70 protein-coding genes and 2 tRNA genes (2 of these 72 running past the window's edge) are annotated in these 55737 nt (G+C 38.9%); 15 read left to right on the top strand and 57 right to left on the bottom strand.

The window, feature by feature from the left end:
* From secD to serS, 8 genes are all read right to left on the bottom strand, one after another.
* Positions 1–931, bottom strand: partial view of a protein translocase subunit SecD gene (gene secD / locus FJ366_00235; GenBank protein MBM3894018.1) — the 5' portion only. The gene continues 716 nt to the left of window position 1, outside the view; only the first 931 of its 1647 coding nucleotides appear in the window; its start codon is at positions 929–931; its stop codon lies beyond the left edge, outside the window.
* Positions 932–954: 23 nt separating this feature from the next.
* Positions 955–1039 (bottom strand) — tRNA-Leu (locus FJ366_00240).
* A 95-nt stretch (positions 1040–1134) separates the two neighbouring features.
* On the bottom strand, positions 1135–2844 hold the full coding sequence (locus tag FJ366_00245) for a hypothetical protein (GenBank protein MBM3894019.1): 1710 nt from the start codon (positions 2842–2844) through the stop codon (positions 1135–1137).
* A gap of 95 nt (positions 2845–2939) precedes the next feature.
* Positions 2940–4031, bottom strand: coding sequence for a hypothetical protein (locus FJ366_00250; GenBank protein ID MBM3894020.1), 1092 nt, complete (start codon positions 4029–4031; stop codon positions 2940–2942).
* Between the two features lie 39 nt (positions 4032–4070).
* Positions 4071–4532 (bottom strand): hypothetical protein, encoded by a 462-nt coding sequence (locus tag FJ366_00255; protein MBM3894021.1) that lies wholly within the window; start codon positions 4530–4532, stop codon positions 4071–4073.
* A gap of 105 nt (positions 4533–4637) precedes the next feature.
* Positions 4638–5138: a hypothetical protein gene (locus tag FJ366_00260; protein ID MBM3894022.1), complete on the bottom strand. Its 501-nt coding sequence runs from the start codon at positions 5136–5138 to the stop codon at positions 4638–4640.
* A complete protein-coding gene (locus tag FJ366_00265; GenBank protein MBM3894023.1) occupies positions 5135–6010 on the bottom strand; it encodes a DUF58 domain-containing protein in 876 nt (291 codons plus the stop codon). The genes FJ366_00260 and FJ366_00265 overlap by 4 nt, the downstream gene beginning before the upstream one ends.
* A 34-nt stretch (positions 6011–6044) precedes the next feature.
* Positions 6045–7286 (bottom strand): serine--tRNA ligase, encoded by a 1242-nt coding sequence (gene serS, locus FJ366_00270; protein MBM3894024.1) that lies wholly within the window; start codon positions 7284–7286, stop codon positions 6045–6047.
* A 122-nt stretch (positions 7287–7408) separates the two neighbouring features.
* Between serS and FJ366_00275 the strand changes: the two genes are divergently transcribed.
* From FJ366_00275 to FJ366_00285, 3 genes are all read left to right on the top strand, one after another.
* On the top strand, positions 7409–8812 hold the full coding sequence (locus tag FJ366_00275) for a phosphomannomutase/phosphoglucomutase (GenBank protein MBM3894025.1): 1404 nt from the start codon (positions 7409–7411) through the stop codon (positions 8810–8812).
* A 64-nt stretch (positions 8813–8876) separates the two neighbouring features.
* Positions 8877–11297 carry an ATP-dependent DNA helicase PcrA gene (locus FJ366_00280; protein ID MBM3894026.1) on the top strand — a complete coding sequence of 807 codons (2421 nt, stop codon included), beginning with the start codon at positions 8877–8879 and terminating at the stop codon, positions 11295–11297.
* 160 nt (positions 11298–11457) lie between these two features.
* Positions 11458–13881, top strand: a complete 2424-nt coding sequence (locus FJ366_00285) for a hypothetical protein (GenBank protein ID MBM3894027.1) — start codon at positions 11458–11460, stop codon at positions 13879–13881.
* 2 nt (positions 13882–13883) lie between these two features.
* On the opposite strand, the gene FJ366_00290 is transcribed toward FJ366_00285, so the two are convergent.
* Positions 13884–14519, bottom strand: coding sequence for a hypothetical protein (locus FJ366_00290; GenBank protein ID MBM3894028.1), 636 nt, complete (start codon positions 14517–14519; stop codon positions 13884–13886).
* A gap of 121 nt (positions 14520–14640) precedes the next feature.
* Between FJ366_00290 and FJ366_00295 the strand changes: the two genes are divergently transcribed.
* Positions 14641–16032: a hypothetical protein gene (locus FJ366_00295; protein ID MBM3894029.1), complete on the top strand. Its 1392-nt coding sequence runs from the start codon at positions 14641–14643 to the stop codon at positions 16030–16032.
* Between the two features lies 1 nt (position 16033).
* On the opposite strand, the gene FJ366_00300 is transcribed toward FJ366_00295, so the two are convergent.
* Together FJ366_00300 and FJ366_00305 are read right to left on the bottom strand one after the other, a co-directional pair.
* Entirely contained in the window at positions 16034–16759 is a 726-nt protein-coding gene (locus FJ366_00300) for a TlyA family RNA methyltransferase (protein MBM3894030.1), read from the bottom strand.
* A complete protein-coding gene (locus FJ366_00305; GenBank protein ID MBM3894031.1) occupies positions 16756–17424 on the bottom strand; it encodes a methyltransferase domain-containing protein in 669 nt (222 codons plus the stop codon). The genes FJ366_00300 and FJ366_00305 overlap by 4 nt, the downstream gene beginning before the upstream one ends.
* 109 nt (positions 17425–17533) lie before the next feature.
* On the opposite strand from FJ366_00305, the gene FJ366_00310 reads away from it, so the two are divergent.
* The gene (locus FJ366_00310; protein ID MBM3894032.1) at positions 17534–18229 is read left to right on the top strand and encodes an rRNA pseudouridine synthase; all 696 of its coding nucleotides are present in this window, start codon (positions 17534–17536) and stop codon (positions 18227–18229) included.
* 4 nt (positions 18230–18233) lie between these two features.
* Here the strand turns inward: FJ366_00310 and FJ366_00315 are convergent, their stop codons facing one another.
* The gene (locus tag FJ366_00315; protein MBM3894033.1) at positions 18234–19175 is read right to left on the bottom strand and encodes a DMT family transporter; all 942 of its coding nucleotides are present in this window, start codon (positions 19173–19175) and stop codon (positions 18234–18236) included.
* A gap of 215 nt (positions 19176–19390) precedes the next feature.
* Here FJ366_00315 and FJ366_00320 point away from each other — a divergent pair, with 215 nt between their 5' ends.
* On the top strand, positions 19391–20428 hold the full coding sequence (locus tag FJ366_00320; GenBank protein ID MBM3894034.1) for a hypothetical protein: 1038 nt from the start codon (positions 19391–19393) through the stop codon (positions 20426–20428).
* Positions 20429–20514: 86 nt separating this feature from the next.
* Positions 20515–21021 (top strand): nucleotide exchange factor GrpE, encoded by a 507-nt coding sequence (locus FJ366_00325; protein MBM3894035.1) that lies wholly within the window; start codon positions 20515–20517, stop codon positions 21019–21021.
* A 118-nt stretch (positions 21022–21139) separates the two neighbouring features.
* On the opposite strand, the gene FJ366_00330 is transcribed toward FJ366_00325, so the two are convergent.
* Positions 21140–21215: transfer RNA gene (locus tag FJ366_00330), tRNA-Ala, on the bottom strand.
* A gap of 203 nt (positions 21216–21418) precedes the next feature.
* Here FJ366_00330 and FJ366_00335 point away from each other — a divergent pair.
* From FJ366_00335 to FJ366_00355, 5 genes are all read left to right on the top strand, one after another.
* Complete coding sequence (locus tag FJ366_00335) at positions 21419–22549, top strand: peptide chain release factor 2 (GenBank protein MBM3894036.1); 1131 nt, start codon at positions 21419–21421, stop codon at positions 22547–22549.
* An 86-nt stretch (positions 22550–22635) separates the two neighbouring features.
* The gene (locus FJ366_00340) at positions 22636–23265 is read left to right on the top strand and encodes a TonB C-terminal domain-containing protein (protein ID MBM3894037.1); all 630 of its coding nucleotides are present in this window, start codon (positions 22636–22638) and stop codon (positions 23263–23265) included.
* A gap of 68 nt (positions 23266–23333) precedes the next feature.
* Positions 23334–24686: a hypothetical protein gene (locus FJ366_00345; GenBank protein MBM3894038.1), complete on the top strand. Its 1353-nt coding sequence runs from the start codon at positions 23334–23336 to the stop codon at positions 24684–24686.
* Positions 24683–25597 (top strand): NAD-dependent epimerase/dehydratase family protein, encoded by a 915-nt coding sequence (locus tag FJ366_00350; GenBank protein ID MBM3894039.1) that lies wholly within the window; start codon positions 24683–24685, stop codon positions 25595–25597. Before FJ366_00345 ends, FJ366_00350 begins: the two co-directional genes overlap by 4 nt.
* Complete coding sequence (locus FJ366_00355; protein ID MBM3894040.1) at positions 25594–26466, top strand: undecaprenyl-diphosphate phosphatase; 873 nt, start codon at positions 25594–25596, stop codon at positions 26464–26466. Before FJ366_00350 ends, FJ366_00355 begins: the two co-directional genes overlap by 4 nt.
* Here FJ366_00355 and FJ366_00360 read toward each other — a convergent pair.
* From FJ366_00360 to FJ366_00535, 36 genes are all read right to left on the bottom strand, one after another.
* Positions 26452–26823: a hypothetical protein gene (locus FJ366_00360; GenBank protein MBM3894041.1), complete on the bottom strand. Its 372-nt coding sequence runs from the start codon at positions 26821–26823 to the stop codon at positions 26452–26454. The two genes, FJ366_00355 and FJ366_00360, sit on opposite strands and share 15 nt — an antisense overlap.
* Positions 26824–26835: 12 nt before the next feature.
* Complete coding sequence (locus FJ366_00365; GenBank protein ID MBM3894042.1) at positions 26836–27411, bottom strand: hypothetical protein; 576 nt, start codon at positions 27409–27411, stop codon at positions 26836–26838.
* A gap of 118 nt (positions 27412–27529) precedes the next feature.
* The gene (rplQ, locus tag FJ366_00370) at positions 27530–27886 is read right to left on the bottom strand and encodes a 50S ribosomal protein L17 (GenBank protein MBM3894043.1); all 357 of its coding nucleotides are present in this window, start codon (positions 27884–27886) and stop codon (positions 27530–27532) included.
* Complete coding sequence (locus tag FJ366_00375) at positions 27883–28944, bottom strand: DNA-directed RNA polymerase subunit alpha (protein ID MBM3894044.1); 1062 nt, start codon at positions 28942–28944, stop codon at positions 27883–27885. Before FJ366_00375 ends, rplQ begins: the two co-directional genes overlap by 4 nt.
* Before the next feature lie 16 nt (positions 28945–28960).
* Positions 28961–29566, bottom strand: a complete 606-nt coding sequence (gene rpsD, locus FJ366_00380) for a 30S ribosomal protein S4 (protein ID MBM3894045.1) — start codon at positions 29564–29566, stop codon at positions 28961–28963.
* A 46-nt stretch (positions 29567–29612) separates the two neighbouring features.
* Positions 29613–29996: a 30S ribosomal protein S11 gene (gene rpsK / locus FJ366_00385; protein MBM3894046.1), complete on the bottom strand. Its 384-nt coding sequence runs from the start codon at positions 29994–29996 to the stop codon at positions 29613–29615.
* Between the two features lie 26 nt (positions 29997–30022).
* Positions 30023–30409 carry a 30S ribosomal protein S13 gene (gene rpsM, locus FJ366_00390; GenBank protein ID MBM3894047.1) on the bottom strand — a complete coding sequence of 129 codons (387 nt, stop codon included), beginning with the start codon at positions 30407–30409 and terminating at the stop codon, positions 30023–30025.
* A gap of 34 nt (positions 30410–30443) precedes the next feature.
* Positions 30444–30560 (bottom strand): 50S ribosomal protein L36, encoded by a 117-nt coding sequence (gene rpmJ / locus FJ366_00395; protein MBM3894048.1) that lies wholly within the window; start codon positions 30558–30560, stop codon positions 30444–30446.
* A gap of 47 nt (positions 30561–30607) precedes the next feature.
* Positions 30608–30832, bottom strand: coding sequence for a translation initiation factor IF-1 (infA, locus tag FJ366_00400; GenBank protein ID MBM3894049.1), 225 nt, complete (start codon positions 30830–30832; stop codon positions 30608–30610).
* Between the two features lie 2 nt (positions 30833–30834).
* Positions 30835–31611: a type I methionyl aminopeptidase gene (map, locus tag FJ366_00405; GenBank protein MBM3894050.1), complete on the bottom strand. Its 777-nt coding sequence runs from the start codon at positions 31609–31611 to the stop codon at positions 30835–30837.
* 5 nt (positions 31612–31616) lie between these two features.
* Positions 31617–32312: an adenylate kinase gene (locus FJ366_00410; protein MBM3894051.1), complete on the bottom strand. Its 696-nt coding sequence runs from the start codon at positions 32310–32312 to the stop codon at positions 31617–31619.
* The gene (gene secY, locus FJ366_00415) at positions 32305–33630 is read right to left on the bottom strand and encodes a preprotein translocase subunit SecY (protein MBM3894052.1); all 1326 of its coding nucleotides are present in this window, start codon (positions 33628–33630) and stop codon (positions 32305–32307) included. Before secY ends, FJ366_00410 begins: the two co-directional genes overlap by 8 nt.
* Positions 33631–33634: 4 nt before the next feature.
* Positions 33635–34081, bottom strand: coding sequence for a 50S ribosomal protein L15 (locus FJ366_00420; GenBank protein MBM3894053.1), 447 nt, complete (start codon positions 34079–34081; stop codon positions 33635–33637).
* Positions 34062–34622 carry a 30S ribosomal protein S5 gene (locus tag FJ366_00425; protein ID MBM3894054.1) on the bottom strand — a complete coding sequence of 187 codons (561 nt, stop codon included), beginning with the start codon at positions 34620–34622 and terminating at the stop codon, positions 34062–34064. Before FJ366_00425 ends, FJ366_00420 begins: the two co-directional genes overlap by 20 nt.
* Before the next feature lie 31 nt (positions 34623–34653).
* Complete coding sequence (locus FJ366_00430; GenBank protein ID MBM3894055.1) at positions 34654–35001, bottom strand: 50S ribosomal protein L18; 348 nt, start codon at positions 34999–35001, stop codon at positions 34654–34656.
* A 26-nt stretch (positions 35002–35027) separates the two neighbouring features.
* Positions 35028–35567: a 50S ribosomal protein L6 gene (gene rplF / locus FJ366_00435; protein ID MBM3894056.1), complete on the bottom strand. Its 540-nt coding sequence runs from the start codon at positions 35565–35567 to the stop codon at positions 35028–35030.
* A 10-nt stretch (positions 35568–35577) separates the two neighbouring features.
* Positions 35578–35991 carry a 30S ribosomal protein S8 gene (rpsH, locus tag FJ366_00440; GenBank protein ID MBM3894057.1) on the bottom strand — a complete coding sequence of 138 codons (414 nt, stop codon included), beginning with the start codon at positions 35989–35991 and terminating at the stop codon, positions 35578–35580.
* A 3-nt stretch (positions 35992–35994) separates the two neighbouring features.
* Positions 35995–36180: a type Z 30S ribosomal protein S14 gene (locus FJ366_00445; protein ID MBM3894058.1), complete on the bottom strand. Its 186-nt coding sequence runs from the start codon at positions 36178–36180 to the stop codon at positions 35995–35997.
* A gap of 3 nt (positions 36181–36183) precedes the next feature.
* Positions 36184–36726: a 50S ribosomal protein L5 gene (gene rplE / locus FJ366_00450; protein MBM3894059.1), complete on the bottom strand. Its 543-nt coding sequence runs from the start codon at positions 36724–36726 to the stop codon at positions 36184–36186.
* Positions 36727–36767: 41 nt separating this feature from the next.
* Positions 36768–37082 carry a 50S ribosomal protein L24 gene (rplX, locus tag FJ366_00455; GenBank protein ID MBM3894060.1) on the bottom strand — a complete coding sequence of 105 codons (315 nt, stop codon included), beginning with the start codon at positions 37080–37082 and terminating at the stop codon, positions 36768–36770.
* 8 nt (positions 37083–37090) lie between these two features.
* Complete coding sequence (gene rplN, locus FJ366_00460) at positions 37091–37459, bottom strand: 50S ribosomal protein L14 (GenBank protein ID MBM3894061.1); 369 nt, start codon at positions 37457–37459, stop codon at positions 37091–37093.
* A gap of 2 nt (positions 37460–37461) precedes the next feature.
* Positions 37462–37740 (bottom strand): 30S ribosomal protein S17, encoded by a 279-nt coding sequence (rpsQ, locus tag FJ366_00465; protein MBM3894062.1) that lies wholly within the window; start codon positions 37738–37740, stop codon positions 37462–37464.
* 16 nt (positions 37741–37756) lie between these two features.
* Positions 37757–37957 (bottom strand): 50S ribosomal protein L29, encoded by a 201-nt coding sequence (gene rpmC, locus FJ366_00470; GenBank protein ID MBM3894063.1) that lies wholly within the window; start codon positions 37955–37957, stop codon positions 37757–37759.
* A gap of 8 nt (positions 37958–37965) precedes the next feature.
* Entirely contained in the window at positions 37966–38400 is a 435-nt protein-coding gene (gene rplP, locus FJ366_00475; GenBank protein MBM3894064.1) for a 50S ribosomal protein L16, read from the bottom strand.
* A 21-nt stretch (positions 38401–38421) separates the two neighbouring features.
* Positions 38422–39042 carry a 30S ribosomal protein S3 gene (rpsC, locus tag FJ366_00480; protein ID MBM3894065.1) on the bottom strand — a complete coding sequence of 207 codons (621 nt, stop codon included), beginning with the start codon at positions 39040–39042 and terminating at the stop codon, positions 38422–38424.
* 14 nt (positions 39043–39056) lie between these two features.
* Complete coding sequence (locus FJ366_00485; GenBank protein ID MBM3894066.1) at positions 39057–39458, bottom strand: mitochondrial large ribosomal subunit protein uL22m; 402 nt, start codon at positions 39456–39458, stop codon at positions 39057–39059.
* 12 nt (positions 39459–39470) lie between these two features.
* Positions 39471–39755: a 30S ribosomal protein S19 gene (rpsS, locus tag FJ366_00490; GenBank protein MBM3894067.1), complete on the bottom strand. Its 285-nt coding sequence runs from the start codon at positions 39753–39755 to the stop codon at positions 39471–39473.
* Positions 39756–39797: 42 nt separating this feature from the next.
* Complete coding sequence (rplB, locus tag FJ366_00495) at positions 39798–40616, bottom strand: 50S ribosomal protein L2 (protein ID MBM3894068.1); 819 nt, start codon at positions 40614–40616, stop codon at positions 39798–39800.
* 3 nt (positions 40617–40619) lie between these two features.
* Entirely contained in the window at positions 40620–40964 is a 345-nt protein-coding gene (locus FJ366_00500) for a 50S ribosomal protein L23 (protein MBM3894069.1), read from the bottom strand.
* Complete coding sequence (gene rplD / locus FJ366_00505; GenBank protein ID MBM3894070.1) at positions 40955–41587, bottom strand: 50S ribosomal protein L4; 633 nt, start codon at positions 41585–41587, stop codon at positions 40955–40957. Before rplD ends, FJ366_00500 begins: the two co-directional genes overlap by 10 nt.
* 10 nt (positions 41588–41597) lie before the next feature.
* Positions 41598–42227, bottom strand: coding sequence for a 50S ribosomal protein L3 (rplC, locus tag FJ366_00510; protein ID MBM3894071.1), 630 nt, complete (start codon positions 42225–42227; stop codon positions 41598–41600).
* A 15-nt stretch (positions 42228–42242) separates the two neighbouring features.
* On the bottom strand, positions 42243–42548 hold the full coding sequence (rpsJ, locus tag FJ366_00515) for a 30S ribosomal protein S10 (protein MBM3894072.1): 306 nt from the start codon (positions 42546–42548) through the stop codon (positions 42243–42245).
* 21 nt (positions 42549–42569) lie between these two features.
* A complete protein-coding gene (gene tuf, locus FJ366_00520) occupies positions 42570–43760 on the bottom strand; it encodes an elongation factor Tu (protein MBM3894073.1) in 1191 nt (396 codons plus the stop codon).
* Between the two features lie 36 nt (positions 43761–43796).
* A complete protein-coding gene (gene fusA / locus FJ366_00525; GenBank protein ID MBM3894074.1) occupies positions 43797–45869 on the bottom strand; it encodes an elongation factor G in 2073 nt (690 codons plus the stop codon).
* Between the two features lie 8 nt (positions 45870–45877).
* Positions 45878–46357, bottom strand: a complete 480-nt coding sequence (gene rpsG, locus FJ366_00530; GenBank protein ID MBM3894075.1) for a 30S ribosomal protein S7 — start codon at positions 46355–46357, stop codon at positions 45878–45880.
* Entirely contained in the window at positions 46357–46740 is a 384-nt protein-coding gene (locus tag FJ366_00535) for a 30S ribosomal protein S12 (protein ID MBM3894076.1), read from the bottom strand. Before FJ366_00535 ends, rpsG begins: the two co-directional genes overlap by 1 nt.
* Before the next feature lie 239 nt (positions 46741–46979).
* Here FJ366_00535 and FJ366_00540 point away from each other — a divergent pair, with 239 nt between their 5' ends.
* Positions 46980–48110, top strand: coding sequence for a site-2 protease family protein (locus tag FJ366_00540; GenBank protein ID MBM3894077.1), 1131 nt, complete (start codon positions 46980–46982; stop codon positions 48108–48110).
* 68 nt (positions 48111–48178) lie between these two features.
* Here the strand turns inward: FJ366_00540 and rplM are convergent, their stop codons facing one another.
* From rplM to yidC, 4 genes are all read right to left on the bottom strand, one after another.
* Positions 48179–48601, bottom strand: a complete 423-nt coding sequence (rplM, locus tag FJ366_00545; protein MBM3894078.1) for a 50S ribosomal protein L13 — start codon at positions 48599–48601, stop codon at positions 48179–48181.
* 128 nt (positions 48602–48729) lie between these two features.
* On the bottom strand, positions 48730–50025 hold the full coding sequence (locus tag FJ366_00550) for a M24 family metallopeptidase (GenBank protein MBM3894079.1): 1296 nt from the start codon (positions 50023–50025) through the stop codon (positions 48730–48732).
* A gap of 83 nt (positions 50026–50108) precedes the next feature.
* Positions 50109–50708: a recombination protein RecR gene (gene recR, locus FJ366_00555; GenBank protein MBM3894080.1), complete on the bottom strand. Its 600-nt coding sequence runs from the start codon at positions 50706–50708 to the stop codon at positions 50109–50111.
* Between the two features lie 15 nt (positions 50709–50723).
* Positions 50724–52319 (bottom strand): membrane protein insertase YidC, encoded by a 1596-nt coding sequence (gene yidC, locus FJ366_00560; GenBank protein MBM3894081.1) that lies wholly within the window; start codon positions 52317–52319, stop codon positions 50724–50726.
* Positions 52320–52476: 157 nt separating this feature from the next.
* Here yidC and truB point away from each other — a divergent pair, with 157 nt between their 5' ends.
* Entirely contained in the window at positions 52477–53220 is a 744-nt protein-coding gene (truB, locus tag FJ366_00565) for a tRNA pseudouridine(55) synthase TruB (protein ID MBM3894082.1), read from the top strand.
* A 112-nt stretch (positions 53221–53332) separates the two neighbouring features.
* The gene (locus tag FJ366_00570) at positions 53333–53527 is read left to right on the top strand and encodes a hypothetical protein (protein ID MBM3894083.1); all 195 of its coding nucleotides are present in this window, start codon (positions 53333–53335) and stop codon (positions 53525–53527) included.
* Positions 53528–53590: 63 nt separating this feature from the next.
* Here the strand turns inward: FJ366_00570 and FJ366_00575 are convergent, their stop codons facing one another.
* From FJ366_00575 to hflB, 4 genes are all read right to left on the bottom strand, one after another.
* Positions 53591–54196 (bottom strand): VOC family protein, encoded by a 606-nt coding sequence (locus FJ366_00575; protein ID MBM3894084.1) that lies wholly within the window; start codon positions 54194–54196, stop codon positions 53591–53593.
* Positions 54197–54263: 67 nt separating this feature from the next.
* Positions 54264–54533, bottom strand: a complete 270-nt coding sequence (gene rpsT / locus FJ366_00580; GenBank protein ID MBM3894085.1) for a 30S ribosomal protein S20 — start codon at positions 54531–54533, stop codon at positions 54264–54266.
* A gap of 43 nt (positions 54534–54576) precedes the next feature.
* Positions 54577–54774: a 50S ribosomal protein L28 gene (gene rpmB, locus FJ366_00585; GenBank protein MBM3894086.1), complete on the bottom strand. Its 198-nt coding sequence runs from the start codon at positions 54772–54774 to the stop codon at positions 54577–54579.
* Positions 54775–54895: 121 nt separating this feature from the next.
* A protein-coding gene (gene hflB, locus FJ366_00590) for an ATP-dependent zinc metalloprotease FtsH (GenBank protein MBM3894087.1) crosses the window boundary here: on the bottom strand, positions 54896–55737 show its 3' portion. Its footprint extends 1027 nt past the window's final position; 842 of the gene's 1869 nt are visible here — the last part of the coding sequence; the start codon falls outside the window, past its right edge; the stop codon is at positions 54896–54898.

Consider the following 55737-nt stretch of genomic DNA (forward strand, 5'->3'; position numbering starts at 1 on the left):
GGCTAAATTCACGAAGCTCTCGCGCTCCCTGCATATTAAGTCCAAACGCAATGCACGGACGGCCATCTTCACCATGGTCAAGTCGAGCACTGTCAATACGATCGCCAGTTAAATCAGGAAACACCGAAACCAAGCACCAGCCGACAGGAGAATCATTTTCCCCACCAAGCAAATCCGAGAAAGAAGGAACCATCATACGATCAACAGGAATAACTCCATCATATGCATCAAGAAGCTCTTCTTGTGTTCTTCCTTGTCGCTCAACTGACTTAAATTCAAGTCGAGCTGTTTTTGTAATTGTTGCTTTTACATCATCAGCAGAAGAAACCCCTGGCAACTGAATAACAAGACTGTGGCTTCCATGCTTAAAAATACTCAATCCACGAACGCTAAAGTTATCTAAACGCGCCCTTAAAACACCAATTGTTTGATCAACAGAAGTGGATCGCAACTCTTTTTCTTCAGTAGGAGAAAGGACAACTTTTACCACCGAGGCTTCAACCACAACAGCAAGCTCTTTAACTTGTTCTTTAATAAGATTTGCAAAAGCATTCGCGTCATCAACAGACTTAAAACTATACTCAATGCCAGCAGCAGAAAGATTTTTTTGTACCGGCTTAGAAACTTTTTTAACTTTTTTAAGAACAGCGTCAATGCGTTTGCCATATTCAGACAGCCTATTTTCAACTGCTTTATCAACATCAACACTATACACAAGACGAACACCACCTTGTAAGTCAATACCAAGATTTAATGAAGGAATTCTGAGGGATCGAAAAAATCGCTCATGCATGGGAGCATCAGAGCTCAAAAATTTATTTTTATCAAAAGAGACAAGAAATACTGTTGCTGCAAAAAAACCAACAATCCAGAGGTAAAAATCCGGAACACCAAAAAACAGACTTTTTTTTGCTTTCATTTGCAGCTCCATATTTAATAATTACCACGTAAATGTGGTGCCGAGAAGGGGACTCGAACCCCTATGAGTAACCTCGCTGCCCCCTTAAAGCAGTGCGTCTACCAGTTTCGCCATCTCGGCTATTCTTGTTTAGAAGAATCCATGCAGGAACTCTAACAAAAAGGAACAAACAGCGCAACCCGCTTTTAACACTTTTTTTAAAATATTATCTTTTTTCAAATCTTAAGCGAAGGTAATGGCGGCAATGAAGTACTTGCTAATTCTTTTTTAGGTTGCGTTTGTTCAATTTTTTTATCACCACCAAGAGTCAACTCAGGCAAAACAGAACCAGCCTTATTTTGTTTTTTATCATCAACAATAATTGGAGGAAGCGGCGCCAATACAGGCACCTCATTTTTTATTTCAGGAAGTGGAGGCAATCCGAGTGATTCATTTTTTGGCGTAAGTTCTTTTTGCGCCACAACAGGAAGAGTCAAATCAATTGCACCTGGCGCAACAACTGTATTTGATGGATTTGAGGAAGCAACCGAAGCAACACCAGAACCAGGGATATCTGGCGCTGGCATTGTTGCAGTTTTTTCGGGAAGAGCCTCAGATGGTGAAGATTTAAACAAATTTTTAACAAACTGATACACCGCTCCGGCCATATTTTTTGCACTTTGAAAAAAAGTTATCGACGAATCCTTGAGCTCTCCTCGAGACTTAGTCAATTCAGCAGACTCTGGACCATTCCCCATCACCTTGTGATACGCGGCAACAGTCATGCCAAGAGCCATTCCAGCTCCTTGTTTTAATGCACCAAAAACACGGTATGCCATATTTTCATTTTTATCCTTATCAGAATCCTCTCCATCATTATTCTTTTTTGCTTCGTCGTTTTTATCTTGCTTAGATCCCTGCGCTGAAGGCATAACAACAAGTCCATTCTGTTGAATGAAATAATTAATTAAGCCATTAGCATCACCAATTAACGAAAGTTCTTTTTTTATTTTCTCATGAGCTGCTTCAACAGTTTTTTTGTCCACCAATATTTTCTCAAGCAAACCTTTTAAACTATTTAATGATTTTTTTATTTCATCCGCTTCTTTTGATGATCCTGTTAATGTCGCTTTTGACTTTGAAAGAAGTTCATTGATCATTGCAATTTCTTTTTCTCCATCAGAAGCTTGAACGACAATATCATTTTTTAAAGATGAAGCCTTAGCGTAATTTTCAGAAAACTCTGCTTTTTTACGCTTAAAATCTACAATTTTTTGACGCACAGCATCCTCTGCTGATGTTAATTCCCCTTGCTGCAACTTTAATGAAGCGGCCTGCGGATCTAATGATTTTAAAACTTCCTGCAAAGCAAACGCACTCTCTTTTACCAAAGCCCTTTTTTTATCAGCTGCATCGCCGGCAATCTTCACAATCCCATCCGAAAATCCTGGTGATGAAAGAAACTCTGAAAGCTCAACCGCCTTTACCGAAGAAGCCCCAAGCACAATCGATAGTTCATTTAACGCTACGTTTATTTGCTTTTCTACAGAGCCATGTACTTCTTCCAACTCTTTTTCAAGAGAAGAAAAACTGCTAGAAACTTTATCAATATCAAATAACAAGCCAACAATTTTATCTAAATTAATTGATCGCTTTTCTGTTGTCTTTACTGAATCTTTAAGATTCGATCCATCAACATTTTTTTGATCTAACATAATTGGTGCCTGTTTATTTTTTACCCCGTCAGAAGGTTTTGCCGAAACCGGGGGCAACGATGCCGAAGGTGATTTAGTCGAGGGAGATTGAACAGGAGGGGGCAACATACTCGCCGACGAATTTTTTGCTAAAATATCATCCAGTGATGGTAATGACGGCAATTCATCTGCAGGTCGAACTGCCTGTAAAAAAAAGAGACAAATTAAAAGAACCCATACATTTTTTTTCATAAAAAACCCCCAAAGAAATAAATTTACTTGGGGTATTAATACTCAAAAACAAATAAAACAAACAAGAAAGCCTCAATCAAGCAGGCAAGAAATTACTAAAAAAGCCTTATAAAGAAGCTAAAAAAACTTGCTAAAAAATCAAAAAACATAGCAACCAAAGACTTTTCTGACTCTTTTTTCTCCGTACCCTCAGCGCGATCTTGCGCTCGAGATTGCTCAGCCTTTTCGTCAGACTTCTCTGCCGGCTGCTCTTCCATTTTTTTATCTTGATCCTCAAGCCCTTTTTTTAATTCATCACACACGGTTTTAATGCTCAAGACCACCTTGGAAACTTCGTCCATGCGATTTTTTCCAAGTCCAATCACTTTATCAATATCAGAAGCCAAATCTGTTTTTACAAATTTTAATACCGCCTCTAAATAAGAATGTATTCCTTCAAGTCGATAATAAAGATCTCGCGCTTCTTCATGATTAACCATAGAAAAGATATCATTAATAATTTTCTGAGCTTCACCTGCCTTAGAACCAGCCTGCTGAATTATTTTCTGAAATTGTTCAATACGACTATCAATCGCCGATTCAATATCAGCAATCGCAGACAAATCAGACTTCAACTGACTCTGAAGAAGAGCTGTATCATAATATTTTTGATAATTCTTACTCGAAGACAAACTTGCCTCTAATTTTTGACTAGCAAGCGTAGCTTTTGCTTTTGAACCCATTTCAAAATAAGGAGCCAAATCATCAAAAAGCGCCTCAATTTGTCCTTTGCCAAAACCTATTTTTGCATAAAAATCATCTGCTTCTTTGTCAAAACTAGCTCTTTTAGAATCATACTGCGGAGCACTAACGGCCTGAATATCAACCAAAAGAGCATTAATCTTTTCTTGTAGCTCCCGAGCCTTTAAAAGCCAATGTCTTTTTTTAAACCAACTTCCACGAGATTCTTTGCCATCCGTTGCCCCAGAATCTAAAACATTTTTTTTAGCAGGACCTGTAGTACCCAGGGCACCTTGGTTTGAAATAGGAGGTGGTAATGGCTTTGAAGAACTTTGAGTTACCGAAGGAATTGCAACATCCGGCAGAGGTGGAAGATCCGGCAAACTCGGCAAATCAGCAATCGGAGCAAAAGAACTCGTTACACAAAGAACAACCTGAATAAGAATAAAAAAAGAATAATTATTCATCATAATTCTCTCATGCAACAAGCTCTATATCATTTATTATTATAGGGTCCGGGCTAAGTCTTCAAGTTCTTTGAAGAGATACTGCAATAATTCTGCAGATTCGTTTGAAGTGTAGGACCACTTAATGCCCTCATCAATTTTTACCAAAATAGAACGATCTGACTTAATATCAATAACATCAATTCGAACAATATTCATAAGAGGATGAACAAGTGAAGGGGCTCTGATAACACCAGCACGACCCAAAATTGAATAACAAACGTTTCCGGCACCCATAATATTAATCATGACTTTTTTCTGCCAGACCATGTTTTTATACCCAACGTGATCTTTATGAATACTCAACAATAAACTATCGTCACCTTTTTGATAGATACACTGAATGGGCGTTGTATGAGGCAAGCCCTTTTCAGAAAAAGTTGCCAAAACGCCAACAACTTCTTTTTTCTTCAATAAAACTGATAAATCTTCTGGCAACTTTACGCCAACATGTTTAGCCATAACCCTTTAACCCCTTAATATATTAAACAATTTTCTCTCAATGCCCACCCATCGGCGAGCACCCCACCCAAATTTTTTCGACATACCACAATTATGTCACGTAAATTACGCTTTAATTGGAACAGACAACTGAATAAAACGAACTACCGCTTGTTTGTCTGTCTCAATAGTTGATAGCGGCACTAAGCCTCCAGCAAATTTTACATGAACAGCTGTTTTCATGGCTTCTTGCAAATCCCCTAACGGGGGCAAATTACCATCAAACAACTGTAAAGACTCAAGCAACTCTTCATCTGTTTTATTAATAAAAATAAAACTAAATCGCTTGTGACAATACCATTTTAATATACGTGTCAAGTCCTCATAAAACCGCTTTATATCAGCATGCTTTTCACCTGAAGGCAGATTTAACAAACCCAATCGATCCAAAGCAACGACCCAGCAAGGCTTTCTCGACTCTTTGTATCGAACATAGGCCCGATACGCTAAGACGAGGGTAACTCCCATCATAAAAAAAATAAGGGCAAAAATAAATACAAAATATTTTTCAAAAAACGTTGGCACAACAACACAATCATACAATTCAGGGATCTGCAAATTAATCACACCTGCCTCCTTGTACGCTCTTTAAAAAATCTTGATAGCTCAGAAAGAACCGGAACCGTGACATCAAAAGAATGGTAATCTATCCCTTTTTTTCTAAAAAAATCTATTTTTCGCTTCAAGCTTATTTGAGCATTTTTTCTTGCTGCAGCACCCCGGGTGTCAATTTCTAACATTTTTCCCGTTTCAACATCCTGCATACAAATAATCCCAAGCTCGGGAAAAGAAGCCTCGCAAGGATCAAAAACAGAAAAAGCCGTTAAATCGTAACTTTTGACCAAAGATGAAACCCCTGCCAGTTGGGGCAATTTCTCATCCAAAAAATCAGAAATCACGAACAAAAAAACATTTTTCTTGTTTTTTTGCTTCATCAAAAAAGAAACCAGATTTTCAAACGATGTTCCACGAGTCTTGTCAGCGCTGACTCGGGAAATTTCATCAATAACTCGAGAAAATTGCCCTTGCCCACGAGCAGGAGGAATCCAAACATCGACATTCGATGAAAAAAGTATAGCCCCAAATCTATCATGCGAATTAAGGGCGATCGAGCCAAGAGCTCCAGCAATTAATGATGCAACCTCATACTTTAATTGGGATGATGAAGAATAAAACATCGAGGAAGACGAATCTAAAGCAACTATAATCGTACGATCTCGCTCTTGCACAAACGTTTTGACCATTGTTTCATCTGTGCGAGCAGTTGCCTTCCAGTCAATCGATCGCACATCATCACCCGGAACATACGCCCGAAGCTGGTCAAACTCTATTCCAACACCCTTGAAAGCTGATGCATAATCCCCAATCAAAGAACTTTTGCTTATTTTTCTGCTCACAATTTGAAGTTTTTTTAACTGCGCATACACAGAAGTATCCATAACGACCTCCCTTAGGCTCTTTCAAAGCCCTGCATTACCACAATGCGTTCATCTCGTCCTGTAAAACTTTTGGCAATTTAACAGATCCATCTTCTTGTTGGTAGCATTCCATTAAGGCAACCATCAATCGAGGCAAAGCCAACGAAGATGCATTCAAAGTATGTGCAAGCGAAGGCTTTCCACCTTTTTCTGGGCGATATCGAATTTCTGCTCTTCTTGCCTGAAAATCAGTGCAATTACTGCAAGAAGAAACCTCATAATATCTATTTTGACCAGGCAGCCAAACTTCGATGTCGTAGGTTTTTGCTGACGCATAGGAACAATCCTGCCCCGCAAGCAACGAAACCTGATAGTGCAAGCCAAGCATTTTTAATAAATTCTCAGCACACTCAACCATACGCTCAAGCTCTGCGGCAGACGATTCTTGCTCACAAATGGAATACAGCTCTACTTTCTCAAACTGATGAATGCGAATTAAGCCTCGCTCGAGCGAGCCATACCCACCCGCCTCTCGCCTAAAGCAACTCGTCCAAGCGGTCATTCGCACTGGAAGCTCTTCTTTTTCAAAAATTCTTCCCGCATGCAAATTAGTCAAGGGAACTTCTGCGGTTGGAATTGGATACAAGCCATCAGCTTCGATTTGATAAAAATCACCTTCAAATTTTGGCAAGCTACTTGCATTAACTAATGACTTACGATTCACCATGGTTGGAGGAATAATTGGCTGAAAACCATATTGCGCATTATTTCTCAACATGATTCGAGTTAATGCATAAATAACCTTAACACCATCGCCTTTGTAGCATGGAAATTGCGCTCCCGCCATCTGTGTGCCTGCTTCAAAATCAAACCAACCAAGTTTTTGATTGAGCTCCATATGATTTTTGAATTGATATGCAAATTCTGGCTTAACACCAAATGAGCGAACTGCCAAGTTGCTTTCTTTGCCGCCTTCTGGCAACCCATCCATTGGAATATTTGGTACAAATAATAACGCATGCTGAAATCGAGATTCAATTTCAGAAAGCTCTAACTCTTTTTCTTTCAATTTTCTACCAAGCTCAATTGATCGAGTACGATTTTCTTCTGAAAGACCTTTTGATGCCAATGAAGCTAAATCATTTTTTTCTTTGCGCATGGATTCAACAACAACACGAATCTCACGAACCTGTGCATCAAGCACCAACAAACCATCGATATCAACTGATGGTTCTTTTTTTTTCAAAAGCTCTCCAATTCGAGCAGCATCTTTTCTCAACAACGCAATATCAATCATGACTTTTATCCTTCACAGAAAAAAATTAATTATGAAAAAGAGCATAAAATACTTTACATAAAACCACAAACAATGCATACCATGCTCTTGATATTTTGCACGATTGGATAAGGGTGTCTCAGATGATTAATCCAACAATATTTAGAAAATATGATATTCGTGGTGTAGTAAACACAGATTTTAAACCCGAAGATGCAGCTCTCATCGCACTCGGAATTATTAATTATGCAAAAGAATTAGACATCACACTCAAGACGCTTGTTGTTGGCCGAGACGCTCGAACTCACTCTGCAGAAATATTTAAACACTTTACCACTACCTGCAGAAATCATGGAATAACAATTATTGATATTGGTATCGTTACAACACCAATTCTTTATTTCACCCTACATACAACTCCCTACGCTCACGGAGTAATGATCACGGCTTCACACAATCCAAGCGAATACAATGGATTTAAAATTTGTTTCAATAAAAAAAGTCTTCACGGTCCTGCCATCGAGCGAATCAAAGATTTAATCGAAATTAAAGAATCACAACCCCTGGTAACAGCAGGAAATCTTATATCCTACGATGCACTCTCTTACTATATCGACAGCCTTGCTTCCGACTTTGCTCATTTAAGTAATTACACGTCTGCACTTATTTTTGATTGCAACAGTGGGCCTGCAAGCCTAGTCATTCCAAGATTAATAAAAAAACTTCAATGGAAAAATGCTTCAACGATTCACGACACCCTTGATGGTAATTTTCCACATCAAAAACCAGACCCTACCGTAGAAAAAAACGGTCAAATCTTAAAAAGCCACATACACGCAGCAGCATCACCCACCATCGGAATAGGATTTGACGGCGATGCCGATCGAATGGCTTCGCGCACCGAAAATGGAGATCTTATTTCAGGTGATATCTTACTTGCGCTTCTTGCAAAAAACGTTCTTTCACACTTTCCAAATGCACGAATTGTTTTTGACATAAAAAGTAGCTCCGCTCTTCACAAAACAATTATTGCTCACTCTGGGACTCCAATCATGGCTCCAACAGGCCACTCAAACATCAAGTCGTGCATGGCGCAAAACCGAGCACTTCTTGGGGGAGAACTGAGCGGACACTACTTTTTTGCAGACAAATCATATGGGTACGATGATGGCATTTATGCAGCTTTACGATTGATCGAATTGCTTCACGAGTCACAATTTAATCTTCTTGAATTGGTAAACCAAATTCCTACAAATAATTGCACCCCAGAATTCAGGCTTCCATGCAACGAAGAAGATAAAGAAAAAATCATCTCTCACGTTGCTTCTTTTTTTGAAAAAGACAAAAGCACAAAAATCACAACGATTGATGGAGTGAGAGTTGAAACTCATGACAGTTGGGGACTGGTACGCGCTTCAAACACCGAACCGATGATTTCTTTACGATTTGAAGGAGACTGCAAATCGTCGCTAGAAAATATAAAAAAAAGTATGCAAGAAGCATTATCGCCCCTTATGCCTGCCGAGATACTCAACGAGTTGCGCTAAACATCTTCTTGAAAAATGATACACTAACCAAATAACAATTTTTTTTAGCGTATTGTTTTTTACTGTGAACACACCATCTTCATTTTCTCTGGACCACCTAAACCCTGAACAACAACAAGCTGTTGTAAAAACATCGGGCGCACTCCTAGTTATTGCTGGTGCTGGAAGCGGAAAAACGCGCGTAATTACATCTCGAATTGCGTATTTAATATCAGAATGCAATGTTCCCCCCCAATCAATTGTCGCTTTAACATTTACCAATAAAGCTGCAAAAGAAATGAAAGAACGGATAACAAAGCTTATTTCATCAGAATCAACTCTTCCCTTTGTTGGAACGTTTCACTCGTATTGCCTTTTATTACTCAGAAAATACAAAGCTTTCACCGGTGTTGAAACATTTACAATTATCGACTCAGAAGATCAAAAAGCTCTTCTGAAAAGAATTTTAGAAAAATTTGGACTAGAAAAACAAATCGCCACAAACCAAATTCAACACGCAATTAGCTGTTTAAAAAATCAAATGCACAAGCAATTACTTGGTTACGGAAAACAACAAATCATCGAGCAAGTAAATCATGAATACGAACGCGAAAAAAAAGCTGGAAACCTTCTCGATTTTGATGACTTAATTGTTAAAGTGCTAGAACTATTCAAAACAAACTCACACTTCAAAGAAGAGTTCCAGCGCAAGGTAAAGCATGTACTGATCGATGAATATCAAGATACAAATTCAATGCAGCATACACTGTTAAAAGAAATGACCCTTTCATCACCTGGTGTTATTTCAGCACACTCGATCTGTGCTGTTGGCGATGAAGACCAGTCAATTTACTCTTGGCGCGGAGCGCAAGTTGAAAACATTCGTTCATTCAAAAACGATTTCGCACCAGTAGAAACTATTAAAATCGAACAAAATTATCGATCAGCAGAACCAATCCTAAAGGCAGCTAACCACGTAATCGCACATAACAGAAATCGAACACCAAAAGAACTTTGGTCTGACAAAAAAGCTCACAAGCGAATCCTTGTCGCAACATGCTCAAATGGATATCAAGAAGCAGATATCATCGCACAAGCACTCACGAGTCTTCCACCTTCAATATCCTTAGGCCAATGCGCAATTTTATATCGCACTCACGCTCAAACGCGGGTTTTTGAAGAAATTTTTATGCGCTCAGGAATCGCATATGCGATCATCGGCGGTATTCGATTTTATGAACGAAAAGAAATCAAAGATATTTTGGCATTTTTACGTCTTATTCAAAATCCACACGACAAAATTTCATTGCTTCGTATTCTGAATGTCCCACAACGCGGACTTGGAGAAAAAGTTGAAACAATATTAATTGAAGAATGGGATAAATATACACATTTTACCTTCACTCAATTACTGGAACACCTCATCACGCAATCAGGCCTACTTGGTCTTTCGCGCAGCCACACAAACGGACTATCTGAGCTTAAAAAAATTTTTATAAACCTCACGCCATCTCGATCGATTAGTGAATTGTACGAAATAATTTTATCAGATTCTGCCTACATACAATATTTGGCTAAAGAATATGAACAAGAAGAATTTAGAAGCAAATCAGAAAATCTTCGTGAGCTTTTTCAATCCATTTCTTTTTTTGAAAAACAATTTAATGAAAATAAAACAAAAGAATCTTCAGAAACAGCCCTTGCGGCATTTTTAAATGAAATAGCCCTGCTTCAAGAAAAAATAGAAGATGATTCTGGCGAGCAAAAAATGGTAAAACTCATGACTCTGCATAGCGCAAAAGGTTTAGAATTTGACTTTGTTGTTATAGCTGGACTTGAAGAAACAATCCTGCCGAGTAGTAAATCACTTGAATCACGAGAAGATATCGAAGAAGAACGACGGCTTTTTTATGTGGGAATAACTCGTGCCAGAGAATATTTATTGATAACAAGAGCTCTTGCGAGAAGTACTTATGGGCAAAAAAACGCTCAAGATGCTTCACGCTTCTTGGGAGAACTTCCAGAAAAAGAAATTATTCACATCGATGCTTCCAGCATGTTTCCATCACAAATCAATAGCACTCTGCGCTCTTGGCTCGAAAACACATATTCTAACCAAAAATCATCATATCAAACGATTTTTGCCCCTGACATCCAACCCCATTTCGCACAAGCAAATCAACGAGGAAGCATTCAGCAATACGTTCATCCCCACTCCAAAAAGCCCTCTTTTCAAAAGATAACTCTTGAAAAACTAGCCCCCAAAAATGGCTTCCCTTCAACAAAAATGCTGTCCTCTGGAAATATTGCAAAACCTCAAAATCTTACCCCTTCTAATTCAATTCCCCCAGAATGGCAAAAAAACAGCCGCGTTTTCCACCCCATTTTTGGATCTGGAATTGTACTTTCAAGCTCACTGAAAGCTGAAAATAAGTATCTTGTTACGGTTGCTTTTCCCGAAGGAGAAAAAACCATTCTTTCAACTTTTTTACAGCCATATGAATAACAATTGGTTTTTCAGCCTGAAACAATACAGGTTGTTTTTTCAAAAATCACTATAGTTTGAGCCCTAAAAACAACCCATTACCACAAAAACCATATTTCATTCATCCTAAAATCATTACTGCGTTTCACGATGCTAGGCAAAACCCAAAAATTAAATTGATATGTTTAAAAAGTTGTTATTGTTTCTATCTCTTGCTCTTCTTGCCCCAGCCAAAGCCAAATTGGATGAAAAAAAGCCATCATGGTCGTCATTTATAGCAAAAAGAAACGAATTTAAAGAACTTCATGCAGCTGCAAGAAAAAAACAGGAAGAACTTTTTGCCGCAACCAGAGAAAAACGCTTAGAAAGCCACAAAAAAGGCGAGGATGCTCTTTTTTCAGCAGCACAACTCCAGGCTGAAGAACAAGTAAAAGCCACACTTTCAGTTGTAAAAAAATTAAAAACAACTGAGGTTAAACCCTCAGATCTGTACGATGAAACCTTAAATCCATGGTCAAGAATCAGCCAATATCATACGGCATTCTGGTTTTTCATTCGTCAAATCCCTGAAAGAACCCGACTCGCTATCCAATCGTTAAAAAAAACACGCGAAAAAAAACCCTCACAATCAACAGCGCCAATCGCCGCAGGTCAAAATGAGGTCTCATCAACTGAATCTTTAGAGGCCGAAAGCTCAGATCAAAATCAAAATGACGGCGACTCCGCCATAGAAAAAAAACTTCAAAAAATCTCGGCCCTAGAAAAAGAACTTCAAAACATCAACGATCAACTACTCGGCGATAAAACAGATTCTGCAAACGCAACAAAAAAGGCTCAACAAACTGTAACACGGCCCACTCCTCAAAAACGAACATCATTTTGGTATTTTTTCAGAAACAAAAATACCTCTCAGTCTGATGCGTATGGACGCTATGGATATAATAATTTTAATTACCAAGAAGGAACCTACAACGATGAACTCTGTGCACAAGAAAGCCCAATTGATCCTGAAGTATATTTCACATATCGAGAAAACTTCAAAGAATATGTAAAACCTACCGATCCTATCGTAGTTGATAATATTTTTAAGCCGATTTATTCCAAAGGAGGCGTCCAGTCAACCTACTGGAGCCGTGAAATGTCCTCGTGGTTCAATCTTCCAGAAGAAGATTTAAACTTAAAAACTTTTTTAAGCCACTCATGTCTTATTCATTTATTTGCAGCATCAATGACCATCTATAAACAATTTTTTAGAAACCACTATAATCAATCGCGCTTATATCAAAGAATAAATCGAACAACCTTACCAATCAAAACTGATTCTCCTCAAGCTGAAACTATGACAAAAGAATGTATTTTTATGCTAGTTTCAACTTGCTTTTTGGCAATCACTCAGTACCTTGCAAGTCATATGGCTTTAGCTGGCGGTCCAATCGCAGGACTCAAAAGCGCAATTTGGAACAATCCATATATTTATTACGGATTTATCGGGGGCCTTTCAACTCTTTTTCTTACAAAAAAAGTTTCTCCCCGCGCAGATCAATTCATCAACTATTCAGGCTCTATCTTGCTTAATAAAATTCCAGCACAATACCTTCCACGACAAAGTATACGTAATTCTTTTCACACTCTAGTTAAGTCCTTTTTTATTTCAGGACTATGTCTCCTTCCACTCAGTATTTCTCTTGGAAAAATAATATCCTCAGAAAAAGACCTCAGTGTGCAAATTACAAAAGAGCTAGCAGAACATCCCCTGGCAATTGGGCCAAAAGTAGGCACAAGTATTCCTCGGGATATGCAAGGACATCAATACATAATGATCCGAGATGGAAGTAACATTCAAAAAAACACAATCTGGTTCGTCAGATCTTTATCCACTCACACCATACAGATTTTATCACTAGCATCATTGAACGCGATGCACCAGGGTACCAGCGAATTACAATTCAAAATTCTAGGTGATATTGCCTGCCTTGCTTTGAGTTGCGTTGCAAACTTATTTAAAATACTTTTCTCTCGATTTATGGAAAAAGAAGCTAGACCATCTCTGTTTGTGCGCGTATCAGATCTAGCATACCTTACACCAAAAACGCGCGATCAATTATTATCTGCCGCACGAACCGAAAAGCTTTATTCCATAATTTCTCACTCACTTTTTACTAGCCTGAGCCTTGCAAACATAATAGCAATATCAAAAGAGGTACCTGGTGCGTATAAAGTAATTCAACAATTTCTTCTTCATGCACAAAACCCAATTACCGATGAAGGCGTAACAAGACTGCTTTCATTATTGGGCGTGCAAAACGATGTATCATCAATCGATTTAAGCTTTATACAAAACGCACTCAGAAACGTTGAACCACTTATAAATAAAACAGAAACCTTTAACCCTGTTTTGAGCACTAAAGAACAAGCCGCATATTTGGCTTATCACCGAATTCTCAAAGCAGCAAAAAGCTCTCTTACTCCAGCTGAACACACTCACGCCGATAAGCCACTTGAAGGAGAAAAACTTAAGCTCCTTGTAGAGCACTGCAGAGATCTGACTAGAGCAAACCCAACCTCTCAAAAAAAAGCTCTTCAAGATCTAATAGCCGAACTATAGGTTTATATCAAAATTAACGCATCCCAAATCAATAACGCTGCTGCAACAGCGAGAATAAGCGCTGTTGTTTTAAAAAGTCTTTTTAATGCTTTTCCAGACAAAGCTCCGCCGATAACATCAGCAATTATACTCACTAAGGCCAAAGAGCAAAACGAACCTAAGGCCAACGCCCCTGCGCTCAAAAGAGCTGTCGATAAAGAACCAACACTAATAATTTTTTCAAACAACTTTAATGAAATAAACATAAAAAAAAGCAATGCTGATGGATTTAATATTGTGATACAAAATGTTTTAACCGTTAATAACAAAAAATCACTTGTTGAACATTCTACTCGATACGTCTCACTTGCCGACTCAAGCCGCCAATAATACATACTTAATCCAAATAATGCCGCAGCTCCAACCAAATCAAGTCCTATCATGACGGGCTGATTAGAAACAACCCCACCCCAAAATCCCCGCAATGACAAGAAAAAAAGCAATCCATCTGTTAATGCAGCACCAAGAGCAATCGCAAATCCAGAATAAAGACCATCAAGCGCCGCTCGATTAAATGTCATAATAAAAACAGGTCCAAACGCAGAAGCTGCACAAAACCCAACAAAAAAAGCTTTAAGTAAAATAAAAGTAGTCATCATCTTCCTGAAAAATTAATTTCACATATTTTTATTGTAGCAAGAGCTGAAGCGGACTAAAATAACATAACCATTTTAACAACAAGATCTCACAAAAAATCAGTCCCATACAGGAATCATTTGTATGAAATATAAACTGCCTTTTGGAACTCATGGAATTAGAGGAAATTCAAGCCTTCCTCCATTTACCCAACGGCATTTACACGCTCTTGGTCAAGCGTTAGAACTTTTTCTTGAAGCAAAAAAATTTCCTAAAACGATACTTTTTGGTTCAGACACTCGTGCGTCATGCCCACAAATCAAACAATTTCTTTCTCAAGGATTTTCAAGCACTACGCACATTCAATCGGCACAAAACCTTCCAACTCCTGCGCTGATACAAATTTTAAAAAAAAATTTAGAAATCGGGCTAGGGATAATGATCACTGCATCACATAACCCTGCACACGACAATGGATTAAAATTCTTTCTTCAAGAAGGAAAGGATCTATCGACTGATGATGAAAATCTCATTCAATCTTTTTTTTCGATTTCATTTTCAAGTCCATATCCATATCAAGAATCATTCTATAAAGAGTCGCTCTATCCTTCTGCCTTTATGGAATACTTTACTCAAATCAAAAAGAAATTCGCTCCTCAATTCCTTAATGGACTACGCATTGGATTGGATTGCGCAAACGGAGCTATCAGTGAATATGCACCTGTAATTTTTAAACATTTTGGTGCGCAAATTTATACAATCAACACAAAGCCAGACGGTCAAAATATCAATAAAAACTGTGGTTCTAATCATCCTGACGAACTCAAAGCTCTTGTTCTTGTAAATAAATTATTTTGTGGATTTGCATTCGACGGAGATGGTGACAGAGTTGTTGCTATTTCATCAACCGGCGAACTCAACAATGGTGATGATATTTTAGCTATGATCGCAACAAACCCTATTCGCAAGAAACAGGGTCCCGTTATTGGCACAATTGCCTCAAATTCTGGACTAAAAAAATATCTTGAGAAAAATTCTTTATCATTTTTAGCATCTAACGTTGGCGAAAATCAGGTTATTAAACTGATGCATGAACATTCTTCTAATCTTGGAGGCGAACCCTCTGGACACATAATAATAAAAGAATACATGATGGCTTCTGATGGAATCTTTACAGCTCTGGCGCTTCTTGATTCTATTTTGGTAAATAATAATTTTTCACTCAGTTCATTTGAGCACTATCCCCAGGCTTCAAAAAATATCCTAACCCAAATCAAACCACCGCTATCAACCCCAGAACTCAAAGAAATTATTGATTCATTCACAGAAATCTATCCACAAAGTTCAATTTTAATCAGATATTCAGGAACTGAACCACTCATGAGAATTTCTGTGGAAGCTCCAACCATGGATGAAGCAGCAACAATTTCCCAACAACTGGAAACCAAAATTACAACAATCTTGAAGGATCTGACAAAAAAAACATCCGCCCCTAACGTTGAACTAAAAAACGAATGTCATACACTATCCAATTGAATTAACGAGTACAATACAAAAAATATTCGTTATTACCATTTTCTTCTTTTTTCAATGCTCGCACCACACCCTGTATGGAAAATCCAAGACTCTTACATAAATCAATAATCGATTGAACGGCACGGTCCTGATCTTCCTGAGATTTAACAATACCATTTTTATTCACAAACTCTCGACCTACTTCAAACTGAGGCTTTATCAAAAGCAAGAGTTGTGTTTTTTGCGCAGAAAGTAATTTTTCAACAACTGGAATAACCATTTTTAAGGAAATAAAAGACAAATCAAGACAACAAAAATCTATGGCTTGAGGAAGCGTTGAAACCATCCTAATATCTTGCTGCTCCATAATTATCAACTTCTCGTTATTCTTCAATGAAGCATCAACCTGCGCAGATCCTACATCAATCCCATAAACCAATAACGCTCCTTCTTGGAGTAAGCAATCAGAAAATCCCCCAGTGGAAAGTCCTGCATCCAAACAAACAAGACCACTCAGATTAATTTTAAAATACATAAGAGCTGCAGCCAATTTATATCCCGCAAAACCAACATACTCTTTGACCAAATGAGCAACAACAATATCCATCTCGCTTATTTTGTGTCCAGGCCGAGTAACAACCATACCATTAACCGAAACAGCGGCCTGACTTATGCCTCGAGCAATAAAGGTCCGAGAATACTGCGGATATTTTTTTAATAACACCAAATCTAATCGCTCAAGTTTCATACACTCGCGCCCTCATACTCTTTTTCTACCTTCTTAACTGCAATAAAAAATAAATCAGACTTTAATCTATCAACTGAAATCAGCCCAATTAGACGCAAGAAACTAATTATTTTTTTTATTATCCAACGCAGCGATCGTGGAAAAAATTCTGCAAAGACATGGGGCGAAACGCCTCCTTCTGGCCACACCACAATACCCGTAAATCCAGCCGCCCTCAGACAATCATGTAACGTTTTTTTTGTATAATATCGCTTATGCGTAACGTCACTTCGATGATAAAATGTTAAATTGTACTCAGGTAAAAACAAATCTTCATCATGCGGCACAGAACCTATCAAAATGCCTCCGTTCTGCAAAACCCTAAAAATCTCAGCAACAAACAATTCTTCATTAAAAATATGTTCTATCAGGTCAAAAGCCACAACCGACGAAAATAATTCATGCGAAAAAGGTAATTCTTGCTCAAGATTGGCAATTACATACTCAACACCATGCTCTGGAACCTGTTCAAATAGATCCACAGCAGTGATTTGCATCTCTGGAAAATGCTTTTTCATCCAATACGAATACTTCAGCCTTCCCGCACCAAGATCAAGAACTCGCGATCCAGCCAAATATTTTTGCAATAAATCCAACTTAAATGGAGAATGCTCATTTTTTTCCATAAATCCTCCTCAATAAACATTCCATAACTTTATCACTATGAGAGCTTGCTAAGAAAAGAATGCTTTGTCATCATAAAAAAAGTAGGTTTCTTTATCATTTTTTATCTGTATGCGATTAGTTCAATTTGTAGCCCTTTGCGGCATTAGCTCTCGACGAAAAGCTGTCGCGATTATAAAAAATGGAGAAATCCAGGTAAATACTACTCAATGTTTAGATCCTGCATATATCGTGCAAGAAACTGATGTCATTTATTATCAATCAAAACAACTCAGTATTCCTGAATCTTATGTCTATCTCGCTTTAAACAAACCCAAAAATGTCATCAGCGCCAGTTCTAGTCCCCATGGCGAAATAACGGTTATCGACCTGGTTAAAAACAAGTTTCCAACCCAACGCTTGTATCCCATAGGAAGACTCGATAAAGATTCAACCGGTCTCATTATTCTCACAAACGATGGGCACTTTGCTCAAAAAATAGCGCACCCAGCGTTTGAAATCACAAAAAAATACAGAGTAAAAATTACCAAAAAACTTTCCAAGACCGATCACAAACTTCTTATTTCAGGAGTTACACTCGAAGATGGTTTTTCTCAGTTTGATGAACTACAACAAATCGCCCCAAAGACATATGAAGTTTCCCTTCATAGTGGAAAAAACAGGATAATTCGACGCATGTTTGCTTACCTTGGACACGAAGTTATAGAACTTCACCGAATTTCTATCGGTTCTCTCTCTCTGAAAAATCTTGCTCTTGGGAATTTTAAACACCTCTCACCAGAAGAAATTTCCAATCTTACAAATTAAATTTTTATCTTTTTTTGAACAACCCCTTGGTTCCAAAAAGATCTTCGTAATAAAAAATAAAAATTCCGCACAAAATCGATCCCGCTGCAACCAAAAGTCGCAAAGAAACAGGCTCTTTCAAAAAAAAATATCCCAAAGCGGTAACATAAATAGGAATTGTCGCACCAGCAAGCGACAACAATGTTGCACTGTTATGCTTAAGCAAATAGCCATACAAGCTATATGCTATTAAATTTCCAAAAATCACCGTATATGCAAGCAGGAGAGATGATTTTAAGGTCCAAAAATGTGCACTTATAAAAAAAGATCCATCTCCTAATCCCAAAAAGCCAAGAACAGGCACTAAGCCAAATGCTAAAAACCCAGCCGCTGTCATAACAATACCATTAACATCACTTGAAGAAAGGTCGTTTTTTCGCATTTCATCTTGGACCATCATCCACCCAAGTCTACCAACAGCTGTTGACGTCAAAGCTGCTAATTCAGGCCAAGAAATACGGAAAAAGAACTCTAAAGAATTCTCGGCCAAAGAATGTTCTGAAAACAAAACGACAGCCCCACAAAAAGCTGATATCATTCCCACAAGCTTTTTTATCGATAATTCTTCATCAAATAAAAAATAGGCGTATGCGGCGGTAATAAAAGGATCAAAACTTCCAATAAATGCAGCTTTTGAAGAAAGCATATTTTTAATTGCGTAGGCCTTACACACCGTAGGAATCAATACCGTAAAAAAAGTTATAGAAAAGAAAATTTTCCAATTTTTAGCTATTTTATTCAGGCTTCCCTGCTGATATGATTTTTTATTTAAAAACAAAAGAACAAGCCCGGAAATAAACATACGAATTCCAGAAAGCAAACTAGGGCTTAGCGAAAAGAGCAGTAGCTTATTTACAAAAATGCTACTGGCAAACAGCGCAGAACAAAATAAAATCAGAAATATCACAACACATCACCACATACCGCGCACAAATACCAAACAACTATACCCAAACAAGAAAAAATCTCCAAAATTCCACGATAGATGAACCGTGAAAGTTGTCCCACTCACAAAAAACTTACAAAAAGAAATGGTCTATTGAACCCTGGCGACCTAGAACATTACAATCGATACAAGAATGAGAATTAATAATCATTTTTTTATTAAATCGAGGATTAGCTATGAAAAATCTTAAATTACAAGCGCTGTTACTCGGCGTACTCGCTCTTTCTGCAACAAACATGCTTGCCCCACGATGGGGTAAAAAAGGTTCCCCGCAAACAGCTCAACCCCAAAAAAGAAAACGCTGGTGGTTGTTGTGTGGCGGTAACCCAAGAGAAGTTATTCCTCCCGTGGTAATTGGTATTTCTACGCTTCTTTCTGCAATCGCCGCAGGAGATGAAGAAGATTTCGTTCTGTCTTCACGCAAAACATTTGGAACCGTCTTTAAAGAAGCCGCAGGCTCCTTTATTCTTGATGTAACCCAAAGCTATATTGCAAAACAAAGTATCTCTGGCATTACAACAGCAGAAGGGGAATACAATCCAACACTTTTCAACTTAATAAATAGCTATTTCACCTCAATCTTCCAAGCAATTAGACCTGAGCAATCATCATTCCTGAGCCTTTCAGCTGATGATCGATTAATTGTTATCAAAAATATAAAACGGCTTACCAAGTCGTCTCTCAGACATCTTCACAATCAAATAAAATTGCTCGATGAATCAATGCAGAGAGACCTTATCCCAACTCTTATCAGCCTTATTGAGGCTGAAACCGAATCTCCCGTAAATCGCAACATGGCTCAAATGCTTTTAAAATTAGAAAATCCTCGCCTGGCAGCTCTCTACCTAGAAAAAGCTGCTGAAGCTGCCAAAGAACATGAATCACCATCGGGCTCTCGACGAGGAAGCAGAGTTTCTCTGGATACAATACGCAGACTTTCGCTTCGTCCAAGTGAAGATGCCCATGTTGCTGACGACAACAACGTCGGACTAGATCTAGATGCAATTGGAGTTGGATTACCAGCTCACGCAATGCACGACCTTGCTCCAGTTGTTGCGCAAGTTGCAAGCGATGCTGTTGGTGAATTAGTTGTCGGATTAATTGACGCTGCCATGCCTGATGGACCAGCACAAGACCTTGTTCTTGGGACTGTTGCTATCGTAGCAGAAGAACTTGCTGACGCACTCAGAACTGATAACAATTCCACAGAATAAATATTCCCTCTTTATGCTTAAGTAAAACCTGATAAAATTTAAATAGTTAGACTGTTTTACTTAAGCATACGGAGCAAACAATACCTATGAGTACAGAAACACCACTGAACGAACAAGAAACAACTCAACATCAATCAACCCTCACTCAAGCCGAACAACTTGCGGCAACACTCAAAGAACAACTTCTTCGAACAACTGCGGATTTTGAAAATTTCAGAAAAAGAACCGAAAAAGAACGTATTGAATGGATGAACATCACAAGAGCTACAACAATTCGTCTTTTCCTCCCAATAAACGATGATATCGATCGCGCATTAGCTACCCTCCCCGCAAAAAATGAACAGCACGACTCGTTAATTACCAGCGCTATCGATGGACTCTCTCTGATTCAAAAAAATATTTCAAAAGCCCTTGAGTCTGCGGGAGTTGAAGAAATTCCTACCAATGGTCAATTCAACCCAGAATTCCATGAAGCACTCATGCAGGTGGAATTAACTGAAAAAAGTAGTGGCGAAATTGTGCAAACATTCGAAAAAGGATACAAGCTGGGCACAAATATCATCAGACACGCTAAAGTCAGCGTAGCAAAATAAAAATAAGCTCAATTTTTTTTAAACGGTCGCATTTTTAAGCGGCCGTTTTTTGTTTTTAAACAATAAAAAAACCGTACATTGTACGGCTGATCTTTTATTAAGAAAATTTATCTAAAAATGGTGGAGGCAAGCGGATTCGAACCCCTGACCTTCCGCGTGCAAGGCGGACGCTCTACCAACTGAGCTATGCCCCCAAATCTGATTTGGGTTTTTCAAAACCACCCCTTTATTATAAGGGCAAAGCATTTAGTTGCAACAACTTTTAATAAAAAATCTATAAATTTTAGATATTTTCGAAGAAAAAAACTTAAATACAATCATTTTGAGAAGGTTTGACATAGTTTTTAAGCAGCCATACCCTCTTAGCATGAATAAAATTTATAAAAAAAATACAATCATGGTGCTTGACGATATAAAAGAACTCTTAAAAGAGATTAACACACACCTTACCGTTGTGAGCGAATTTGTAATCAACAGCAAATTACAGCAACAAATTGAATCGCTTACCACGCTCACCGAGTCAGAACAATCTTGGCAACAAAAAGAAACGATTCTCAGACTCAAAGAACTCCAAGCAAAAAAAACACTGCTCAGTGAATACGAAGAAATAAAAAAAGATTTTAAAAACCTAAACGATCTTGCTGAATTTCTTTCCAGTGAGCCGGAAGCCGCGACAGAAGATGATCTTAATCAACTGTTAATTGACGCTCATGGGCAACTTAAAACAATCAAAAAGTTTAAACTTTATATTCTTTTGCAGAAAGAACATGACGATGCAAACTGCTTTGTCGAAATAAACTCAGGAGCCGGAGGAACAGAATCTCAAGACTGGGCTGAAATGCTTATGAGAATGTACCTACGATTTGGCGAACGAGAAGGATTTAAATCTTCGATTCTTGATATTCAAAATGGTGAGGAAGCTGGAATAAAATCGGCGTCACTCTATTTTCAAAAAAAATATGCGTATGGGATTCTTTTTCCAGAATCAGGAGTCCACAGACTTGTAAGAATCTCACCGTATGACTCGAATAAACGAAGACACACATCTTTTGCTTCGATTACCGTATATCCAGAGATCACAGATTCCTCGCTTGCCATTAATCCGGAAGAATTAAAAATAGATACCTATCGTGCTGGTGGCGCAGGCGGTCAACACGTTAACAAAACCGAATCAGCTGTACGAATTACCCACATTCCAACCGGGATTATTGTTCAATGCCAAAACGAACGATCTCAAAATCAAAACAAAGCAACTGCAATGAAAATGCTATCCTCCAGACTTGCAGAAAAATATGAAGCTGAGCGCAAAGAAGCTCAAGATAAAAGTGTTGAACGCAAAAAAATCGAATGGGGATCTCAGATCAGATCGTATGTTTTACACCCATACAAAATGGTAAAAGACCACCGAACAGGTTTTGAAATCTTCAATCCAACTGAAGTTTTGGACGGTGACATTATGGGTTTTATTGAATCTTTTTTAACAAAGTCTCCAGGCGATGAAAAAACATTTGATTTACCGCAAGACTAAATACTCTTATTTAAGAGTATGGAAAAAAATATTTTCTATCTGTTAACATCTACACATAAGAGCAAATAACAACAAGGTTAAAAGAAATGAACAAGAATACCTTTTTCTTACAAGCTGCCCGACTAACAATTGGGCTCTCCCTTCAAGTATTACTCGTTGTGCTTTCTGTTACACACCCGCCATTTTCAACACAATCAAATCATTTCAAACAAATCGAAAATATAACATCAGCAGATCTTACAAGCGCATCAACCACTAAGAATGTTCAACTTACTCATCAAGAAGAAATTTCTCACCCCATCAGATCACTAGAAACTGAATTTTTTTTCGAAAAAAGCTTAGAATTATTTTCTCAATTTAATACTGGGTATTCTGATGAATCAATTTACAATCACAAGACCCCAAAATATGCACAAGCCGGTCTTTGTGCAGAAAAATGCTATAAAAACAAAATCGAATATTATTTTACTGCGCAACTAGAATCACTTCAAAAAAAATATCGCCACAAAATTGCCTTAAATCCAACTCGCCCAGAATGCTTACCTCGAGTTCAAGTGACAATTAATCGAAATGGCAGCATCACCGAAATAGGCCTTTTAAAAACATCTGGCAACAAAGCCTTTGATAATCTTTTCATTCAAGCCTTCAAAAAGGCTGCTCCATTTCCAAGCATTCCGCCACAAATCATGCGCAGTGAATTTGTTATTTACACCTAAAAGTTGCCTTATTTTTAAAAAAAATCAGTATACTCTCTTGCTAGTTACCACTCTCTGGGAGAGATCGTATGCAAAAAATAGTTATTATTGGCGCTGGCCTTACTGGATTATCTGCCGCATATCATCTTGAAAAAAGTGGCATAACCTCATACGAAATCTATGAAAAGCAGCCAACAATTGGCGGGCTGACACGATCTGTCTGTGAAAATGGATTTACAGTTGATTATACTGGTCACTTTTTGCATAGCAATAATGAGTATTTCTCAACGTTTCTAGCTACTCTTTTTGGACCTGCAGAATTACAATCAATTACAAGAAATGCGCATGTTTTTATGCACAACAGATACCTTGCGTACCCATTTCAAACAAATCTAAAAAATCTTCCTACAAACATTATAGCTCAATGTATTGAGTCGTTTATAAAAAAACCTGGAAATACCTATACCCCCAAAACATTTAAACAATGGCTTTTAAAAGCCTTTGGAAAGGGCATGTGCTCAGAATTTTTTTATCCCTACAACTCAAAAATTTTACAATTTCCTCTTTCTAAAATAATGCCAGAACAAGGCGGACGCTTTATACCCACGATAAAACTTGAAGACATTATTAAAAATTTTTCACATCAAGAATCTAGTTCACTTGGATATAACAGCTCTTTTTTATATCCACGAGAAAATGGGATTGCTCTTCTTCCAAACAGAATCGAATCAAAGCTGACATCAAAGATTCATTGCAATCACTCTGTTGAATTAATCAATTCAAAACAAAAAAAAATCTATTTTTCAAATGGCTCTTCAACAATATACGACATCCTAATCGCAACAATGCCTCTTGATACTCTTTTGAAGTCTACAACCTTCTCAAGTGACTCCAACCTTGAAATTCAATCATCAAATTTATATTGCAATACCGTAATAAATCTCAACCTTGGAATAAATAAGCCAAATTTCAACGACAAGCACTGGATTTATTTTCCAGAAAAGAAGTTCAGCTTTTATAGAATTGGATTTTGGAACGCAATTTCGGCCCATATGGCACCAAAAAACAAATCATCGCTCTTTGCTGAAATGTCTCTCATGAAACCCAAGAAAAAAGATATCGATAAAAAAGTAATTTCGGCAAAAAAAGAGCTCCTTACACTATTAAAGCTCAACCAATCGGATATCTGTTTTGAGAAAACATTAATGCTCGACCACGCTTATGTGATTTATAACGACTGGAGAAAAAACAATCTTTCAACGCTTCTTACATCGCTCGAAAAAAACAACATCTTCAGTATTGGACGGTTTGGAGAATGGAAGTACTCAAGCATGCAAGAAGCTGTTTTAGATGGACAAAAAGCCGCTGAAAAAATTTATACACAAACAACACCTTCTCGCACATCAATGACACCGACGATAACCGAAAGAAATGTACCATGAAAAAATTGTATAATTATTACGCGGGAAAAAACATTCTTGTAACTGGTGGCGCAGGTTTTATTGGATCGAGCGTTGTCGAAAAGCTTGTTGAATACAACGCTCAAGTAACAGTTTTGGACAATTTTTCGACTGGATCAATAGAAAACCTCTCCTCTTGTGCTAAAAAAATAACAATTATTTCTGGTGATCTTACAAATCCTGAAACCTGTTTAATTACCGCAACCAACAAATCACACATTTTCCATCTCGCAGCAAAAACATCGGTTCAAGAATCGATTGAACAGCCCGATTTATACGAATTAAACAATTTGATTGGAACAAAAAACATTTTGAACGCCGCAAAAATATGTGGCGTTAAACGATTTGTTTTTTCTTCTTCTGCTGCCGTTTATGGAGATCAAAAAAATCGGTGCCAAGAAACAATGCCACTCAACCCATTATCGCCTTATGCTGAAACAAAAAGACTCGGAGAGCGATTGTGTATTGATTTTTATAAAAAAAACCAATTTATCCCAGTAATTTTAAGATATTTTAATGTCGATGGGTCAGCTCAAAATAAACTCTCAAATTACAGCGCGGTTATTCCAATTTTTATCGAAAAAATAAAAAAAAGGCTGCCAATAACCCTTTTTGGCGACGGAATGCAAACGAGAGATTTTGTCAGCCTTGAAGACGTTGTAAATGCCAATCTTCTTGCAGGTGCATGTCCTTTCACTCAACCAGAAATTATCAACGTTGGAACAGGAAATAGCATCACACTCCTTGAACTTGTTCGAAAACTTCAAAAACGCTTTGAGTTTCCAGAACAAACAATAACTTTCTTACCAGCACGGGCTGGCGATATTATAAAATCGGAAGCAGATTGTACAAAATTTTTTGCCTTAAAACAGTGGGGTTTTGAAGAAAAATGAACATTCACAAAAGTGCTATAATTGCCGCTCAAATAATCGGTGAAACATTACCAATCAGTAGCAGCACACACGTTTGGATCATAGACACTATCTTCAGGCAAGCAGTTCCCTGGACCGACAAAATTGGAACTGAAAGCGTAATGGACTTGCTTTTTTTCCCAACTCTGATGGTTCTTCTGCTCTTTTTTAGACATTCAATTGTGTTCAGATTTAAAATCCTGATGCGTTTTTTTAAACAAAAAGAATGCTCTGTGCACTCTAAAAAATGGTTTTCTCTTCTTTTTAGAGTGTTCGCATTTGTTTTTTTTTCATTAGTGAGCTTTACTCTAACTTTTTTTTCTCTAAAAAAAATACTCTCCCTGAGTACTCTTTCGCACCCTACACTTGCTGCAATCGGATTGAGCTGTACTGCTCTTTTACAAATTAGTACTTATTTTATTAAAAAAAATGATGAAAAATTGTCATTTATACGAGCGATTGGAATAGGTTTTTTTCAGGGATTTGCAGCGATTCCAGGTATATCACGTCTAAGCGTTACACTGGTAAGCGCAAGATGGCTCTCTATTCCCACTCACCGAGCGTTTGAGTTTTCAACACTTCTTCAACTCGCTACTTTTTTAGGGAATCCATTAAAAAATCTCTGCGACAAAAAAATACATTTCTTTAATCTCTACAAAGACCATATCGCCAAGCTAAGTTTTGAAGATTTTTTAATAATAACAATGTGCGCGTTTATTTCTTTTTATGGATTAAGGCTTTCATGGCACCTTAACGAAAATCGATCGCTCTGGAAAATAGCTCCCTACTTTACGATTCCCCTGACACTACTTTATCTAATACGCAACCAATCTTTTTTATACTTTCCGTAAACCACCAATAATTTCTTTCGAGAAATTACCGAATGTAGCTTCAGGATTATTTTGTAAAAAATGCCCTGTATCATGAACCATGTCTACAACGAATAACTCATCCGCAGGATATTGCTCTTCAAGATTTACATTACATAAAACAATTGCTGAATCTATCGTTGAAACATCCATGAACTCGTGAGGCAAAAAAGCCGGACTCAGCCCCACAACAGAATCCTGCATATTTTTTTTATAGACATCTTTTAAATTAACCTCAGCCTCACAAACTGAGTCTAAATTTAAGGCGATATCTTGGGAATCTGTAACCGTTGAGGAAAAAACAGACATGCAAAAAGTTAATACCAACAAAATCGTCATAACTAATTGTCTCTAATTAATGGCCCTTAAACCACAAACGATAACAATATCTATTTTCTCTGATAAAGAATCAAAATCCATTAATCGCCACTGAGATTGATGTTTACGTTTTTTTCTTATCACAATTGCTGCAGATTCTGAAGTTTGCTGGCTATTAGGTTGAACCAAAAGAGCTAATTCCTCTGATGAAGTTGGCTGCTCTGTAACAATCAATGCTGGAGGAACAACCGCACCAGGGCGAGGAACCTGAAAATAACCCTCAGCATTCATCATGGCAAGATGATATGCAGAAAGAGCTGGCACAACCGCAACAACTTCATTTGACTGATATCGCTGCTCTCGAGAAATATCTCCCATGAAAAGAGTGTCTATCAACAAACACATATTTTGAGAGGGTATTGCGAAAATAGAAAAATTTTTACTTGGGATATTTTTACAATAAGAACTAAATACCGATTGTAGCTCTTGATTACTTAAAGCAACTAAACAACGTTCTACAAAAGAATTTTCAACTACGACCCCATTAGCAGACAAGGCAGAAAGACCCACAATAAAAAACAGGGTTGTTAAATAATTTTTGACCTTCATATTTACCACAACTTTTATGATCCAAAATCATCACAAAAGAAAATTACCAAGAGCGCAAAGCTATAGCAATATGATCAAAAAATTATCTAACAACCCTGTCAAGGAAAGTCAGAAAGACCTACACCCACTCAATACGAGAAATAGGAGCAGTGTCACTTGGGCGACGACCAAGATTATAAATTCTCAAATAACCACCTGGACGCTGTACATACTTAGGAGCAATTTCACGAATAAGCTTATAAACAGCTTCTTTGTCGTAAGGCAATTCCTGAGAAATACGTCTGATCGTATTAAAATTATCACCAGCTCGCGCTAAGGTAACAATTTTTTCTACATAACTACGCAAGACTTTTATGTGAGTTGTTGTCGATTGAATATGCCCATGAAGAATCAAGCTAATAGCCTGGTTTCTCAAAAGCGCCTTGCGGTGACCTTGTTTTATATTTAATTTTTTTCTATCACACTGATGCATCATAAGGATGATCCCTCTTGCTCTTTCAGAGCTTTTTTAAGATCAAGCTCTTTTATATTCATACCAAATCTAAGATTAAACGCACTTAAAATTTCTTTTACTTCGCGAAGCGATTTTCTGCCAAAGTTTTTAATTTTAAGAACTTCATCTTCTGTCAAATTTACTAAATCAATAACACGATTAATTCCAGCGCCAGCCAAGCAATTGTGTGCACGAACTGAAAACTCAAGCTCTTCGATAGGCTTCAAGAATAAATCAACTGGAAGACCTGTCGGACTTTTCTTTTCTTCAACAGCAAGATCCACAGATGGTTTTCCATCAACTAAAACAGTTGAAATTTCATTAAATGGAATTTCACCCGCATCCAAGAAGAACTCTAACTGTGAACGAAGAACAGAAGCTCCATAGTTAACAACATCCTGCGGAGAAATCGTTCCGTTTGTATAGATTCCAAGAGTTAATTTGTCGTAATCAATATCCTGCCCAACACGAGTTTTTGAAATATTAAACTCAACTCGTCGCACAGGAGAAAACATCGCATCAACAAAAATCATACCATCAGCTCGTAACGAAACACCACGCTCCCACTGAGCAGGTAAATAGCCACGACCATTTTCTACTTTAAAATCAATTTCAAGATCTCCATCTTCACCCAAGTGAGCAATGACATGATCTTTGTTAATTAATTCTAAATTTTCACTGGGAACAATATCGGCAACCGTAACAACGCGAGAGCCCTTTACTTTGAGTTTTAAGGAACCAGGAAGTCCGGTGTTGTTTTTTATTACTATTCCCTTAATGTTCAAAATAAGTTGCAAAACATCCTCAACCACACCCTTAAGTGTAGAAAATTCGTTATTAACACCTTTAATGACAACCGCTGTAACAGCAGCTCCTTCCACGGCAGATAACATAACACGTCGAAGAGCATTTCCAAGGGTCATTCCAAAACCTGTTTCTAGTGGCTCTACAACAAGTTCCCCATATGATTCGGATACCGTTGCAAGATTCCAATGAGCTGTAGGAATAATCAATGGTTGATATTTATTTTTTAGCGACATAACTCTCACCCATTACTTATTTAGAATACAACTCAACAATCAAGTGCTCTTGAATGTCTGCATTAATATCTGATCGCTCTGGAAGACGAAGAACAACACCTGAGCGGTCTTTTTTTCGCAATTCCAACCATTCTGGAACCTTAATTCCAATATTTAAACGCTTATCAATAGCATTAACAACAAACGATTCACGCTCTAACGTTGCTTGTTTAAAAGAAACAACATCATCAACACTCATCAAATACGATGGCGATGTAACAATTTTACCATTTACTAAAACATGTCGGTGCACAATCATTTGACGCGCTTGAGTACGTGTTGTTGCAAGCTTTAACGAATAAACAACATTATCAAGTCGACGTTCCAACAAGACTAATAATGATTCACCTGTACCGGTACGTTGACGCTGCGCATTTTTATAAAAACGCTTAAATTGAGCTTCGCCAAGACCGTATTGATCTTTTAAGAAATTCTTTTCAGCCAACTGACGACCATACGCAGAAGTTCGTTTATTCACACGAGAAGTAGATTCTCTTGTTCCTGCGACATCTTCAGCGCTACGAATATTTTTTTTCTCAGAACCGCTTCGTTTCAAGCCAGCTCCGGTGGTTCCTGCTGCCATATACTTAGCACCCCTTCACTTCAATTTTAAAAAACACCATTAACTTTTACACACGTCGCTTTTTAGGAGCTCTACCACCATTATGAGGAAGAGGAGTTACGTCTCGAAGAACCGAAATATTCAAACCAGACGACTGAAAAGCTCTAACAACAGAATCTCGACCTTGGCCCGGACCTTGAAGATTAACTTCCATGAATCGAACACCTAATGCCAAAAGATCACGCGCAATATTTGTACCAATTTGAGTTGCTGCAAAAGGAGTCCCTTTTCGAGCACCTTTGAAACCCAACTGACCTGAACTACCACGCACAATAACATCACCAGTCATTGTTGTTACGGAAACAAGCGTGTTATTAAATGATGCTTGAACGTGAGCAATCACGGACTCAACATTTTTCAATACGCGCTTTTTGCCTTTTTTATACGCCATAAAAAAACCTCACAAACCTTTATTTACTACTTTTTAGCTATTTTTTTATTCGCAATTACACTATTTGCCTTACGAGGCCCTTTACGCGTACGCGCATTTGTTTTTGTACGCTGACCACGAACAGGCAAACCACGCTTATGACGAATGCCACGGTAAGCTTGAATTTCCTGTAGGCGCTTAATATTCAAAGCAACTTCCTTACGCAAATCACCTTCGACTTTAAATCCTGATGTTATTTCTTTTTGAATCGCCGCAATGTTTTCAGGCGTTAAATCTTTTACCCGGGTGTCCGGATTTAAGCTAATAGCAGATAAAATCCGACGAGAACTAAAAAGACCAATACCATAAATATAAGTCAAACCGTACTCAATACGTTTTTCACTTGGAAGATACACACCTTCTATACGTGCCATTTTTGTTTCCTTCTAAACTTTCTAATCAGGCAACTTAACCTTGTCTTTGCTTATGACGAGGAGTTTTGCTGCATAAAACTCTTACAACCCCAGCTCTGCGAATAATTTTGCAACCTGAGCACATTTTTCCAACCGACGTACGAACTTTCATACCACTCCCACTTCAACAAACTTTCATTAAAAATCGAAAACAGACTGTTATACGCGATACCGCACTATAATTCTGCCTTTTGTCAAATCGTACGGAGACAACTCAACCGCGACACGATCTCCCGGCAACAAGCGCACATAATTTATCTTCATTTTTCCAGATATATGTGCAGTTACCGTATGACCTCCTTCGAGGATAACACTAAAAATAGTATTCGGTAAGACCTTGTCGACTACTCCATCAATAACAATAGCATCTTTTTTCGTTTTCATACTCATCCAAAATTATCATGCTCTACGCATCGCGTCAAAATTTCCACACCACTATCAGTTAAAATAACCGTATCTTCAACATGCACAGCAATCCCATGGTCAACCGTTTTAACGCTCCAGCCATCAGAATCAACAAATACCTCATGAGAAAACTGAGTAATCATAGGCTCAATAGCAAGTGCCATTCCAACCATAAGTTCATCACCAGTACCCTCTTTTCCAAAATTTGGAACTTCTGGCCCTTCATGAATATTCCTACCAATCCCATGACCAGCAAATGCTCGCACAACTCCAAAACCCTGTTCTTCAACAATTTTTTGAATTCTTGCTGCAATTGTTCCAATTCGAATTCCTGGTTTTATCATTCCAATAGCTTCATCAAGTGCACATTGTGCTGTTTCTTTCATTTTTTTTATATGATCAGAAACTGATCCAACAAAAAAAGTACGCGCCATATCGACACAATAGCCTTGATAAGAAGCAACAACGTCTACCTTAACGCAATCACCTTGTTTAAAAACGACTCTTTTACTCGGAACACCATGAATAACCACATCATTCACAGAAATACAAGTTGCATGGCGATACCCATGATACCCAATACACGCAGGAACCAGTCCAGCTCGACGAATTTCTTGTTCAACAATCGCATCCAAATCGGCTGACGAAATCCCAGGAACTATCTTATCTTCAAGCGTTGCTACAATTTTTCCAAGAAGCTTTCCAGCTATCCTCATTTTATCAAAAGCAACCGCATTTTTAAGTAAAACTCTATTCACAGATCTTAAATCCCACACTGTGAAACAAATTGACTAAATACCGCAGATTCACTTTTGCCAAACAAATCAAGCTCACAAATTTCAACACCACGCCGCAGATAAACATCTAAAACGCCATTGGCATGCTTTTCATATTCACCTAATCGCTCAAGAACAATATCTCCAGCATCATCAGATCGACGCATCAAGGCAGAATCACAAGCATCACAAAAACCTTCTCGCCTTAAGTGATGAATTAATTGTGAATAAGTCTGCTGGCAACGCTTATTTTGACATATCAATCTTGCAGACAGTCGTCTACGAATTTCATCAGAAGACAAACTAAAATAAACAACCTTAAAAACAACCGATGGAAATTTTTTTGAAAATTCATTCAAAAAATCTTCCGCCTGGGATTCATTTCTAGGGTATCCATCTAAAATAAAAACACTTCCAACGGAATTTGATAGAGCATTAAAAACTATTTTTGCGACAATATCATCAGAAACAAGGCCACCACGAGAAACGGTTTGCTGTATAAAAAGACCAAGGTCACTTCCACTCGCAACTTCCGCACGAAGCATTTCCCCTGTTGAAACCATAGAAAACCCAAGAGTGCGAACTGCTTCTCGGGCCACCGTCCCCTTACCGGTTCCTGGCGGCCCAAAGAATGAATAAACTACCTTCAATTGATCAGTACTACCAGCTGCATTATCAATCATATTTTTTTCGAGCCTTCCCTACCGACAAAAAACCTTCGTATTTTTTGTCTAATAATGCCGTATCTAATTGATTAGATGTCTCTAAACCAGTACCCACAGCAATCAACAAAGAAGTTCCGGAAAACATGATTGGTGAAGATAAAAACTTCAACAATAAATCTGGAAAGACTGCAAGCGTTGCCAGATAGAATGCCCCAGGCAAACCAATACGTAACAACAGAGCCTCAAAAAACTCTGCTGTTTGTCTTCCTGGACGTAATGCCGAAACAAAACCACCAGATTTTCTAAGATTATCTGCCAGTTCATTTGGATCCATAATGATCGATGTGTAAACAAACGAAAAGAAGATTATAAAAAGCACCGTTAATAAAGTATAAATCGGTGATCCATAATCAAGCCAATCGCCAATAAAAGACAATGCTGAGAGCCATTCAAACGAAAGAAGCTTTTTTAATAAATAAACAGGCATCCCAAGTAACGCACTCGTAAAAATAACCGGAACAACGCCCGCTGGATTAATTTTAAACGGAATATGTCGACTAATGCCGCCGTATATTTTTTGCCCAATTACTCGTTTAGCATACTGAACATTAACTCTTCGTTCTCCTCGCTCAATGAAGACAATTACACATACAAGCGATAACAAAAAACCAACAATTAACGCTGCAATACCCCAATCAAGATTACCAGAAGAAATTGATGAATAAATCTTAAAAATTCCTTCAGGCAATCCTGCAACAATCCCTGCAAAAATAATCATTGATGAACCTTGGCCGATTCCTCGTTGAAGAATTTGCTCACCAAGCCACATGACAAACACAGAGCCAGCAGACAATATTATTGTGCCCAATAATTTAAATTTCCATCCAGGAAACATTACAATACCAGGTGCCATATATTCCAAAGATGTTACATAAATAAAACTTTGCACAATAGCAATTGCCACAGACAAGTTACGTGTATAACCATTAAGAATTCTTCGACCAGATTCCCCTTCTTTTGAAAGGGCCTCAAGTGAAGGTACGATCAACCCAAGAACCTGCATAAAAATAGATGCTTGAATATACGGACCCACACCAAGAGCAAAAATAGCAACCTTCTTAAGAGCGCCACCGGAAAGTAAATCAAAGTACTTAAAAAAACCAGATCCAAAGGACTCGGAATTTAAAAAACCAGCCAACATATTAGTGTCAATACCAGGAAGGGGAATGTGCACGCCTAAACGATACACGCCCAAGACCCACAACGTAAAAAAAAGTTTACGTCGCAAATCACTTTGTAAAAATACATTCTTAAAGTTGCTCAACAAGGCCAACATCTACTTACTCCCCGAGTAAAACGACCTCACCACCAGCCTTCTGAATAGCAACACGAGCTGCTTCAGAAATAGCATGGACATGTACACTTAGTTTTTTGTTTAATTCGCCATTACACAAAACTTTAACCAACGCACGACGACGCTTTACTAATCCACGTTCTCTCAATGCTGCAACGTCAACGACTTGTCCTGCCTCAAAACTATTTTCAAGAACATCCAAACTCACCAACGCGAATTCTGTTTTGAATCTATTTTTGAAACCACGCTTCGGAATACGACGCAAAAGTGGCATTTGTCCGCCTTCAAAAGAAGGTCTAATCTCTGAATGCGAACCTGTTCTAGACTTTTGTCCTTCACTTCCTCGGCCAGACACACCACCACGTTTACCGCCACGACCGACGCGTTTACGTTTTTCTACTAACTGTTTAAGATTACTGAGCTTCAACAACATTTGTCTTCTCCACTAAGTCACTCAATTTTTTTCCACGAAGCCGCGCAATGTGATGTGCAGAACGCAACTTTTGTAGTGCAATAACTGTTGCTTTTGCAACATTGTGCTTGTTTGATGCACCCAAAATTTTACCCAAAACGTCTTTCACGCCAACAGCTTGAAGCAACGATCTTACAGCACCACCTGCAATTAAACCCGTACCTTTAGAGGCAGAGCGCAACAAAACAGTGCTTGCTCCATGACGAGCAGTAACCTGAAAAGGAATAGTCGAATTGTAAAAAGGAATTTCAAACATTTCCTTTTTAGCTCGCTTAGCAGCTTTTGAAACCGCTGATGCAAATTCTCTACTTTTACTGGAAGCAAGACCTACACGACCTTTACCGTCACCAACAACAACAAGCGCTGAAAAGGTCAATCTGCGACCACCGGTCACGACCTTAGCCACACGCCGTACTTCAATAACTGTTTCAACAAACTCTGGGGCCGCAGCCTTACCAGCTTTTGCGTGAACAACATCTTGATGTTTTTCTTCTCTTTTAATTTCCACGTTTTTTGCCTTACCGTCTGTCACTTTAAAATACTAAACCGCTCTCACGCAAACCATCAGCAAGCGCCTGCACTCGTCCATGATAAAGGTTACTTCCTCTATCAAAACAAACCTTACTAACTGAAGCCTGGAGAGCCAATTTGCCCAACTCAAGACCAACTTGCTTAGCAATATCTTTATTTGCACATGAAGACTTCAACGCAACAGATGAAAACGATACGATTGTTTTTCCATCAGCATCATTAATCACCTGGGCTGAAATATGTCTATTGCTTTTAAAGACAGAAACCCGAGGATGTGATCCACGCAAAGAATTACGAACCCTAAAAGCTCGTCGAACTCGTCGCAATGCAACTTTTCTTTGAATACTCATTTTTTAAAATTTCCTACCTACTTACGTTATGCTTTAGTTTTACCAGCTTTACGAATGATTACCTCACCCTCAAGCATAATACCTGTTCCCTTATATGGTTCAGGCTTTCTGAAGGAACGAACAGTGTCACAAACTTTACCAAGCAACTCTTTATCTGTGCCCTTGAAAGTTAACAACTGACCCGTTTTATCAATTTCTACAGCAATGCTCGCAGGCAGTTCATATTCCATCTTATGGCTATATCCAAGAGAAAATGTCATTTGACGACCAGTTGCCATAGCCTTAAAACCAAGACCAACAATTTTTACTTTTTGCTCAAAGCCAGACTCTACGCCTTTAATTTTGTTCGCAAGAAGAGCTCTATGAAGACCCCACAAAGTCTTGACCTCTCGATCATTCCTATCTGCGACATTCAACAAAAGCGAATTACCGTTAATAGTAAGAGAAAATCCTTGCGGAAGCTCATGACTAACGGTAGCCTTTGCGCCTTTTACCGTAACAACATTACCTGTCACTTCTACTTTTGCCGAAGAAACAATTATCGGCTTTCTTCCTATTTTTGACATAAGAATACTCCTACCAAACGTGACAAATTACTTCGCCGCCAACGTTTTCACGCCGAGCAACGCGATCGGAAACAACTCCCCGATTTGTTGAAAGAATCGCAAGACCAAGACCGCCCAATAATGGTCGAACCTCGGAAACACGCATATAAGAACGACATCCCGGAGTACTCATTCTTTTGATTTCATGAATAGCAGATTCACCATCCACATATTGAAACCAAATAACTAAATTATCCTGAGCTGTACCTGTTACTTCTCGCTTAAAATCTTTAATAAAGCCTTCTTCTTTTAAGACACGAGCAATCTCGGCCTTTAATTTAGAATACGGCACAACTGCTGTTCGCTTGTATACCATCACGGCATTACGAAGAACAGTCAAAAAATTACCAACTACATCCACTGTGTTGTCCTCTCGTAGTTTTATAACCTACCAACTCGCCTTTTTAACACCCGGTAACATGCCTTCAAGTGCGAGCTTTCTGAAGAACAACCGACCCAATCCGAATTTTCTCAAAAACCCACGTGGTCTACCTGAAAGCAAACAACGATTACGCTTTCTTGTAGAAAACTTAGGAGTTTTTTTTGATTTTTCAATAAGTGCTTTACGTGCCATTGACTATCCCTTTAAACGACCAGCGCGACCTTCTTTGAATGGCATATTAAACGCTTTCATAAGCGCATATGCTTCACGGTCAGCTTGAGCTGTCGTACAAATCGTAATATTAAGACCTCGAGATTGATCGACTTTATCGTAATCAACTTCTGGAAAAATTAACCAATCCGTAATCCCAAGATTGAAGTTACCAGACCCATCAAAGCCTGCACTCACACCCTGAAAATCACGAACCCCTGGCAATGCAATATTGATTAGTTTATCAAGAAAATCATACATCTTATGCTTTCTCAATGTAACCTTAACACCAATTGCAACACCTTCACGCAACTTAAATCCTGCAATAGATTTATGCGCTATTGTTTTGACAGCGTTTTGCCCGGCAATCAACGTTAAAACGTCTTTGACTCCCTGCAGCATCTTACTGTCTTTCACGGCATCTTTAACACCGATATTTAAAACAATTTTTGAAATTTTAGGAATTTGCATTACATTTTTAATGCCAAGTTCCTTTTGCAGTTGACCTTTAATGGTCGACTTATACATTTCTTCAAATCTAGTTGTTTTCATTTTCAATTCATCCGCACTTACAGTTCAATCTGTGCGCGATGGCTCATTCGAACCCTCTCGCCCTGATCGTTAAGTTGAACTCGCACACGGCAAGCCTTCTTCGTTTCAGGACACAACGGCATAACTTTGCATGCCGGCATGTATGATTCTTCTTGTACAATTTTACCAACTTCTTTGTTTGACTTCGCCTTACGGTGACAAGTTTTAATTGCAACCCCACGAACCTTTACAAGATCTTTTTTTGTATCAATCTCGATAATTGGTCCTTGTTGGCCCTTATTCTTGCCTGAAATCACAACAACAACATCATTTTTCTTTAATCTTGCAATCATACTCGCCTCTACAAAACCTCTGGAGCAAGCGAAATAATCTTGCTAAAGCCACGAACTCTCAACTCACGAGCAATCGGACCAAAGATTCGCGATCCAACCGGTTGCTTATCTTTATCAACGATAACCGCAGCATTATCATCAAAACGAATATAGCTTGCATCTTCACGACGAATTTCTTTACACGTTCTAACAATAACAGCCGTTTGAACAGTACCCTTTTTGACGTTCCCACCTGGAATTGCTTTTTTTACAGCAATTTTAACAAGATCACCAACACGAGCAACATCCTTACCGGTACTTCCAACAATGTGGATAATCTTAGCTTCTTTTGCGCCAGAATTATCAGCAATAATAAGCTTAGTCTCTTTGCGTACCATACTTAATCCCCCTTAGCTTTCAAAATGCGCGAAAGGGTCATATGTTTTGTTTTTGACAACGGAGCTGTTTCCGTAATCTCAACAAAATCACCCATCTTAGCAAGACCTTGCTCATCATGAGCTTTATATTTCTTGCTGCAACGCATAATTTTACCAAGACGAGGGTGTTGAAAGGCTCTTTGAACACTGACAACAATTGTTTTTTGCATCTTGTCAGAAACAACAACGCCTTCAAGAGATCGCTTGATAACTTCTGTGTTACCTTTTTTTTGTAAACTCATTACATCTCCCACGCAATTAAATTGCTTTATTTCGTTCATTCAGAAACGTGAGAATCCGAGCAATCTGAGCTTTGATTTTTCTGAACATAGATGTATCACGCAACTGATTTGTGGATCTGTTTAGACGCAAATCCAACTGCCCCTTACGTAGCACTGCCAATTCATCATGCAGCTCTTGAGCGCTAAGCTCACGCAAACTTTTAATGTCTTTAATCATACTAACACCTAATCCGGATATTGAATAGCAGCTTCACTGCCTTTTTCTACGAATCGAACTGCCATTGGCAATTTATACGCAGCCTGCTGAAGAATAGCCTTAGCGGTTGCTTTATCAACTCCAGAAACCTCAACAAGCACCCGACCTCTACGAACAACCGAAACCCAAAATTCAGGTGATCCTTTACCACCACCCATACGAGTTTCAGCAGCTTTTTTAGAAACTGGCTTGTCTGGAAAAATTCTAAAAAAGAACTCCCCAACTTTTTTTAATTTTCGACTAATCGTGATTCGAATTGCCTCGATTTGACGAGCTGTAACCCATGCAGGCTCCAGCGCCACCAAACCAAATTCTCCGAAGGCTACTTCTCGAGCACCCTTCGACCAACCGCCCATATTTCCACGGTGAACTTTTCGAAATTTTGTTTTTTTGGGCATCAACATTGACGAATACCCCCTTCAGAACTACAATTCACCCTTGCAAATCCACACCTTAACACCAATAATACCTGAGGTTGTTTTAGCCTCAGCAAGAGCATAATCGATATCTGCTCTTAATGTGTGAAGGGGGATCGAACCTAACCTAAGCCACTCGTCACGTGCAATTTCTGCACCGCCAAGCTTACCAGCGCAACGAATCTTAATTCCCTTTGCTCCAGCTCTCATAGCAGCAAAACCAGCTTTCTTCATCAAGCGCTTATAACTAACTCGACGCTCAATTTGATCGGCAATGCTTTTTGCTACCAACATAGCATTAGTTTCAGGCTCTTTAACCTCTTGAACAGAAACATTCACAACTCTACCAAATCTCTTGTGAAGACTTTCCTTGAGCTGCTCAATTCCCAATCCTTTTTTTCCAATTAACTGTCCTGGACGAGAAGAATGCAAAACAACTCTAGCGTCCTGACCAGCTTTTTCAATTTCAACTCGAGCAATATCGACACTATTTAAATTATCATCTAAATACTTACGAATCTGTAAATCTTCCCAAAGCTCTTTCCAATACGAACGCTTTGCGAACCATCGAGCATTCCAGTCTTTGTAAATACCAAGTCTAAATCCTAAAGGATGAACCTTTTGACCCACCGTAACACCTCTTATTAATCAACAGACTGGGATTCAGACGCTTTGCGATGCAAAACATCCTTAACTCCCAAAATAACTTCTATGCGACTTGAACGCTTACGTTGAGGACATCCGCGTCCACGCGCTCCAGGTTTAACATAGCGAAAAAAACCATCTTCGTTAACACAAATTCTATGCAAAAAAACATCGCGAGAAGATTCTTGTGCGATGGTCCCTTTATGCTTAGCATTCGCATACGCGGAAATGATTACCTTGATCAACGGAACAGATCGATTACACCCAACCGTATTCAACCACGCAAGAGCTTGTTCTACAGATTTTCCCCTAATAACATCTGCATACAATCTCAACTTGTAAGGCGACATTCTTACGCCATTACTACGTGCAGCAGATACAACTGCAACATTTTGACTCATTTGATCTTACCCTTATTTCTTAGCAGCAGCTGCTTGACGCTGACCACTGTGCATTCTGAATGTACGAGTCAAAACAAACTCACCCAAACGATGCCCGACCATATTTTCAGTAACAAAAACTGAAACAAATTTTCGTCCATCGTGCACTGCAAATGTTTGTCCAACAAAATCTGGAATAATAACACTTGCCCGACTCCATGTCTTCAAGGGCAATCGTGAATTTGTATCACGAGCCACTTGAACTTTTTTCAGGAGACTTTCTGCAACGAAAGGACCTTTTTTTATAGACCTTGCCATTCTACGTCCTCATAAAACCTTAATAGTATCCAAAACCACAACTTACGGACGTCTTCTTCGAATAAGAAACGAACTCTTACGAGTACGCGTTCTAGCACCCTTACACGACTTACCCCATGGGGTCGTTGGATGCTGTCCGGATTTTGATCGTCCCTCACCACCACCATGCGGGTGATCAACAGGGTTCATCGCCATTCCTCGAACAGACGGCTTAAAGCCAAGATGTCTCATTCTACCGGCCTTACCAATTACCATGTTTCTAAATTCGGCATTTGATAAAGTACCAATAGTAGCCCAACATCGTTCATCAACATAACGCAATTCACCTGATGGCATCTTTAAGACAGCTCTACCATCTTCTTTTGCTACCAACTGAACAGCCGTTCCTGCACTTCGAGCAAACTTACCGCCCTGACCAGGAAAGGATTCTACGTTATGAACAAAGAAACCTGTTGGAATAGAGCTCAACGGAAGACTATTTCCAACATTAGCATCGGCATTTTGACTTGCGATAATCGAACCGCCAACAGTCAAACCCTCTGGCCTAATTTGATAGGTTTTCGCACCATTAGCATATGAGATAAGCGCAATAGGAAGATTACGGTTTGGGTCATATTCAATCGCTACAACTTTACCTGGAATGTTTTTGTACATTCTATCAAAATCAACAATACGATATTGACGTTTAACGCCACCACCACGCCAACGAACAGTGATTCTTCCATAAGAATTACGTCCACCAGAATGAGGAAGCTTTGCTAAAAGCTTCTTTTCTGGAGCTTTTTTTGTTAAATCTGCAACCTTTACAAACGTTTGAGTACGCAAGGAAGCATTTCTTGGTTTTCTTGCAATAATAGCCATTATCTACCCCTCACGCTCAACAACATCTTGTGAATCAAAAGCTGCCGCTGATTGCATTGCCTCACCAGGCAAATTAATTGAATGTCCTTCGCGAAGAGTAACAATTGCACGCTTCACGCCAGGTTTTACATATCTACGACGAGCAAAAACACCTGATGAATCTGGCATATTAATTATGTTAACTTTATCAACCTTAACATCCCAGATTTTTTCTATAGCTTGCTTAACTTCAACTTTATTAACACAACGCTCAACTTCAAAAGTCAATTTGCGAAGCTTTTGAAAGTTTTTCCACGTTTTTGGAGTCATTACTAATTTTCTAATAACTCCGTAAGAATTTAACTCCATCGTTCCACCATTTTCTTAAACAATTCAACATCTTTCTTCATGAAAACCAACCGAGAAGCGTAAGAAAATGCAAACGCATTAGCTGCATCAAACGACGTTATCGAAACATTATGAATGTTTCCAAAAGACGCTCTTAGTGCAAAATCATGCAATGATGCGAGCACCACTACTTTTTCATTCTGCATTTGAGCCGCCTTTAATGCCTGCGCAGCCATCTTTGTGGAAGGCTTATCTTGATCAAAATCAAAATCAAAACAAACAGCACGACCAGACAAAATGACTTCATTCATTAAATCTTGCAATACAAGTCTTTTTTGCTCTTTTCCAATAAACAATTTACGAGTACGTGGTTGAGGCCCAAAAATAACCCCACCCTTTCTCCACAAAGGAGACCGAATGGAAGAAACACGCGCACGACCAGTTCCCTTTTGTCTCCATGGCTTTTTGTTAGAAAATGCAAGTTCTCCACGAGTCTTACAAGCAACAGTTCCCTGTCTCCAATTCTGTCTTAAAACACGAATTGCCTGACTAAAAAGAGCCAAACTTGGAACACTGTTACTCACAGAAGAGAAAATACTTAAACCCTCGAGCACTGCACCGTTTTTATCAAATACTTGAATCATACTCACAGCACTACCCTCGCTTTGAAACCGTTACCAAAAAACCACTTTTTCCAGGAACAGCACCACAAACAAAGATAACTCCAAGCTCAACATCAACCTTCACAACTTTTAAGTTGCGAACGGTCACATGTTCAGCACCAAGGTGACCAGGAAGTCTTTTTCCCTTATCAACCTCACCATGAGTTCTTCTATGTCCAACAGCACCGGGAATTCTGTGAAAACAAGAACCGTGAGACGCTGGTCCACCAGCAAATCCATGGCGCTTGATACCACCCGCAAATCCTCTTCCGATACTTGTTCCCTGAACATCAACAAGATCTCCAACGGAAATCGCAATATCAGCCAAACTTACAGCTCGACCAACTTGATAATCTTGTTCATTCAAGGAAGCAATAGAAACTTCTCTAACAAATAAAAAGAATTTTTTCTTATTCTTTAACCACTCTGGAGAAAACTCCAACGAACGATACCGCTCACGAGGTAAGCCAACTTGAACAGCACTATAGCCGTCAGAAGAACCTTTTTTTACCTGTGTCACAAACCACGAACCCGTGGAAATAGCGGTCACTGGAACAACGCGCCTGTTTTCATCAAACAGTTGCGTCATTCCAACTTTTGTACCTAATACAGCTTTTAGCATGACCTGGGACTACCCTTATCGAATTTCAACATCTACACCAGCAGAGAGGTTGAGCTTCATCAAAGCGTCCATCGTTTGCTCTGCAGGAGAAACGATATCAACGACACGCTTATGAGTTACTAACTCGAACTGCTCTCGCGACTTTTTATCAATATGCGGCGAACGCAACACCGTGAAAACCTGTCGCTTCTTTGGAAGAGGAACGGGGCCTAAAACCTTAGAACCCGTTCGTTTCACTGTCATAACGATCTGCTTTACAGCACCATCAAGTAATTGATGGTCGTATGACTTGAGGGTGAGCCGAATTTTTTGTTTTTTCATATAGCTCTACAACCTCAGCAGTTATGAAATAATTTTACCAACAACACCAGCACCGATTGTTCTTCCACCCTCACGAATAGCGAACTTCAATTCTGCTTCCATGGCAACTGAACTTACAAGTTCAACTGTTACAATAAGGTTATCCCCAGGCATGACCATTTCACGGCCAGCAGGCAAGGTAATAATCCCTGTAACGTCAGTTGTTCTGAAATAAAACTGAGGACGGTATCCTGAGAAGAATGGACTGTGACGACCACCTTCTTCTTTGGAAAGAACAAAAATTTGTGCTTCAAACTTTTTATGAGCCTTGATCGAACCAGGCGCAGCAAGAACTTGTCCACGCTCAACTTCATCTTTTTTGATACCACGAAGAAGCGCACCAATGTTATCACCAGGAATAGATTCATTCATTTCCTTGTTAAACATCTCAATCCCGGTAACTGTTGTTTTTTTAGTATCAACAAAACCAACGATTTCAACTTCAGCACCAAGCTTAAGAATACCGGACTCCACACGGCCAGTAACAACTGTTCCACGACCAGGAATAGAGAAAACGTCTTCAACCGGCATCAAGAAAGGCTTTTCTGTTGGACGAGCTGGAATTGGAATGTAAGTATCAAGCGCTTCAACAAGTCTTTCGATTGCCTTAACACCAATATCACTTTGCTCACCAGCGAGAGCCTTGGTTGCAGATCCACGAATAAATGGAATCTTGTCACCAGGGAAGCCCCACTTGCTCAACAATTCACGAACTTCTTCTTCAACAAGGTCAACCATTTCAGCATCATCAACCATGTCTACTTTGTTCAAGAACACAACCATCGCCGGAACACCAACCTGCTTTGCAAGCAAGATATGTTCACGAGTTTGAGGCATCGGTCCATCTGCAGCGGAAACAACCAAAATCGCTCCGTCCATCTGAGCCGCACCGGTGATCATGTTTTTAACATAGTCAGCGTGACCAGGACAGTCAACGTGCGCATAGTGGCGATTTGCTGATTCATACTCAACGTGCGAAGCAGCGATCGTAATACCACGTTCACGTTCTTCTGGCGCATTATCGATACTGTCAAATGCTCTTTTTTCAGCCAAACCCTTAGATGCCAACACTGTCGTGATAGCAGCTGTCAACGAAGTTTTACCATGATCAACGTGACCAATTGTTCCCACGTTAAGATGGGGTTTCGTTCTATTAAATACTCCCTTTGCCATCATCACCCTTTCAATAAATGAAATTTATACCAATTTTTAAGATTTTTTACTTGCTATTGCGTCTTGAACAGCTTGTGGAACCTCTCTGTATTCACAGAATTCCATGCTTGCACTTGCACGCCCTTGCGTCATAGAACGCAATGATGTTGTATATCCAAACATTTCTGCCAAAGGAACTTCAGCAAGAACAACTTGAACACCAAAACGCTCATCGGCACCCATAACTCGACCACGACGAGACGAAAGATCTCCCATCACATCACCCATAAAATTCTCTGGGGTTGTAACTTCAACCTTCATCACAGGTTCCAAAATTACAGGACTTGCCTTATTCATGCCGTCTTTCAACGCCATGGATGCAGCAATTTTGAAGGCCAACTCAGAAGAGTCAACATCATGATAAGAACCATCATACACTATTGCTTTAAGGTCGTCGACTGGATATCCACCAATAACCCCAGCGCCAATAGCTTCCTTCAAACCCTTTTCAATTGCAGGGATATATTCTTTTGGAATTGTTCCACCAACAACTTTACTTTCAAAAACAAACCCTGAACCTCGCTCAAGGGGCTCAAGCTCAAGCATGACGTGACCATATTGACCACGGCCACCAGATTGACGAATAAACTTTCCTTCAGCCTTAACAGCCTTACGAATCGTTTCTTTGTACGCAACCTGAGGCTTTCCTTGAACAACCTCAACCTTATGATCTCGGCGAAGAATATCAACCTTAATCTCAAGGTGAAGTTCACCCATACCTGCAATAATTGTTTGATTTGTTTCTGGATCAAAACTGAATTTAAACGAAGGATCTTCTTGTGCAAGCTTTTTAAGCGCAAGCGTCATTTTTTCATAATCAGCTTTTGTTTTTGGCTCAACAGCCGCAGTCACAACAGCTAACGGAACAACGATCGACTCGAGCAACACTGGATTTTTTTCATCACACAGCGTATCACCAGTTGTAACATCCTTTAAGCCAACAACACCGACGATGTCCCCTGCATAGGCAACTTTAATTTCTTCTCGCTTATTTGCATGCAATCGCAACAATCGACTAACACGCTCACGCTTACCAGTTGTAGAATTGAACACATACGAACCCGACTCAAGCGAACCAGAATAAATTCGTGTAAAAGTCAAAGAACCAATAAACGGATCGATTGTGATTTTAAATGCTAATGCAGCAAATGAACCGTCAACATCTGATGGGCGATCTGTTTCTGCACCTGTATCAGGAACCGTTCCCTTAATCGCTGGACGATCAAGAGGCGATGGCAAATAATCAACAACCGCATCAAGAAGAAGCTGAACACCCTTGTTTTTAAAGGCTGTTCCACAAAAGACCGGAGTCACTTTTTGCTGAAGAACACCAACTCGAAGAGCTTTTTTAACAGCATCAACTGAAACTTCTTCCCCAGCCAAATAAGCCGCAGCAAGATCATCATCAAAATCGCATGCGCGCTCAACAATCGCATCATACGCCTTGTTTACTTGATCAACATACTCTTCTGTTAACGGACGCCACTCAACAATAGAACCATTATCAACGGCAGGAAAATAAGCCATACGACGAGTTAAAACGTCAATTACACCTTCAAAGTTTTCTGATTCACCCAAAGGAATTTGCATCGCCAAAGCATTTGCTCGCAACTTTAAGTTCATGTCGGCAACAACAGAAAAATAGTTTCCACCAACTCGATCAAGTTTATTTACAAATGCAATTCGAGGAACGCCGTAGTGAGTTGCTTGATGCCAAACGGTTTCAGACTGAGGCTGAACACGACCAACACCACAAAAAACAGCTACCGCTCCGTCCAAAACCCTTAAAGAACGACCAACTTCAATCGTAAAGTCAACGTGTCCAGGAGTATCAATGATGTTAATCGTATGATCGCCCCATGAACAGGTTGTTGCAGCAGATTGAATGGTAATTCCACGCTCACGCTCTTGCTCCATGAAATCCATGGTAGCCGCACCTTCGTGAACTTCACCAATCTTATGAGAAACCCCAGTATAAAAAAGGACACGCTCAGTAACAGTAGTTTTACCTGCGTCAATGTGCGCCATAATCCCTATATTGCGGTATTTTTTTAAATCAGAATTCTTCATACCCACCCCTACCAAGCGTAATGTGAGTAAGCGCGATTAGCTTCCGCCATTCTATGAACGTCCGCCTTCTTTTTCGCAGCTCCACCACGATTTTCAAGCGCTTCAAGGAATTCAGCACCAAGTCTCAAGCCCATCGTTTTGTCTGAGCGCTTTGCTGCAGACTCGATAAGCCATCGAAACGCCAATGCACGAGAACGTGATGGTCGAACTTCATCAGGAACCTGATAAACGCTACCACCAACACGACGAGACTTAACTTCAACCGTTGGGCTTACGTTAATCAAAACTTTTTCAAACATTTCATGAGCTGCTTCTTCGCTTCCTGCCTTTTTAACAAGAACATCCATAGCATCATAAACGATTTTGCGAGCAACATCTTTTTTGCCGCGTTCCATAACAACATTAATCAATTTTGCAATTGTTGCAGAATTAAATCTAAGGTCAGGGGTAATTTCTCTTACAAAATCAACGGATCTACGTCTTGGCATTATTTAGCTCCTGCTTTAGGTCTCTTTGTTCCATACAATGAACGACCTTGCTTTCTATTCTTTACTCCGGCTGTATCAAGCGTACCACGCACAATATGATACTTTACCCCTGGCAAATCGGGAACCCGACCACCACGAACAAGCACCACCGAGTGCTCCTGCAAGCTATGGCCTTCACCACCAATATACGCCGTAATTTCTCTACCTGTGGTCAATTTCACACGGGCAACCTTACGTAACGCAGAGTTTGGTTTTTTAGGAGTAACGGTATACACACGGGTACACACGCCACGACGCTGCGGACACTCACTAAGCGCTGGAGACTTAGTTTTTTTAATTACATCTTCTCGCTCTTTGCGAGACAACTGACTTATTGTTGGCATACAATCACACACCTAACGAAATATACAAAACACCCCTCAAGCACAAAGAAATCTTCACATTAAATCACTTTCAGCATACTATGCACACAGAGGAAGCAATATGGTATATTCTCTTTACCCTAGGAAAACACTTTAATTCTAACTCGATCATTATTTTTTTCAAGCAACGCAATAATCAAAAAAGCTTAATCTCATTAGAGAAAAGCAAAACATAAGCTCAAAAAAAAGGACTTTTTATCATGTTTGAATTCACACTTTTTTATAAATTACTCAATACCGTTCAGCCCCTTCTAACCTCACTTATTTCATTTTTTTCGATTATCACAGTACACGAATTTGGCCACTTTATTTTTTGCAAATTATTCGGAGTAAAAACACCTACTTTTTCTATCGGAGCAGGACCAATTTTATTTAAAAAAAAATGGTGGGATACTGACTTTTGCTTCTCTCTTCTTCCAATTGGCGGCTTTGTTGAAATTGGAGGTCTTGAAGAACCTGGACAAGGATCACAACTCCTTGCCAATGACACCAGCCCAGAATCGTTTACCTCAAAGCCATACTGGCAAAAAATGCTCATTCTCTCCGGTGGAATCATTTTTAATATTATTTTCGCCCTTATCATCTACACAGGATTATTCACGTCTGGAATGCCCAAAAATAAAATTTTGGACCTTACCGTTAACTCTGTAGTAGAAAATGGGGCTTCTGATCGCGCAGGACTTCAACCAGGAGACATTATTGTCGGCATCAACAATAAACTTTTTTCTGAAATAGAAACCGGCTTTTCACCTGCAGATCTTGGAAACAAAATAAACTCAGCAACCGAAGAACCAATAACATTTCTTGTTACCAGAAAATCAGAAAAAATAACCATTTCCATACATCCATCTCGAGAGAACCCAGAAAATTCAACATCTCCGCTTTCTATTCAAGCTGTTCTATCATCTAACATGGCCTACGCTGAAATGCCAAAAACAACAATAAAGCAAGCTTTTTTGCTTGCCGTATCTACTATTTACACACAAATAAGTGATTCATTTGCTACATTCAAAAGACTTTTTGAACAAAGGACAATTAAAGGAATTGGCGGACCTGTAATGATCATTTCACAACTCTTTAAAACAGCTCGCACAAATATCAAATTGACGCTCCTTTTTACTGGTATCATCAATATCAGCCTTGCTACAATTAATGTTCTTCCCCTCGGAGCCCTTGACGGGGGCCAAATCGCATTTACAACAATCGAAGCTATCACCAGAAGAAAGTTAAGCAACACTTTTAAAATTGGTGTCAATATTGTTTCGCTTGTATTCTTTGGACTATTGCTGGCTTATCTAACATTTAAAGATGTTTTAGCTCTCTTCAATTAAAAAGCTACCCAATAAAAAGAGGCCCATGTAAAACATGGGCCTCTTTTTTAATTTGATATGTACAAATATTATTTTGTACCAACTTGTGCAATATGAGGGTGCTCACCACCAACATAAACACGAAGCTTTGAAAGAACTTGGTCGCTCAATTTATTTTTTGGCAACATTCCCTTCACAGCCTTATAAACAAGATCAGTTGGTCTTTTTGCAAGTACTTGACGAGCTGTCTCAACCTTCAAGCCGCTCTTATAGCCGGAGTAACGAGAATATGTCTTACCTTCCCATTTATTTCCAGTAAGATCAACAGCTTCACAGTCAGTTACAACAACATAATCACCACTATCGGTATGCGCTGTAAATTCTGGTTTCCCTTTGCCTCTCAACAAATCAGCAATCTCTGTTGCCAATCTCCCTAAGACCTTGCCCTTAGCACTCAAAACATGCCAACGTGGGGCACGATCTTCTTTGTGCAAAAAAAATGCTTTATTCATATCCATGCAATTATTCCTTAAAACATACAGTGCGCCGCGACTTTTACAGCGCAATAAAATTCTACTTCAGATATATACTAAAAAATATTCCTAAAAAGTCGGCATTTAATAATGGTAATCAAAACAATTTATTCGGTCAAATTAAAACCCTGCACTTTTTCAGCCAAAAGGGCTTCGATATCATCTGCTTCTTTTGGCAAATCCTCACTGAGACAAATAAGTCCATCATCAGCAAGCACATAATCATCTTCAATTCGAATCCCTAACCGTTCTTCTGGAAAATACAATCCTGGCTCTAATGTAAAAGCATCTCCCGAACAAAGAGGCACGGAATAATCTCCAACGTCATGAACATCCAAACCCAAATAATGCCCTATTGAATGAGTAAAATATTTTTCAACGCCAGCATCTTTAAACATTTTAACAGCCAAATGATGAAGCGAAAGATCCGGAAAATCCGCATTTCTTAAAAACATTCCAGGCTTTACTAACAGCTCCAAAGTCTTTTGAACCCTTAAAACAAGCTCATAGATTTCTTTTTGTCGTGGAGTAAACATTCCAGAAACAGGATATGTACGAGTAACATCTGCACAATACATGCGATACTCAGCGCCACAGTCAATCACGACCAAGTCACCATCCATTAATTGAGAACCACCCTGAGTATAATGCAACCTTGTTGAGTTTAGTCCCGAGCCAACAATCGTTGGAAATGCTGGCCGCTCAGCCCCAGACAATGCAAAAACGGACTCAACACCAGCCCGCAACTCATACTCAAAGGCTCCTGATTTTATAGCTTTTGCAACGAATTTATGAGCAGCAATAGTAACTTGCGCAGCATCATACATTAACGCAATTTCAGAAACAGACTTTTCTCTTCGTAGCTCATGCAACAACGGAGAAACATCTCGAACTTCTTTATATGAAATTCCAAATGTATCAACAACCATACTCAAGAGCTCTGACTGTGTTTTATAATGCCCTCCAGAAACATCATGCAACACGAATAAAGATCCTCCTGTATTAAGCCAAAGCGCAAGATCTTCCCCTAAAATTTTATAATTTTCAGCCTTAAAAACACCTGAAATGCTATATCCTTTAATAGCATCCCCAAGATATTTTACCTCAGGAAAACCAAGTTCTTCCGGATTAAAACGAACACCAGTCCAAGACTCTCGATCTATCGAATACGCAGGCCGATATAAAACCTGGCGCCCATCAGAATATATTACCACCGCAATCGCAGGCTCATGAATTCCTGTTAAATAAAAAAAGGAACTTTCAGATCTAAATCGCTCTTTATGATTTTCGTAATCATTTACCAACACCAAGGCCCACGGAGCTAATGGATCTTGCAGGGTCTTTTTTATGACCTGCAACAATCGCTCTCTATTACCGCGTGACCACTCTACTAATGACTTCATAAAGCTCTCCAATACGCATAATCTGCATATTACCAATAGCAGAACGTGTATCAAAATTCGTTTAATTTATCTATATCTTAGGATTAATAAGGTCGACGACCGACATACGCCTGATGAATGGTAACCTTATCCATAAATTCAATTGAAGCACCTGTCGGTAAGCCACTTGCAAATTTTGACATAAAAATTTTTCCGGGCCCAACCAAAGATGCAATATATCCCGCAGTCGCTTCTCCCTCAGGGGTTGGATTTGTTGCAAAAATTAGTTCCTTAACTTCACCATCTAAACGCTTAAGTAGATGATCAATCGTCAAACTTGAAGGACCTATTCCGTCAAGCGGACACAAAGCCCCACCCAACACATGATAAACCCCACGAAAAATCCCAATGCGCTCAATAGCTATCAAGTCATACCATTGCTCAACAACACACACGATTGATCTATCTCGAGAGCCATCCAAACAAATTTGACACGTATCTTTATTTTCGGTCCAATTTGAACAGACCAGACAGCGTCCAATATTTTTTCGCGCATCCAAAATAGCTGCACATAATTCCTCCGCCACAGACTCCTTGCTCGTCAAAACATACGATGCCAATTTATACGCATGTTTTGACGCCAAATAAGGAATTTTCTGCAACTGAGTAATTAGCTTTTTAAACGATGGCAGGGGATGATTCATCTCTCATTACAATCGCTAAATAACTACAGGAAATAAATATTTTACCAAAAGCTCATCAACAATCATCAGCAAAGAATTTGTTGCAAGATAAATCAATACGCCTGCTGAAAAATTTATACCAACAAAAAAGAAAACTACCGGCAACACAATCTTCATAATAACCATTCCTGCGCCAAATAACTTCATCGATCGCTGATGATATACAAAGCCGGCAACAAGCAATAATGGTAAAATATAAAGCGGATCTGGCGCACCTAAATTTTTAATCCACAACACAAATGGTGCGTGGTACAGCGCAAGAGAATTATTCATAATAGCTGAAAACGTGCTAAAGATTAAAAAGAAGATCAAGTTTGAAACCAAACCCCAAGCCCCTCCATTTCTTGCAACACCATGAGCATCATAAAATTTGGAAATCTCAGCCTCTCGCGAAACAAAATCATCTTTAAATTTTTGCTTAATTGCCTGCAATTCCAAAGAATAACGTGCTTCAAGCATCGAAGCCTTCAATGCTTCTCGCTTGGAAAAAATAAACAGTGGTAAGAAAAGAAGTTTAACCATTACCGTTAAGACAATAATAACTAATCCATAATTTCCCACGTACTCATACAAAAGCTCCATTAACCACAAAAAGAATTTTGCCAGCCAAGAGAAAAATCCAAGAGACAAAAATGATGTCAACTTTGAATCAACTTTCTCCATCTCCGCAACTGATTTTGGACCCACATACAAGCTTAACTTTACATCAGCTTTTTCTGTTACTTTTGCACACTCCAAAATGGCAACCAATCCAGATCCTGTCACATCTTTTTTCTTAAGTTCACCAAGCCCAGCAACTCTTTTAAAGAACGCACGATTTACAAATCCAGGGCTATATTCAATCAACGCATGAATAAAATACTTATCTTCAACAGCAACAATCCGCGGAGCATCCCAATACGCCAACAACTCATTTTTCCCAGACACATTTTTTTCAAGTCGTTGATCATCACCTCTTATTACAGCCCCTTCAACCTTATCCTTTTCAAGCTCTGCCAAAAGCGGCCCTGAAACAAAGACCCTTGGAGATAATGGCTGCACCTCGTTTTTTAAAGGCTCAAAAAGAATCGATAGATCAATTGAGTAAGAAGTATTACTTAAATGAAATTTTTTAAAAATTCGCCATTCTTTGTTGCTTGTTTCTGTTGAAAAAACAAGCTCAACACCTGAAATCAAGTCATTCTGCGAAACAAGTTTATAGTTAAGAGGAGTTTTTTCCTCAAGCGCCAACAAAAACAACCCTTGATCTTTTTCGAACTGGCCGTGCTCATAGACTGTTTTTAACGGCTGCCCATCTTTACCCAAATGTTTTTTATATACCTGATCAACGAGAATTGCACCTTCAAGCGAAAAAACATACTCGCATAGTGGCGTTTCAACCCATACTTGATTTTCTTCATCTGTGCGCTTGAACGGCTCGCATACAACATCTCTATTTAAAAAAGGAGCGATAACATCTTTTGCGGTATTTGATGGAAAAAACCACTGAAAACCCAGCATAAAAAGAAGTGACAACAGCACTGGCCAAGAGAAGACTGACTCCAAAAAGATACTTATTTTACTTTGACTCATATTTTTCCTAATTATTTTATCAAACAAATATTTTTAAAACGTTATTAACCTTACCATAATATTTTTTTTTAACCACTCAAAAGACCTCAAAAAGAGCTTATAGTTTTAAAAAAATGCCTTACACTTATTTATTTAAAAGCTCTTTAACTCTTTTTTTATGAACGGATTTCTTTTTATACATAAACCTGTTGGAATTACATCTTTTGACTGCATTAGAAGATTAAAAAAACTTCTGCCCAGAAAAACTAAAATTGGACACGCAGGCACCCTTGATCCTTTTGCTGAAGGACTCATGATTATTGGGATTGGAAAAGGAACAAAACAACTCAACGACCTACTCGGGTCAAATAAAAGTTATCGAGCCGTTGCAAAAATTGGCGAAAGAACAGACACATTAGACCACACTGGAACAATTATGGAGTCATTTGAAAATCCAACTCCATTTGATTTTTATAGTGCAGCACTCAATCTCATGCCCTCATACGAACAAACTCCCCCTATTTTTTCTAGCGTAAAAATTAACGGAGAGCGCCTTTACAAACTCGCAAGAAAAGCCAGTGAACCCACTTCAGAAGATCCCGCTCTTTTTGCACTAGCAGAAAATCGCAAGAAAACATGCACCATCTACTCACTTAAAGTCACACACTCATCATGGCCTTTTATAACATTTGAAACAACAACATCCAAAGGAACTTACATTCGGTCTCTTGCCAATGATATCGCAAAAACTCAAAACTCTTGCGCCACCCTCTATGAACTTACGCGAACTCAGATTGGAAAAATACCATTAAGCGAGGCCATTTCTCTCGATAAAATTACAGATAGTGCAATCCTGGATGCACAATTGTTAAAAAACACGCTTTTTTTTAACACTCTCACTTTTCCCGAAAAAACCATTTAGAAACCTTCATAATAAGAAAAAAGAGTCGTGTTTGCTGTAAAACAGTCAGTAGCTCGGATATAGTATCCAGGGGGACATGACTTTATGTATTTCTATTTATAAGGGGTATCTTATGAAAAAAATGTTTGCATTGCTTTTTGCTGTTTCAGCAGTTTCATTCGTTTCTGCTAACGAAGAAGTTGCTCAACCAGAAGTTGTAGCCGAAGTTGCACAACAAGAAGCTCCAGCGGAACTTGTTCCTGCGGCTGAAGTTGTTCCTGCAGCTGAAGTTGTTCCTGCAGAACAAGCAACAGAAGCAGCTGAGTAATTTCACAAAAATACAAAAGGGCGGGAGTCAGACTCCCGCCCTTTTGTATTTTTAACAGCTCAATTATTTATTTTTAGCAGCAGACTTAACCTGCTTCACCCAAGTTCTCACAAATTTTTGAGAAATTCGCTTTAATAAACCTAAATCTTTAAGAACATCAACCATTGGCTCAATAGATGATTTATTTCGTTGATCAATTGATAAAATTCTCTCTCTTGAAAGACCAAGACCTGCGGCATTAAACACTGATGGATCCACAGCAACAGACCCAACAAGCTTTTCAATAAAAATAAGCTTTAATCCAAACGGATCTCTTGCAGCAAACCATAACTGGCCCAAATGATTTTTATTAAGATCTGTTATGACAGGAACGCCCTTTTTCTTACATCGCTGAAAATACTTAGAAACGCCCTTATTCATTTCTACAAAAAGACCTGCGCTTCGGCCTGAACAGCGCTTGACCATTCCAAACTCTGCAAGTTCTTCGATCGCAGGCGCACGTAAATTAACAATTACGTTGCCCTTTTTTACATCCGCCGAAGAAATAAAAAGCTCTCCATCACGTTGAATCACAACATCATGAAGAGCAAATCCTAATCGTTCAGTATAAAACTTGATAGCTTTTTCTACCGATTCGACAACAACTAACGTTTTGCCAACTTTGAACATTTGTTTTCCCCTCCCAAACAACCTGTTCGCATAGACAGCCAAAACTCAGATGCATCTCAATCGAATACTACCCCTTTTTCACTGAAGCAAGGCATCGCGCAAGACGACCTACTCGACGAGCAGCAGCATTCTTTTTGACAACACCCTTTTTACAAGCAAGCCCAATTTTAGACTGTGCTTGTTGTAAAAGTTCAGCTGCTTTTGCTGCATCTGCACCATCAACAGCAGCAAAAAACTTCTTCATAACAGTCTTTACTGATGTTTGGTAAGCTGCATTTCTCTTAGCACTTACCCTACTTCTTTTAGCATCTTTTTTGGAAGACTTTAAATTGGCCATTCTCAAACGCCCTCAATAATTCCAATCAACTCGATTGAATAAACTAAACAACTTTTTTAACAAGGCCGGCTTTAATACATTTTGTACAAACCGCACCACGATGCACACACGCAGAACTTGGATACGAAAATCGAATCACATGAACATTTGGGAAAACCCAACGCTTAGTCCTGTTGTTAGCATTACTGACGCTACACGCAACTTGCGGACGCTTGTCGCACACCGCACATACTCTGGACATCTTTGCTACCCTTCTTAATTAATCAATCATTACATAAAGCAAATATTTAATGATTCTACACAAGAATCACAAACTCGACAATGCGCAAACTACGATTTTTTATAACTCAACACTATCATTTTTACGAATCAAGCACTTGCTGCTCAAAACTAGGCTCCGCAGATAAAACCTTCTGTTCTTTTTTTACAAAAGATAAATCTTCACGCGGAGTCAACCCCAAAAGCTCATAAACCTGCCCTGCATTCAACGTTTCGGCTTTGAATAACTCATCAGCAAGCTTATCCAGTAAATGGATGTTTGCTTTTATAAGCTCCTCCGCCTCGGCATAAGCTTTTCTTAAAATCTCTTCAACAGCAAGGTCCAACTTTTCTTTTGTTGCTGGAGCCAAACCATCAAACCCCACAGAGAGAGACATGGGCCCAGTTGACGCCATACCCCAATAAATAGCCATGCTTCGTGCAATTTGGGTTGCATTTTGCAAATCACTGCTTACGCCGGCTGTCGTTGTTCCCATTTTAATTAATTCAGCAATCATACCACCAAAAGACACTTTGATTCTTGCTATTGACTGTTTTTTCGTCTGTTGCAATTCATCATCTGGAGAAAGTAATGACCATGAAATACCAAGCGTATTTCCCCTTGGAAGAATTGTTACCTTATGAAAAATAAACGCATCCTCAAGTAAAACACTCAAAAGAGCATGACCAGCCTCATGAATTGCCGTTTCTTTTCTTATTTTTTCGGATTGAACTAAATTTTTACGAGCAGCACCAACCCTTAATCGATCACGAGCCTCCTCAAAATCATCCATTTCAACTAGTTTTCTATTAAATCGCGTTGCCCGCAAAGCAGCTTCATTAATCAAGCTCGCCAATTCAGCTCCACTCATTCCAGGAGTACCCCTACCAATCTTTTCAAAATCAACGTCATCGGCCAAGGGAACTTTTCGAGAATGAATTTCTA

The organism is Candidatus Dependentiae bacterium (genome assembly GCA_016871815.1).
GTDB lineage: Bacteria > Babelota > Babeliae > Babelales.

What these genes read in the sequence shown, in the direction of transcription:
- FJ366_00295 (MBM3894029.1), top strand. Translation starts at nt 14,641, where the DNA reads ATGAAATATAAACTGCCTTTTGGAACTCATGGAATTAGAGGAAATTCA.
- FJ366_00335 (MBM3894036.1), top strand. Translation starts at nt 21,419, where the DNA reads ATGGTGCTTGACGATATAAAAGAACTCTTAAAAGAGATTAACACACAC.
- FJ366_00255 (MBM3894021.1), bottom strand. Translation starts at nt 4,532, where the DNA reads ATGGCTAAACATGTTGGCGTAAAGTTGCCAGAAGATTTATCAGTTTTA.
- rpsM (MBM3894047.1), bottom strand. Translation starts at nt 30,409, where the DNA reads ATGGCACGTATAGAAGGTGTGTATCTTCCAAGTGAAAAACGTATTGAG.
- FJ366_00275 (MBM3894025.1), top strand. Translation starts at nt 7,409, where the DNA reads ATGATTAATCCAACAATATTTAGAAAATATGATATTCGTGGTGTAGTA.
- rplE (MBM3894059.1), bottom strand. Translation starts at nt 36,726, where the DNA reads ATGTATAAGTCGACCATTAAAGGTCAACTGCAAAAGGAACTTGGCATT.
- FJ366_00410 (MBM3894051.1), bottom strand. Translation starts at nt 32,312, where the DNA reads ATGATTGATAATGCAGCTGGTAGTACTGATCAATTGAAGGTAGTTTAT.
- rpsG (MBM3894075.1), bottom strand. Translation starts at nt 46,357, where the DNA reads ATGCCAAGACGTAGATCCGTTGATTTTGTAAGAGAAATTACCCCTGAC.
- FJ366_00365 (MBM3894042.1), bottom strand. Translation starts at nt 27,411, where the DNA reads ATGAAGGTCAAAAATTATTTAACAACCCTGTTTTTTATTGTGGGTCTT.
- FJ366_00250 (MBM3894020.1), bottom strand. Translation starts at nt 4,031, where the DNA reads ATGAATAATTATTCTTTTTTTATTCTTATTCAGGTTGTTCTTTGTGTA.
- FJ366_00285 (MBM3894027.1), top strand. Translation starts at nt 11,458, where the DNA reads ATGTTTAAAAAGTTGTTATTGTTTCTATCTCTTGCTCTTCTTGCCCCA.
- FJ366_00445 (MBM3894058.1), bottom strand. Translation starts at nt 36,180, where the DNA reads ATGGCACGTAAAGCACTTATTGAAAAATCAAAAAAAACTCCTAAGTTT.
- yidC (MBM3894081.1), bottom strand. Translation starts at nt 52,319, where the DNA reads ATGAGTCAAAGTAAAATAAGTATCTTTTTGGAGTCAGTCTTCTCTTGG.
- rplC (MBM3894071.1), bottom strand. Translation starts at nt 42,227, where the DNA reads ATGCTAAAAGCTGTATTAGGTACAAAAGTTGGAATGACGCAACTGTTT.
- FJ366_00540 (MBM3894077.1), top strand. Translation starts at nt 46,980, where the DNA reads ATGTTTGAATTCACACTTTTTTATAAATTACTCAATACCGTTCAGCCC.
- rplB (MBM3894068.1), bottom strand. Translation starts at nt 40,616, where the DNA reads ATGGCTATTATTGCAAGAAAACCAAGAAATGCTTCCTTGCGTACTCAA.
- FJ366_00340 (MBM3894037.1), top strand. Translation starts at nt 22,636, where the DNA reads ATGAACAAGAATACCTTTTTCTTACAAGCTGCCCGACTAACAATTGGG.
- FJ366_00500 (MBM3894069.1), bottom strand. Translation starts at nt 40,964, where the DNA reads ATGGAGTTAAATTCTTACGGAGTTATTAGAAAATTAGTAATGACTCCA.
- FJ366_00550 (MBM3894079.1), bottom strand. Translation starts at nt 50,025, where the DNA reads ATGAAGTCATTAGTAGAGTGGTCACGCGGTAATAGAGAGCGATTGTTG.
- rpsS (MBM3894067.1), bottom strand. Translation starts at nt 39,755, where the DNA reads ATGGCAAGGTCTATAAAAAAAGGTCCTTTCGTTGCAGAAAGTCTCCTG.
- FJ366_00360 (MBM3894041.1), bottom strand. Translation starts at nt 26,823, where the DNA reads ATGACGATTTTGTTGGTATTAACTTTTTGCATGTCTGTTTTTTCCTCA.
- rplP (MBM3894064.1), bottom strand. Translation starts at nt 38,400, where the DNA reads ATGTTGATGCCCAAAAAAACAAAATTTCGAAAAGTTCACCGTGGAAAT.
- FJ366_00570 (MBM3894083.1), top strand. Translation starts at nt 53,333, where the DNA reads ATGAAAAAAATGTTTGCATTGCTTTTTGCTGTTTCAGCAGTTTCATTC.
- rplQ (MBM3894043.1), bottom strand. Translation starts at nt 27,886, where the DNA reads ATGATGCATCAGTGTGATAGAAAAAAATTAAATATAAAACAAGGTCAC.
- FJ366_00535 (MBM3894076.1), bottom strand. Translation starts at nt 46,740, where the DNA reads ATGCCAACAATAAGTCAGTTGTCTCGCAAAGAGCGAGAAGATGTAATT.
- FJ366_00290 (MBM3894028.1), bottom strand. Translation starts at nt 14,519, where the DNA reads ATGATGACTACTTTTATTTTACTTAAAGCTTTTTTTGTTGGGTTTTGT.
- secY (MBM3894052.1), bottom strand. Translation starts at nt 33,630, where the DNA reads ATGTTGGCCTTGTTGAGCAACTTTAAGAATGTATTTTTACAAAGTGAT.
- FJ366_00310 (MBM3894032.1), top strand. Translation starts at nt 17,534, where the DNA reads ATGCGATTAGTTCAATTTGTAGCCCTTTGCGGCATTAGCTCTCGACGA.
- FJ366_00245 (MBM3894019.1), bottom strand. Translation starts at nt 2,844, where the DNA reads ATGAAAAAAAATGTATGGGTTCTTTTAATTTGTCTCTTTTTTTTACAG.
- FJ366_00485 (MBM3894066.1), bottom strand. Translation starts at nt 39,458, where the DNA reads ATGAGTCAAAATGTTGCAGTTGTATCTGCTGCACGTAGTAATGGCGTA.
- FJ366_00265 (MBM3894023.1), bottom strand. Translation starts at nt 6,010, where the DNA reads ATGGATACTTCTGTGTATGCGCAGTTAAAAAAACTTCAAATTGTGAGC.
- rpmC (MBM3894063.1), bottom strand. Translation starts at nt 37,957, where the DNA reads ATGATTAAAGACATTAAAAGTTTGCGTGAGCTTAGCGCTCAAGAGCTG.
- FJ366_00325 (MBM3894035.1), top strand. Translation starts at nt 20,515, where the DNA reads ATGAGTACAGAAACACCACTGAACGAACAAGAAACAACTCAACATCAA.
- rplF (MBM3894056.1), bottom strand. Translation starts at nt 35,567, where the DNA reads ATGTCAAAAATAGGAAGAAAGCCGATAATTGTTTCTTCGGCAAAAGTA.
- rpsQ (MBM3894062.1), bottom strand. Translation starts at nt 37,740, where the DNA reads ATGAGTTTACAAAAAAAAGGTAACACAGAAGTTATCAAGCGATCTCTT.
- FJ366_00375 (MBM3894044.1), bottom strand. Translation starts at nt 28,944, where the DNA reads ATGTCGCTAAAAAATAAATATCAACCATTGATTATTCCTACAGCTCAT.
- rplM (MBM3894078.1), bottom strand. Translation starts at nt 48,601, where the DNA reads ATGAATAAAGCATTTTTTTTGCACAAAGAAGATCGTGCCCCACGTTGG.
- tuf (MBM3894073.1), bottom strand. Translation starts at nt 43,760, where the DNA reads ATGGCAAAGGGAGTATTTAATAGAACGAAACCCCATCTTAACGTGGGA.
- rpmB (MBM3894086.1), bottom strand. Translation starts at nt 54,774, where the DNA reads ATGTCCAGAGTATGTGCGGTGTGCGACAAGCGTCCGCAAGTTGCGTGT.
- FJ366_00305 (MBM3894031.1), bottom strand. Translation starts at nt 17,424, where the DNA reads ATGGAAAAAAATGAGCATTCTCCATTTAAGTTGGATTTATTGCAAAAA.
- rpsJ (MBM3894072.1), bottom strand. Translation starts at nt 42,548, where the DNA reads ATGAAAAAACAAAAAATTCGGCTCACCCTCAAGTCATACGACCATCAA.
- serS (MBM3894024.1), bottom strand. Translation starts at nt 7,286, where the DNA reads ATGATTGATATTGCGTTGTTGAGAAAAGATGCTGCTCGAATTGGAGAG.
- rpsD (MBM3894045.1), bottom strand. Translation starts at nt 29,566, where the DNA reads ATGGCAGCAGGAACCACCGGAGCTGGCTTGAAACGAAGCGGTTCTGAG.
- FJ366_00355 (MBM3894040.1), top strand. Translation starts at nt 25,594, where the DNA reads ATGAACATTCACAAAAGTGCTATAATTGCCGCTCAAATAATCGGTGAA.
- rpsT (MBM3894085.1), bottom strand. Translation starts at nt 54,533, where the DNA reads ATGGCCAATTTAAAGTCTTCCAAAAAAGATGCTAAAAGAAGTAGGGTA.
- rpmJ (MBM3894048.1), bottom strand. Translation starts at nt 30,560, where the DNA reads ATGAAAGTTCGTACGTCGGTTGGAAAAATGTGCTCAGGTTGCAAAATT.
- FJ366_00345 (MBM3894038.1), top strand. Translation starts at nt 23,334, where the DNA reads ATGCAAAAAATAGTTATTATTGGCGCTGGCCTTACTGGATTATCTGCC.
- FJ366_00420 (MBM3894053.1), bottom strand. Translation starts at nt 34,081, where the DNA reads ATGTTGTTGAAGCTCAGTAATCTTAAACAGTTAGTAGAAAAACGTAAA.
- rplX (MBM3894060.1), bottom strand. Translation starts at nt 37,082, where the DNA reads ATGATTGCAAGATTAAAGAAAAATGATGTTGTTGTTGTGATTTCAGGC.
- FJ366_00320 (MBM3894034.1), top strand. Translation starts at nt 19,391, where the DNA reads ATGAAAAATCTTAAATTACAAGCGCTGTTACTCGGCGTACTCGCTCTT.
- rplD (MBM3894070.1), bottom strand. Translation starts at nt 41,587, where the DNA reads ATGATTCAAGTATTTGATAAAAACGGTGCAGTGCTCGAGGGTTTAAGT.
- FJ366_00575 (MBM3894084.1), bottom strand. Translation starts at nt 54,196, where the DNA reads ATGTTCAAAGTTGGCAAAACGTTAGTTGTTGTCGAATCGGTAGAAAAA.
- fusA (MBM3894074.1), bottom strand. Translation starts at nt 45,869, where the DNA reads ATGAAGAATTCTGATTTAAAAAAATACCGCAATATAGGGATTATGGCG.
- truB (MBM3894082.1), top strand. Translation starts at nt 52,477, where the DNA reads ATGAACGGATTTCTTTTTATACATAAACCTGTTGGAATTACATCTTTT.
- rplN (MBM3894061.1), bottom strand. Translation starts at nt 37,459, where the DNA reads ATGGTACGCAAAGAGACTAAGCTTATTATTGCTGATAATTCTGGCGCA.
- FJ366_00350 (MBM3894039.1), top strand. Translation starts at nt 24,683, where the DNA reads ATGAAAAAATTGTATAATTATTACGCGGGAAAAAACATTCTTGTAACT.
- FJ366_00430 (MBM3894055.1), bottom strand. Translation starts at nt 35,001, where the DNA reads ATGAGTATTCAAAGAAAAGTTGCATTGCGACGAGTTCGACGAGCTTTT.
- infA (MBM3894049.1), bottom strand. Translation starts at nt 30,832, where the DNA reads ATGAAAACGAAAAAAGATGCTATTGTTATTGATGGAGTAGTCGACAAG.
- FJ366_00300 (MBM3894030.1), bottom strand. Translation starts at nt 16,759, where the DNA reads ATGAAACTTGAGCGATTAGATTTGGTGTTATTAAAAAAATATCCGCAG.
- rpsK (MBM3894046.1), bottom strand. Translation starts at nt 29,996, where the DNA reads ATGGCGTATAAAAAAGGCAAAAAGCGCGTATTGAAAAATGTTGAGTCC.
- recR (MBM3894080.1), bottom strand. Translation starts at nt 50,708, where the DNA reads ATGAATCATCCCCTGCCATCGTTTAAAAAGCTAATTACTCAGTTGCAG.